This window comes from Nocardia sp. NPDC056100 (assembly GCF_042266325.1).
In the GTDB taxonomy this organism is placed as follows: Bacteria; Actinomycetota; Actinomycetes; order Mycobacteriales; family Mycobacteriaceae; genus Nocardia.
Genome location: NZ_JBHJVY010000001.1, coordinates 130,932 through 187,762, shown reverse-complemented (window position 1 = coordinate 187,762; position 56,831 = coordinate 130,932). Strand labels below are relative to the sequence as shown.

Here is a 56,831-nt window from a genome sequence, read left to right as displayed (position 1 = left end):
GCTGGTGTGCTGGAGCAACTGGTGCACGGTGATCCGATTGCCGTCATTCCCATTGCCCTGCACCACACCCGGAAGGTATCGCTCGATCGGCGCTTCGAGTTCGATGGTGCGGTTCGCGATGAGCTGCAATACGACCGTGGCGACGAAAGTCTTGGTGACACTGCCGATTCGGAAATGCGCGCCCTCGGCATACGGCGCTCCGGTGCTCAGATCACCCGCGCCCGCGGCGAAGGTTCGCTGTCCGTCGGGTCCGTCCACCACCGCCTGCGCACCGGGCATTCCGGACCGAACCAGCGCGGTCAGCGCATCGGAGACCTGCGTCGCGGGTGGTGCGGCCGGACTCTGCGCCGTGCCGCTATCGCAGCCCGCCGTGGCGAGCAGCGCCGCGGCCGCGACAATCGCGTACCCGCCCCGCCGCCGGAAGATACTGCCACCCACGCTGTTACCCCTCTCCACACGCCACCGAAGTCATGTCTTACACGACGGTTTCGACGCTAGAGAAAGAGCACACCCCTGACTATCCGGTAACTCCCGGAGTCGGTCCTACCCCCACGGTCGTACGTGCCAGCACGCCGACCGCGCCCGGTGCGTGGTCAGTCCGAGCTCACACCCGGATTGCCGTCCTCGATGCGCCCGGTGACGCGACGGCGGAAATCGGCATCGCCCTCGGCGGTGATCTCCAGGTCGTACCAGCCGTCGTGGGTCGGCCATTCCAGGCGCTGATCGGCACCCGATGCCAGTTCGATCCGGCGTGGATCGCCACCACCGCGCCGCGCGGTGACCGTCAAAACAACAACGCGCCCACCATGATTGGCGAGCGCGAGTGCGAGGGTACCGCGGGTGCCGGGTTCGGCCCCGACCCGGACTCCGGCCGCGGCCCCCGTGCTGTCACCGCGCAGTTCATGCCAGAACCGATTCGGTCCCTGCACGACGAGGTCGTATTTCCCTGTCACGGTGAACTTTTCGGTGGTGGTGCGCGCGACGTCGTAATGCCGTGGATCGCCCGATACTCCAGCGAACGGATAGATGGTGAAATGCGCTGCGGCCCGGCCGGTATCGGTGAGCGTCACCGACAGTGTCGATCCGTCCAGCGTGCTCGAGACCGCGGGCTGATAGGGGAGCGGTCGTGCCTTGCGCGTCCCGGGTTCCTGAATCGGAAGCGATTGCGCGCCCGGCGGTTCCGCCTTCCACCGGGAGGTCGCGGCGGGCACGCTCCCGGGCGTGCCCAGCCGCGGCCGCTTTCCGGCGGCGGTGAAATCGAAGACCGAGGTCATATCGCCGCAGACGGTGCGCCGCCAGGAACTGATATTGGGTTCGCGCACCCCGGTCCACAGTTCCAGGAATTGCAGCACCGAGGTGTGATCGAAGACCTCGGAGGAGACGAATCCGCCCATGGTCCAGGGCGATATGACCGTCATCGGCACCCGCACCCCGAGCCCGATGGCCTTCCCGTCGTACCAGTCGTCGCCATTGCCGGAGGCCGGTCGCGGCGGGACCGGTGACGGCACATGGTCGAAATAGCCGTCGTTCTCGTCGAAGGTCAGGAATATCGCCGTCTTGGACCAGGTGTCGATATCGGATCCGATGATGTCCAGGAGTTTGTGAATGAAGGACGCACTGCCCACCGGCGTCGATTCCGAGGGGTGTTCGGAATAGCGCGCGGGCGGCACCAGCCAGCTCACCGCCGGAAGCCGGTCCGCGGCAATATCATCGGCGAAGCGCTGCAACAGGCTGTCGGGTTCACCGCGGAACATGCCCCGATCGAACAGGCTGCGCTCGGCGGGAGTCAGCTTGTCCCGCCCGGCTTTCAACTGTCGCAGCAAACGCTGTTGATCGGAAAGTGAACGCCCGGACAGGGATTCGTAGAACTTCTCGGTCGTCAGATACTGCCCGCGCACACTGTCGAGCACCTTGCTGCCGATGCGCTTGAACGGCAGGAAGTACTCGATCGGGTTATCGGTGAAGTTGTCCCACTCCTGATAGATCTGCCACGACACTCCGGCCGCTTCGAGTCGCTCGGGATAGGTGGTCCAGTCGTAGCCGCGATGCCGGGCGTCGTAGGCGGCGTTGTCCACCGCCCGCTTGCGGCCGCCGGGCTCGAATCCCGTTGTGCCGGTGAAGAAGTAATTGCGATTGGGATTGGTCCCGCCGAACATCGAACAGTGGTAGGCGTCGCAGATGGTGAAGGTGTCCGCCAGCTCGTATTGCAGCGGCAGATCCCGGCGATCGTAATAGGCCATGGTGGCCGGGCTCTTGGCCTCGATCCAGCGATCCCACCAGCCCTGCCCCCAGGCTTTGGTGCTGCCGTTCCATTCGTGGTCGAGACTGTCCAGATATTGGATATCGCTGTCCGGCCGCCCCGCGCGTGCGGCCGCCGCTCGCGCGGAGAACGGCAGTACCTCACCGTTCGATCCGCGCGGTTGGCGGAACGCGCTGTTACCGTTGCGCAATCGTAGCGGGGTCTCATCGCCGAACCCGCGAACCCCGGCGAGCGACCCGTAATAGTGGTCGAACGACCGGTTCTCCTGCATGAGCAGTACGACATGTTCGATCGCGCCCAGTCCGCCCGCCCGGACCGGTGCCGCCATGGCTCGGTGCAGCGAAGACGGTAGTAATGAGGCCGCCGCCGCGCCCGCCGCGATGGTCGCCGCCGAGCCGAGCAGCCGCCTTCGAGAGACGTTGACCATACGTCGAAGTACAGCAGCCGGACAGGAACATTCGGTGATCGCCGGATGATCGCCGTATGAAGGTCCGTAGGCCCAAGGTTGCCGCAGGTGGGCGAGCGCGTGCCCGAGATGCCGGGAACATGAACGGCACAGGCCGAGGGCCCTCGACTGTGCGTGGTCGAAGGCCCTCGGCATGGATCGGACAGTATCAGTCGGCAACCGCTCCGAAGCGTTCTCCGGCGATGGCGCGCGAGGGCTCACCGTCGACGCCCACCGGCACCTCACCCTCGAGGGTGGTGCGGTAGAGCACCCGGGTGACATCGAGGTGGTCCAGATCGCTGGGGGCCAGATGTGCGGTGGCGCGGTTGTCCCAGAACGCGAGACTGCCCTTCTCCCAGCGGAATCGGACCGTGTACGCGCTATCGGACAGCTCCGCGTACAGCAGGTCGAGCAGGGCATCGCTCTGACGCGGGCTCAGCCCCACGATGCGGGTGGTGAAGCCCGGGTTCACGAACAGCACCCGCTCCCCGGTCACCGGATGCACCCGGACGACCGGATGTTCGGTGACCAGCGGCGCCTTGGCTACCTTCTTGGCGTAATCGCTCTCGGCATCCCAGGCGGGCTGCTTACCGCCGAACCGGTGTTCGGCGCGCAGTCCGTCCAGGAACGACTTGAGCGAATCGGGCAGACCCTCGTACACCGCCGCCAGATTGGTCCACTGGGTGTCACCGCCGCGCTCGGGCGCGATCTCGGCCCGCAGCAGCGAGGCCGCCGGGGGATTGATGAGCGGGGAGACATCGGTGTGCCAATGATTGGTGTAGCTGAACTTGCGCCGCCCGAACCGCTTCTCGTACAACCGGCTGTCCACGGCCAGGATCTCCGGGAACTCGGTGGGTGCGTCGGTGTCATACGGATGCGAGGGCGTGACCGCGCCGAACCGCCGCGAGAACGCGATGTGCTCGGCATGCCCGATGTCCTGGCCGCGGAAGAACAGCACCTTGTATTCGTGCAGTGCCGCGGTCAGGTCGGCGACCTGCTGATCGCTGAGTTCAGCGCGCAGATCGATATCGGTGATCTCGGCCCCGATATGCCCGGCGACCGGAGTGACGCGCAGCGTGCCGGTATCGGCGAAAGTGGTCATGATCGTGCCTTTCGTAATCGGGATAACGGAAAGTTCAGGCGGTGGCCTGGATTTCGGTCAGCGCGAACTGACTCTCCACCGGCTCCAGGCCGTAGTGACCGCGCAGGGTGGTGGCGGTGTATTCGGTGCGGAAGAGCCCGCGTTCCTGCAGGATCGGGACGACCTTGTCCACGAAGTCCTCGAGCCCGCCGGGCAGGTACGGCGGCATGATGTTGAATCCGTCGGCGGCGCCGCCCTCGAACCAGCTCTGCAGATCGTCGGCGATCTGTTCGGGCGTGCCCGCCAGGGTGCGGTGGCCGCGGCCGCCGCCGAGCTTGCCGATGAGCTGGCGCACGGTCAGCTGCTCCTTCTCGGCCAGTTCCTTGACCAGGGTGAAGCGGCTCTTACCGCCCTCGATCTCGCTTTCCGGCGGCAGCGGGGGCAGCGGCGCGTCCAGGGCGTGTTCGGTGAGATCGATGCCGAGCAGCGAGGAGAGCTGGCGCAGTGCGTAATCCGGGGAGATCAGATCGGTGAACTCCTGCTCCAGGGCCTTGGCCTGCTCCTCGGTATCGGCGATGAACGGCACCAGACCGGGCAGCACCTTGAGCTCATCGGCGGAGCGGCCGAACTTGGCCAGGCGCGACTTGAGATCGCGATAGAAGTCCCGGCCTTCCTCGAGCGTGCGCTGTGCGGTGAAGACCGCTTCGGCGTAGCGGGCCGCGAATTCCTTTCCGCTCTCCGAGGATCCGGCCTGCACCAGCAGCGGGCGGCCCTGCGGACTACGCGGGGAGTTCAGCGGTCCGCGCACCTGGAAGCGCTCACCGCGGTAGTCGATGGTGTGCACCTTGTCCGGATCGGCGAAGACGCCGTCTTCCGGATCGAGCACGATGGCATCGCTCTCCCAGCTGTCCCACAGCTGTACGGCCACATCCACGAATTCCTGTGCCCGCTCATAGCGGCGCGCGTGCTCGGGAATGGAGTCGTAGCCGAAATTGAACGCCTCCTCCTCATTGCCGGAGGTGACGATATTCCAGCCCGCGCGCCCGCCGCTGATGTGATCGAGCGAGGCGAATTTGCGTGCCAGATTGAAGGGTTCGTTATAGGTGGTCGAGGCGGTGGCGATGAGCCCGACGTGTTCGGTCGCGGTGGCGATGGCCGCCAGCAGGGTGACCGGTTCGAACACGGCGAGGGTATTGCGCTTGATGCGCGGTCCGACCGCGAGGCCGTCGGCGAAGAACACCGAATCGAGCTTGCCGCGTTCGGCGATCCGCCCGAGCTCCTGGAAATGACCCACCTCCAGCACCTGATGCTCCCGGGTGCGCGGATGCCGCCAGGCGGCCTCGTGATGCCCGACGCCCATCAGGAAGGCATTGATGTGAAAAGTCTTGCGTGACATGGAGAGTGTTCCTTCGAATCAGCGGTCGGACTGGACGCGCCAGCGGGACAGTCGGCGTTCGAGCGCGACCAGCAGGCCGTTGAACGCGAGTCCCAGTAGCGAGATGGTGACGATGCCCGCGTACATGGCGGGAATCTGGAAGTTCTGCTGCGCCGCGGTGATGAGATAGCCGAGACCGGCGCGCGCCCCGACCATTTCGGCCGCGATCAGCACCAGGATGGAAGCCGAGGCGGCCATGCGGATACCGGTGAAGATGGCGGGCACGGCCGCGGGCAGCACCACCTTGGCGAACAGCGGGATGGGTGAGAAACCAAGCGATACAGCGGATTTGATGAGCAGCGGATCCACACTGCGCACACCGCTGATGGTGTTCAGCAGGATCGGGAAGAAGCTGGCGTACACCACCAGTGCGATCTTGGAGGTCTCGCCGATGCCGAGAATGAGCACGAACACCGGAAGCAGCGCCAGCGCGGCGGTATTGCGGAACAGTTCGAGAATCGGGGAAATGAATTCCGCGACCGGCCGATACCAGGCGATGGCCACGCCCACCGGAATGGCGGAGGCCACCGCGATCGAGAAACCGATGCCCGAGCGGGTCAGGCTCGCCGACACGTGTTCGCCGAGCTGACCGGAACGGAACAGCTCCAGCCCCGCCGACCACACATCCGAGAACGGCGGCAGGAAGACCGGATCCACCAACCCGAATCGCGGCGCGAGCTGCCAGAGGATCAGGAACAGCACAATCGCCAAGCTGGGCTTGATGATCCGCCATGCCAGCCGCCCGGCGACCCTGGCAATGCGCGCTGTGGAAACCGTCGGGGCGGGAACAGCTCGGGTGGATGCGAGCTCGGTAGGTGTTACCGTCTCGCCGTTCGAGGACGAGACCGCGCCCGATGGTGCGGTCGTATCGCGGTCGACGCCGGACCCTCTCAGTCCGGCCGTTGCGGTGACCTGAAGTGCGCTAGACATGGCTGGCTCTCCTGTCGGTGGCGGCGAGCGCGGCGGTCTCCTGGCCCTGCGCCCGGGCGACTTCATCGCGCAGCAGCGACCAGATGTGGTGCCGCACTTCGCGGAAGCTCTCGCTGGATCGGATATCGGCGTCCCCGTCGCGGTCCAGTGCGATATCGACGACCGCCTTGACCCGGCCGGGCCGCGAGGTGAGCACCGCGACGCGCTGGCCGAGGTAGACGGCTTCGTCGATGCCGTGGGTGATGAACAGAATCGTCTTGCCGGTGGCCTTCCAGATGCGAAGCAGCTCGTCCTGCAACGATTCCCGGGTCTGCGCGTCCAGGGCCGCGAACGGCTCGTCCATGAGCAGCACCTCCGGATCGAAGGCCAGGCTGCGGGCGATGGCGACGCGCTGTTTCATACCGCCGGAGAGTTCATGCGGATAGCGGTCGCCGAATCCGGCCAGGCCGACCAATTCGAGGTAGTGCTCGGCGATCTGACGACGCTCACGGCGTCGAATTCCCTTGGCCTCCAAGCCGAATTCGATATTCGTGCGGGCGGTGCGCCATGGCAGCAGCGCGTACTGCTGGAAGACGATCCCGCGATCGAGTCCAGGTCCGTTGATGGGCGCGCCATCCAGCAGGATCTGCCCGGTGGTCGGTTTGCTCAGGCCGCCCAGCAGATCCAGCAGCGTGGACTTACCGGAACCACTGGGACCGACCAGAACCAGGAACTCCCCGTCCCGCACATCGACCGTGATGTCCTCGAGCGCGGTGAAGGCGGCGTTCTCCCCGCGCACCGGGAAGTCCTTGCGCACACCGCTCAGCGCGAGCTTGACCCCGCTCATTTCGCCGCCGCCGCTTCACCACTGGGCCCGGCGCCCGCCGGATACTTGCCGTTGCTGTACGGGTTGTCCTTATTGGTGTAGAGATCCTTGGCCTGGAACTTGCCCGCGGGCAGTTCGCCATTGCGCACCAGCCAGTCGATCCACACCTGGAACTCGCGGTCCTCGACCACCGCGCCCGGCACCGGGATGCCCGAGCTCTTGTAGTACTTCAGCAGTCCGGTGTTCTCATTGCGGCCGCGCTTGGTGATGATCGATTCGAAGCGGGCCACCACCTGATCGCGCGGGGTCACCTGGAGCCAGCGGGTGGCGCGGGCGGTGCCCTGCACGAAGTCGGCCACCGCGTCAGGCTGCGACTTCAGATAGTCATTGCGGAAAACGTAAGTGCCGTAATCGAATTTGCCGAACAAATCCTTATCGGTGTACAGCGGATGCAGTCCGCCGCGATCGACGGCGTTATCGCGGAACACCGAACCCAGCGCCGCCGCGTCGATCTGACCCTTGCGCAGCGCGTCCTCGGTATTGGCCGGCGGCAGCACCACCAGCTGCACCTGCTTGATCTCGGCGTCGCTGAGTCCCTGCTGGTGCAGCCACTCGCGGGTGACGAACTCGTGGTGCGCGCCCAGGGTATTGACCCCGACCTTCTTGCCGATCAGATCGCGCGCCGAGGTGATGCCCGAATCGTCCCGTACGAAGTAGCCGGTGTACGACTGCTCGTCCGCCCCATAGGAACTGAGCACGGCGGTGACCGGTGCGCCACCGGCGACCAGCTTGATGACCGCACCGTTGAAAGCGCTGCCGAATTCGATCTGTTTGGTCGCCGCGGCCTGGATATTGGCGGGACCGCTGGTGGTATCGCCCTCCCAGTGCAGGCTGATCTTATTGAAATAGCCCAGATCCGCGGCGAGCTCGTACGGCGTCACCTGTCCGGTCGTGCCCTGGTAGCGCACAACGGTTTTCCCGTCGGCGGTGGTGGCGGGCTCGGACTTACCGCAACCGGTGAGAACCCCGACCGCGCTGGTAATCGCCAACGCGGCGGCGAGGATTCGCAACGTTCGTGCGGTTCGAAAGGCCCGTGCGGGTCTGGAAGCGGAAGCCATAGTGATTCTTTCGATGAACGCGTACGCGGTAACGCGTATTCAGGAATGATCGGTTGATCAGATGGTGTCGACGCCGAGAGCGCGCGGCAATCGTCTTTTCACGATGTGGAAATCAGCGTGATTCTAATTCGGCGGAATCCGTTGGCCCGCCGACAGTTTGGAACAGGGGTGCGATGCGCCCGGCCGTGATCCGCATGGCGGGCACGATATTTCGTATGAGCTCGGCATTGAGCCGTGCCGAACGCGCCTGTACCGCGAGTGCGCCGCGCACTCGTTTGTCCGGTCCGACGATGGGGACCGCGACCGCGCGAATGGGGTCGTCGGTCGGCATCAACTCGGTGGCGAAGCCACTGCGCCGGACGCGATCGAGATCGGTGTGCAGTCCGGCGGTCCGCGCCGGGCGGGTATCGCGCCGGGCCGCGTGCTCCTCGGCGATGGTGTCGAAGGGGGAGAAGGCCAGCAGCGCGTGCCCGGCGGCGCTGTCACGCAGCGGCCGCCGGTCCCGGGGCAGCTGGTTGGGGCAGAAATACACCGGTGGCCTGGCCTGGAACACCGTGACCGCGTCCCGGTCCTCGGCCATGCTCACGCTCACGGTGATGCCGATTCCGGCGGCCAGCGCGTAGAGGTGGGGCGCGGCCGAGTCCAGGCCGAAGCGGCCCAGCGCGGGCCGGGCCAGCGATGCCAGGCCGTGACCGATGCGGTAACGGTCGGTCGCGGGATCCTGTTCGAGCAGTCGTCCGCGCACGAGCGCCTGGGCGAGCCGATGCACGGTGCTCACGGGTAGATCCGCCAGGTGCGCCAGCTCGCTCACCGACAGTTCGGGATCGCCTTCGAAGCAGCTCAAGACCCCGATCGCGCGGTCGACCGCGCGTGCTCCGGAGCGTGGTTCCTCGGTGGCCATGGATCCTCCTGCGGGGACGAAACAGTAGTCCCGGAACTATGACCATGGCTCTGACCGGCGGCAATGGTTGTGCGCACCCCGATCGCAGGTCTCGAGAAGCAGGTCGAACGGGGTCCCGGGAAGATCGCGCATCGGCGAAAAACTATTTCTATTACGCGACCCGGGTCACTATTTTCGAGTGGCCTCCGTCACATTATCGGCGATGAATTCGAACAATGTAATTCACCATTCGTCCGGTGCTGTCTGCATAAACTCCGCGAGTGCGGTCGACGCCAATTTGTCAACCGTCCGTGATTGCCCCGTGATTAGTTGTGATTGTTCCGTTACCGTCGTTCACGGCTCGAATCACCGAGTCCGAAATCGAACCGCCGAACACCGGCAACCCCGTCCCGCGGTTCGAACGAAACCGACATCCCTGGGGACGGGGACCCGCTGCTGAGAGCGCGGGCCGATTGGGCGCAGGCCAGGAATCCCATATGACTCGCAAGTTCAGCACCCGCATGCTCGTCGCCACCGCCGCCACCGGCATCCTCGCCGCTGTCCCGTTCGCGATGTCCACCGGCACCGCCTCGGCTGCCTCGGGCAACTGGGACGCCGTCGCGCAGTGCGAGAGCAGCGGCAACTGGGCCGCCAACACCGGTAACGGCTTCTACGGCGGCCTGCAGTTCACCCAGAGCACCTGGAACGCGTACGGCGGCGCGGGCAATGCCGCGAACGCCAGCCGCGAGGAGCAGATCCGCGTGGCCGAGAACGTGCTCGCCGGTCAGGGCGCGGGCGCGTGGCCGCACTGCGGCGCGTACCTCTAAGGTACCGCGCGCTGCCGGTTCGACCGGCGCACCAAGCATGACGATGGCCCCGGATCAATGGCGATCCGGGGCCATTTCGCGTCTGTACCGCTAGCGGTGGGCGTCGTAGATCGCCTGTGCCAGTTCGGATTTGAGCGCCTGGAACTCCGGGGTCGCGGTGACCCGCAGCTCGCGCACGGCGTCCGCGTCATCGCCCGGCAGGTCGATCCGGCGGTCCAGGATGATCCGGCCGGGCCGGGCGCTCATGACCAGCACCCGGGTGGACAGGAATACGGCCTCCTCCACCGAGTGGGTCACGAAGACCACGGTCTTGCCCGCCTGCCGCCACAGTCGCAGCAGTTCGACCTGCAAACGCTCCCTGGTGAGCTGATCCAGGGCCCCGAACGGCTCATCCATCAGGATGATGCGCGGATCGTTGATCAGCACCCGGGCGATCTGCGCGCGCTGCTGCATACCGCCGGACAACTCATACGGCCGCTTACCGCCCACATCGCCCAGGCCGACCAGGTCCAGCAGACGATCGGACTCCGCGCGCCGGGTCCGCTTGTCCACACCTCGGCACTTGGGCCCGAACTCGATGTTCCCGCGCACCGACAGCCACGGGTAGAGCGTCGGGGCCTGAAACACCACACCGCGCTCCGGACTCGGACCCGCGATGGGGTCCGCGCCCACCAGCAGCGCGCCGGTGGTCGGGGTGAGGAAGCCACCGAGCAGTTGCAGCAGCGTGGTCTTACCGCAACCGGACGGCCCGACCACGCTCACGAACTCGCCGGGTTCGATGACCAGATCGGTGGGGGACAGTGCCACCGTCGATCCGGTCGCGGTGTCGTAGGTCTTGGACACCTCGCTCAGTACGACCCGATCACGCTGTGCGACAGCGGAACTCACTTGGCGCTCGCCGCCGTCGCGGCATCGGCGTAGACCGCCCCGGCGTACTTCTCCGGTGCGGCCAGACCCTGAATCTCGCCCTGGCTCAACAGGAATTGCGCCGAACCCTGCAGATCGGAGCCGAGCTGCTTACCCAGGTAGGGCGCGCCCGCCTGCGTCGCGGCATCGAGGAAGACATAGCCCGGCAGCTGCTTGCGCACCGCGTCCACCGAGATACCGAGCTGCGCGGCGATGTGCGTGGCCGCGGCCTGCGGATCGTTGGCGAGCTGATGCACCGCCCAGTTCTGCGCGGCCGTCCACACCGTGAGGAACTTCGGATTGGCGCTCACGAAATCGCCGCGCGCACCCTCGAGATCGAACGTCGGCTTCCCGGCCTTGGCGGTTTCGGCCGCGGTGGTGACGGTATGCCCGTTCTTCAGCAATTCGGTCAGCGTCGGCTCCCAGATGAACGCCGCGTCGATACCGCTATCGCGCCACGCGCCGAGAATCGCGTCGGGCGTGAGGTTTACGAGCGTCACATCCCGCTCGATTCCGGCCGCCGCGAGCGCACCGAGCAGACTGTAATGCGAGGTACTGGCGAACGGCACCGCGATCTTCTTCCCGCGCAGCCCCGCCACCGAGGTGATCGCCGGATCCTTCACCACCAGCGATTCCGCGGACCCGATCACATCGTGAATCCACACCACCTTCATATCGATATTCAGCGGAGCCGAAATCGCCCGCGCCGCAGCCGCACTCCCGAGCAGTCCCAAATCCAGCGAATTGGACCCGAACGCCTGAATAACCGTCGCCCCCGAAGCGAACTTGCTCCAGGTGATCTTCGCCTTCGGCAGGCAGGTCTCCAACAGCCCGGCATCCTTCACCACGAGCGCACCATTGGGAATGTCCTGATATCCCAGTCGCACTGTGCCGGTGAAGGATTCGTCGACGGGTACCGGGCACGCCACCTTGTCGCCGCCCGCGCGTGACTGATCGGTCCGTCCGGACTCTACGCAGCCCGAGAGGGCCGCGGCGAGGACTCCGGCCAGTGCCAATGCGACAAGTTTGCGTTTCATGCTTTGCCTTTCCATGGAACGGCGAGGTCGCCGATCCGCTTGATCGCCGCGTCCAACCCGAGCGCGGTGAGACCGATAACGATGATGCAGGCCATGGTCAGCGGGGTGTCGAGGCGCTGACCGGACAGATAGGCGAGACCGCCGATGCCCGGAATGCCGTTGTCGAGTTCGGCGGCGACGACGGTGGTCCAGGCGAATCCGATGGCCACGCGGATGCCGCCGATGACCTCGGGGAGGGTGGCGGGCAACAGAACCCGGGTGATGACCTGACGGCGATTCGCGCCGAGGGAGCGTGCCGCGTTGACGCGGTCCGCCGAAACCCCGTGCACGCCGGTCATGGTGGCGATCACCAGCGGCGGGAACGCGGCCAGGAACAGCAGCCAGATCTTCGAGGTGTCACCGATGCCGAACCAGACGATGAGCAGGCCGATATAGCCGAGCGGGGGGAGGGCGCGCAGGAAGTTCAGATACGGCTCGACGATCGTGGCGAGCGTGCGCGAGGTCCCCAGCCCGAAACCCACCAGTGGACCGAGGATTACGGCCGCTCCGGCACCCACGCCGATGCGCTGCAAACTGGCCAGCAGATGCTCCCAGAGGAAGTAGTTCTGCTCGCCGCGCACTTCTCGCGGCACACCCGGGGCCAGCTCATGCCAGCTGTTGGCGCGTACGAATGCCCGCCACACCGCCCCGGGCGTCGGCAGGAATTGCTGATCGACGATCTTCGCCGCGCTGATCGCCCACCACAGCCCCAGCAGCACGGCCAGCGACAGCACCCGCACCCCGATCCCGCGCACCCGCCCGGACCGGCCGGTGGTCTGCGCTTTGCCGAGTTCCGCTGCGCGCGTAGCGGTTCGGGTCGCCCCGATGCTGATCATGCCGCCCGTCCTCCGATGCCGTCGCGGTCGGCCGCCTCCCGTCGAGGGGCCATAACCGTCCGGCCCGATCCTTTCCTCCGCGCGCGACTCTGCCCAGATACACGATCACCGTGATTTGAAGTGCGTGCGTTTGAGCACACGTCGACGAGCGAGGTGGGCGATCCGCCGCCCCGGTGCGTTCTCCGGGTCGGCAGGCATGCCATCGCAGCGGCCGGGCAACCTCGGCGGCAACCGGACGGTGCCGGTGGCCGCCGCCGCGCCCGGTATGTGCGGCCGAGCCGTCAGTGGCGTTGCGATCGGCGGCAATCCGCGCGGGTGTCCAGCCGCCGCGCGGCGTGTGCGGAGCCATTATCCAAGCGTTATCTCGTCACGGCCCGGTGTCGGATATGGCGGCCTACGCTCCTCTGTATGACTGTTGTGACCTGGCCGGACGAGGTGGACGAGGTCCTCGGCGGTGATCTGACCTGCGCGCTGGCCTATCTCACCCCGGCGGGTGGTGCGGTGGTCTCGGCGGTCGCGCCGATCGGGCTGCGGGATCGGGAGCGGGGCACGGTCGGCTTCACCACCTCCCTCGGCTTCGGGCGCAAGCTGGAGCGGATGAAGCGCAATCCGCAAGTGGCGCTTGCCTTCCACTCGCGCAAGCACGGTCTGGGCGATTTCTCGAACGCGCTGTATGTGCTGGTGCAGGGCACCGCGACATTCGACGTGACGCCGGATCGGGCCACCATGGAAGACATCGGTGCGCGTGTCGTGCCGTTCATGGGACCGCCGAAACAGGGCCGGTTCTGGGATCGCTGGTTGAGCGCGTACTACGCCGACCGCGTGGTGGTGACCGTCGCGGTGCATCGCATCGTGGCCTGGCCGGACCTCGAAACCACCGGGGCTCCAGAGGTTTTCGGTGAACCACTGCCGACCGGAAGCGCGCCCTCGCAGAAGCCGCCCGCGGGCGGCACCGCGCCGCGGGTCGAGGTGGACAAGGCCGCGGCCAAAGCCGATCGCCTGCCCTTCCGGCTGCTGTCCTATCGACAGGCGGACGGCTACCCCACGATCGTCCCGGTCGATATCAGCGGTTCCGGGCCCGCAGGTCTGAGCCTCGCCATCGCGGCCGGCGCTCCCGGCGGCGGTCGCCGCGCCGGGCTGCTCGCGCACGACTACCGGCCCAAACTGATCGGCCTGGAATCGCGTCAGCACACCGGCTGGCTCGAGGCGGACGGTGAAACGGGCACGTACGCCCCGCACACCGCCTCCGGCTTCGCCGCACCCCCGAACAAGACCCTGCTACTGCTCGCGAACGGTTTCCTGGCTCGTCGCGGCCTGAAGAAAGCGCAAAAGGAAGGCTTGCTCGACGCGCTCCGCTAGTGGATAGAGCCGCGGCGCCCGGTACGCGCGCCGCGGCGGCTATGGCGACGAAGAGTATGCCGTCGGGGCGAATGGGCGGGCGGGACCGCTGGGCGCGATCCGCTGGAGTGCCGCGCACTCTTGCCGATTCGGGTAAGTCCCCGCTCGGAACGTGCTCGGGCAGTAAGGTTTTACATGCTCACCGGCACGGCCGAAGCGCGGCCCGGGGTGGGCGGGGCGGGTATGGCGACACGGAGAGCGGTGCTGCGAGCGGGTGTGCTGTTGCCCGTCACCGCGGCCTGCGCGCCCGGATTCGGGTCTCGCTCGGATGCGGTGCGGATCGCGGTCTCCTGGGGTGGCTCGGAGCTCGATGCCTTCGAAAGTGTGCTCACCGCGGTCGATTTCGGGCATCCCACCGAGGTGATACCGCTCGGGGACGATATCGGCACGGTATTCGGCGCGGGGCGTTCGGCCCCCGATATCGTCATGCTCCCGCAGGCCGGACAGGTGCGGAAACTGGCCGAGGACAAGCGATTACGGCCACTCGACGATGCGCTGTGGACCGCCGGGGGAGCCGCCGAGTACGCCCCGGGCTGGCAATCGCTGCTGCGGATTCCCTCCGCCGGTGACCGGCTGTACGGGCTGCCGTTCAAACAGGCCTGCAAATCGCTCATCTGGTACGACCGGGAGCGGTTGCGGAAACTGGGACTGCCGGACCCCGGCACCTGGTCATTTCGTGAATGGCCGAGCCATATGGACGCGGTATCGGATGCGGGGATGAGCCTGCTCGCGCTCGGCGCGGCGGACGGCTGGGTGCTGACCGACTTCTTCGAGAACGTGCTGTGGGCGGAATATCCCGAAGTCTATGACCGGCTGGCGAATCCGGCGCTGTGGCTGGACGCGAGCGGACAACCACCCGCCGATCTCGGCTCCGCGCTGCGCGATCTGGCGGCGGTGTGGGGTCATCGGCACGCCTTTCCCGGCGATATCGGCAAAACCCTAACCCGGCAGTTCCCGGATGCGATTCACGATGTGTTCCAGCGTCATTCGGCGCTCATGGTGGTTGCCCCGGACTTCGCCGAGCCGATCGTGCGCGCCTGCGTCCCGGCCGCGTCGCTGGAGAGCACGGTCGGTGTCGCGCCATTCCCGGGCGGTGCCCGCGGTGCGCCGCTGATCGCCGGTGGCGACGTCATGGTGGTGACCGCATCCGCGAAAGACACCGCGGCGCAATTGGTATCCCTGCTCGCGCAACCGCGAGCCGCGCTGCCCTGGATCACCCGCTACGGCGGTTTCGTCGCCGCGAATCAGGCCACCCCGCAGCAGTATTCACCACTGATCACACCGGTCGCCGCGCGCTTCCGCGACTGGACCGCCTTCGACCTCGGCGACCGAATCGGTTCCAGCGGTGGCCGTTTCGACCTGTGGCGAGCGCTGACCGACTTTCTGACCGCACTCGATACCGAGGGCATCGATACGGCGGTGCGCGATACCGTCGCCGCCATCGATGAACTCGAACGACGGCGGCGCGACTGAGATCATGGACGCACTGCATTCGCACGGCCTCGACCTGGAATTGGCCCCGCGCCGCCTGTCCGGCCCGTTGATTCCGGGCAGGCATCCGCGCAAATGGATCGGCGCGGTCATTCTGCTGCCAGCGCTCGGCCTGATCACGGTCTTCATCGTGGCCCCGTCGCTCTATACCGTCTGGCTCGCGGCCCGGGCCCGGCCCGGATTGACGCTCGGCTGCGGGCTATTGGTGCTCGCCGCGATCCCACCGGCCATCGCGGGAGATATCAAGCGCCGCTACCCGGGGCTACCGGCCGTGCTGGCGGTCGCGATCACCTGGACCGTCGTGGTCGCCGCCGTCGGCGTGATCCTCATCGGCCGCGGCCTGACCCCGGACGGCGTGCGTGCCTATCTGTACACCGTCGGATGGGTGATCGTCGCGGCGCTGCTGGTGCTGCTGGCGCTGGCGATCGCCTGGTTCACCCGCCGATTCCGCTGGATGTGGCGGCCGCTGATCGTGCCGTTCGGCATTTCGGCGTTCACCGCGGGCATCGCGTTCCGCCTGCTCTTCGACCACCTGACCGAGAATCGCGAACTCGGCGGCGTCATCGCGTATCGCATCGCCTTCGGGGTGCTGCTGGTGCTGGCCTTCGCGTGGACCTGGCTCGGCCTGCTCACCGGCCTGTTCCGCGCGGCCCTGCTCGGTATCGAGGCCGATGAGGTGCGAGCCGGGGAGCTCTACGAGGAAACCCGGCCGCACTTGGTATTTCGACTGCTGCGACTGGTGCAACCGGTGTGGTTGATCGCCATGCTGGTCGTCGGTGTGGCGGCGGCCCGCGTGTTCGATGCCATCCTGGCCTCGGTGCCGCGCTCCATGCAGTACCAGATCGACAGCGCGACCGTGTACTGGTGGCGCACCTCGGCGGCATGCGGTCCGTGGTGCGGTGAGGCCGCCGCCTACGCGCTGCCGCTGGCCGTGGCGCTCGGGCTGGCCGCGCTGTGGGCGCAGGCTGGTATTCGCGGGCATCGAATGAGCTGGACGGCGACCACGCGGATTCCGGAAACGGGCAGGGAGCGAACGGGTTTCGCGCAGTGGCTGACGGTGCTGGTTTTGACGGGTGTCGCGTTGATCCCGATCGGCATCTTGGCGTGGGAGGCGCTCGGCGGCTCCGGCCGCTCGGTGCGCGCACAATTGCGCGCGATCGGGCATGACGGCGGCCTATGGCGTGCGCTCGGCATCACCGCGAGCGTCGCGGTACTCGTCACGCTCATCGTGCTGCTGGTCTCGGTGCAGGTCGCGCATCGGCTGGCCGCGGTGCGCACCGGTATCGGGGCTCGAATCGTGGTGCCCTGCCTGGTGTTTCTGACGGTGCTGCCCGCGCAGATGTATCTGGGACCGCTGCACGATGTGATCAATGCGTGGGGGTTCGCGGGCACCAGGGTGCCGCTGATCTTCACCCATGCCGCGGCTGGACTGCCCATCGCGATACTCATTCTGCGCGGCGCGTTGCTCGCGCCCGCGTACACCCCGGCCGCGGACGCGCTCTACGGTCTCGCGCCCGCGCGGGTGGTCACCGGCCGGGTTCTGCGCGCTGTCCGCCCGGCCCTCGGCGCGGTGGCTGTCCTCGAGTTCATTCAGGTCTGGAACGACTTCTTCATCGGCCTGCTGATCAGCGGTGCGGGTGCGAGCCCGTGGGCGCTGCTGCTGTGGGGCGACACCCGCCAATTCGACCAGAACGCGGCACAACTCGCGGCCGGTGCGCTGGTGTCGGCGGTCGTTCCGGTGACATTGCTGCTGCTGTTCTGGCGACGCTGGCTGGTGCCCGGCCTGACCGGGGGAGCGGTGCGATGACCAGCTCCCGCGACGCCGATTCCAATGTCATCGCCACCCCGAAATCCGGTGTGCTGCAACGCATGCTGGGCGCGATGATGGTGCTGGGCACCGGTCTGATCGGTGAGCTCGGCCGGATCTCGATCACCGACGCGTTCAAGGAGAACGTCGTGGTGACGCTGCTGTCCGGTGTACTGGGCTGGGTGCTCATGCCCCTGGTCGTCATCGCCGGTCTGATCCTGGTCTTCCGGGCCACCACGGCGATGGCCGCGGAGCATCGTGAACGCGACGGGGAACTCCCCGAACCGGGTGCGCCGTGGCCGGAACCGATCGACCCCGTCCAGGACGCCACCCTGGACGGCTATCGGGAAGCCGCGGTCCTGCGTGAACTTCCCGCGCGGGATTTCGAGATCGGCATTCTGCTCGAGGTGCTCGCGGCCATCGGCACCGCTCGCGCCCGGCTGCCCGCCGGATCCACTCTGCCGGAGCATCGCACCGCCACCGAGATATCGGCTGAATTGGTGCGGCGCGGGGTACTCGAACAGCTGACATCGGGCCGTTGCCGATTGGCTCGGGTTCCCGTCGAACCCGGGACGGCCGCGGTCCGGTCGCTGCCGGAATGGCGTGCGGGCTGCAATGAACTCATTCGCCGCCGGGCCGAGCATGCGGCGGGATGGGCTGCGGCACTGGATGATCCGGAGCGGTCGGCGGTGGCGCGGCGCTGGTTCCGGACCGAGGAGCCCAGATTGCGCCGCCTGCTGGAGCGGTGCGCGGACACCCCCGAGTTGCGGCGGCTGCGGATGACGGTGCCGCAGCTCGCCGTCATCGCCGATGCGCTGGACTCCTGGTACGCGCGAATCGGCAAGGGCGAGAATGATTCCGGTACCGCGACGGTGATGATCCGCATCGCACCTGACCCGCGCCGGGATCCGATACCGCCCGGCGGTGGCCCGCCACCGCCGGGGAGTCCGCCGTCGCCCGTGGGCGGTTCGGCGCGGGCCGGGTTCCCCGCGATCGCGGAACTGGCCCGAATCCGCGCGGACCCCGCGTACACCCCGCCGTCCCGCATCCGCCCGCGCCCGCTGCTCACGAACCTGCGCGCCCGCGCCGGTCACCGCTGGGCGCTGGCCGAATTGAATTCCGCCGCACCGGAACTGGACCGCGTCGCGACCGCGCTGGAGGCCGCCTGGTGGCGGTTGCCGCGCGAGGACGTGGCCGGTGAGGTCTGTGCGCTGGTGAATCTGGCCCTGGTGCATCTGCGCCAGGGCCGCCTCGACGCCGCCCGCGATCGCCTCGAACTCGCCGAATCCCTCGCGGTGGACGGCCGGGATCCGGCCGGGCTGGCGCATGTGCACGAGGTGCTCGGCATTCTCGACTGGGCGGTGGGCGCGCCGCGCCGGGCACTGCGCTCGTGGCAGGAGGCGCTGAGCGAATGGCGTGCCCTCGATGATCGTCTCGGCATCGGGCGCTGTCTGCAGCATCTGGGCTCGGTGGCGGTGCTGGATCCGGGGCTCGGGGCGCATCTGCTCGATCCGGCGGGCGACGCCCAGGCGGCCGAGGTTTTGCGCCAGGCCACCGGATGGCTGGCGCACGCCCGCGAACTGTATCCGGATGCGCGCTTCGCACAGACCTATTCGGACCGCGCGGCGCATACGCTGCGTACCGCTCCCGGCTCCGTACGCCGTGGGGTGCGCCCGCTACGACGCATCGATCGCTGGCCGCTGCGTCCGGACGAGTCCGACGGTTCGGCCGACACCCCGGGGCCTACACCGACTCCGGCATGACCTCCGGCTCGGGCACCGCGACCCGCGCATCGATGACGAGCCCGAGCACGCCCACCGCCAAACAGGCTGCGGTGAGTATCAATTGCCCCGGCGAGGTCTTACTGGTGAGCGCGTCACCGAGCAGCACCGTGCCGACGGTCCCGGGCAGAATCCCGAGCACGGTCGCGACCAAATACGGCTTCATCCGCACCGACGACAGTCCCGCGCAGTAATTCACCACCGAGAAAGGCGCGAAGGCGATGAGCCGCAGCGAGCCGATCGCCAGCCAGCCGCGCCGTGCCAGCCGCGCGTCCACCGCGCGCACCGCCGGATGGGTCAGCCGCGCGCGCACCCGATCCTGATCCAGCGCGCGCACCAGCAGCAATGCCAGCACCGCGCTGAGCGTGGTGGCCGATACCGCCAATGCCAGGCCCTCCCAAGGCCCGAACAGCATGCCCGCGCTGAGGGTGAAGATGGTGCGCGGGAACGGTGCCACGCAGACCAGTGTGTGGACCACGAAGAACACCAGCGGCAGCAGCGGTCCGACCGAATCGGCCCAGTCGCGAATCTGCTGTGGTGCGGGATGCGGTGCGAAGGCGGCCAATCCGAACAGCACGGCGATACCGATCAGCGTCGCCAACACGCGCGGCTGGCGCAGTCGGCCGAGCAATCCGGCCATACCGCTCACTACTTCGCGAATGCCGCCGTCCTCCTCGTGCGCACCATGGGTCGGATGCGGACTTTACCGACCGCGCGCTGCGCGGCTGTGGCTGGCTCCGCAAGGATGGTGATACCCATGCTGAACAGTTCGGATTCCGGTCGGACCCGGGCGGGAAGGGTTATTGGCAACTTGCCAGGTTACTCACTGGTAGTGAGACTCAGTGGACAGGAATCACAGCCATCCCGCTAGCATCAGGGGAAAGACGAGGAATGCTCGTTAACCGAAATGACCTCTGAGCAGTGCGGATGCATTACAAACCGGTCGTTTGGTCAGTGAGTGGAAGAAGGAACAGCAGCTATGCCGATTGCTTCAGACCCGGACGCCGATCCGGTGCCCGGGTACGCCGCCTGGCGCAAGGGTGTTGCCGGAGTGCTGGCCAAGGCCCGCAGGGTCGAGGTCTCGGAACTCCCGGAAGAGCCGGAGAAGCTGCTCGCGGTCACCACCTATGACGGTCTTACCGTCAACCCCCTCTACACCCGTCGCGATGAGCTGCCCGAGCAGCCGTTGCCGGGCGCCTTCCCGTTCGTGCGCGGCGGTGACGCCACTCGCGATGTGCATCGCGGCTGGTTCGTCAGCCAGCGCTTCGGGGGATCCGACGGGGCCACTGTAAACCGGCAGATACTCGACGCGCTGGAAAACGGCGTGAGTGCGGTCTGGCTCGGTGTCGCGGACCGCGGCGTTCCGGTGACGGAGCTTCCCGCGGCGCTCAACGGACTGCTGTTCGAGCTCGCCCCACTTGCCCTGGACGCGGGTCCCGCCGCCGCCGAGGCTGCGGCGCAACTGTTCTCGGTGCTCGACGGCTATGAAGTGGCCGATCGCACCGGAATTCAGGTCTCGCTCGGCGCTACTCCGCTGACCAGCCTGTTCGCCGGTTCCTCCGCCATCGATCTGGACGGGGCCATCACCCTGGCGCAGCAGGCGGTGGCGCGGCCGGAGAATATTCGCGCGATCACCGTATGCGGCATCGCATTCCACAATGCGGGCGCTTCCGCCGCGCAGGAGCTCGGTGCGGCCGTGGCGGCCGGACTCGAATACCTGCGCGCGCTCACCGATGCGGGCGCGGATATCGCCGATGCGCTGGATCAGCTCGGATTCCGCTTCGCGGCCACCGACGACCAGTTCGAGTCCATCGCCAAATTCCGTGCGGCCCGCCGTCTTTGGGCGCGCGTGGCGCAGGTCGTCGGCGCGCCCGACTACGGCAATGCCCCGCAGCAGGCCGTCACCTCCGCCGCCATGATGACCCAGCGTGATCCGTGGGTGAACATGCTGCGCACCACCCTCGCCGCGTTCGGCGCGGGCGTCGGCGGCGCGGATATCGTCACCGTGCTGCCCTTCGACGACGCGCTGCCCGCCGGGGAACTCCGTGTCTCGCAGGCATTCACCGAGCGCATGGCGCGCAATACCCAGCTGCTGCTGCTCGAGGAATCGCATCTCGGACATGTGCAGGACCCGGGCGCGGGCTCCTGGTACGTCGAATCGCTCACCGATGAACTCGCCGCCAAGGCATGGGAGTTCATGCAGGAGATCGAGGCCGCGGGCGGATACCTCGCCGCATTGCAGGCGGGCCTGCTCGCCGAACGCATCGAGGCGACCCGCGCCGAGCGCGATTCCGATGTGGCACACCGCAAGACGGCCGTCACCGGCGTCAATGAATTCCCGAACCTGAACGAGGAGCCGCTGTCCGAGGCGGCCCGCGCGGCCAGCCCGATCGCCCGCTACGGCGCGGCCTTCGAGGCGCTGCGCAACCGCTCCGATGCCTACCTGGCGGCCAACGGTGCACGGCCCAAGGCCCTGCTCGTACCGCTGGGCCCGGTGTCGGAGAACAACGTGCGCGTCACCTTCAGCGCGAACGTACTGGCCTCGGGCGGTATCGAACCGATCAACCCGGGCGTGCTGAGCGCGGACGGAATCGGCGCGGCGGCAACCGAATCCGGTGTCTCGGTCGCGGTGCTGTGTGGTTCGGACCCGCGCTACGGCACCGATGCCGCCGCCGCGGTCGACGCTCTGCGCGCGGCCGGTGTCACCACCGTGCTGCTGGCCGGAGCCGAGAAAGCGGTGGCCGACCTGACCGGCGCACAGCGTCCGGACGGATTCCTGACGGCGCGGATGGATGCGGTGACGGCGCTGTCCGGCCTGCTGGAGAAGCTGGGAGCATAGAGATGAGCGATATCAAGCATCTGATCGGCAATTTCGCCGAGGTTCCGCTCGGGGAGCCCGATAGCGCCCCCGTGGAGGCCGCGCAGGTCGAGGAGTTCGTGGCCGCGGCCGCGGCCGCCAATCACTATGCGCCCGAACAGCTCACCTGGGCGACGCCCGAAGGCATCGACGTGCCACCGGTATTCACCAAGGCGGACCGCGATGCCATTGTGGCCGAGGGGTATCCGCTGGACTCGGTACCGGGTATCGCGCCGTTCCTGCGCGGTCCGTACCCGACCATGTACGTGAATCAGCCGTGGACGATTCGCCAGTACGCGGGCTTCTCCACCGCCGCGGATTCGAACGCCTTCTACCGCCGCAACCTGGCCTCGGGTCAGAAGGGTCTGTCGGTCGCCTTCGACCTGGCCACGCACCGCGGGTACGACTCCGATCATCCGCGCGTGACCGGTGACGTCGGCATGGCCGGTGTGGCCATCGACTCCATCCTGGATATGCGGGAACTGTTCGATCAGATTCCGCTGGACCAGGTGTCGGTATCGATGACCATGAACGGTGCGGTGCTGCCGATTCTGGCGCTGTACGTCGTGGCCGCCGAGGAGCAGGGCGTCAAGCCCGAACAGCTGGCCGGAACCATTCAGAACGACATTCTGAAAGAGTTCATGGTCCGCAACACCTACATCTATCCGCCGAAGCCGTCGATGCGGATCATCTCCGATATCTTCGCCTACACCTCGGCCAAGATGCCCAAGTTCAACTCGATCTCCATCTCCGGCTACCACATTCAGGAAGCCGGAGCCACGGCCGATCTGGAGCTGGCGTACACCCTCGCCGACGGCGTGGAGTACATCCGGGCCGGTATCGAAGCCGGTATGGAGGTCGACAAGTTCGCGCCGCGACTGTCGTTCTTCTGGGCCATCGGCATGAACTTCTTCATGGAGGTCGCCAAACTCCGTGCGGGACGCCTGCTTTGGAGTGAGCTGGTCGCCAAGTTCGAGCCCAAGAGCGCGAAATCGCTGTCACTGCGCACCCATTCGCAGACCTCGGGCTGGTCGCTGACCGCGCAGGACGTGTTCAACAATGTGGCGCGCACCTGTGTCGAGGCCATGGCCGCGACCCAGGGGCATACCCAGTCGTTGCACACCAACGCACTCGATGAGGCGCTGGCACTGCCGACGGACTTCTCCGCTCGTATCGCGCGTAATACCCAGCTGTTGATCCAGCAGGAGTCCAACACCACGCGGCCGATCGACCCGTGGGGTGGCTCGTACTACGTGGAGTGGCTGACCCATCAGCTCGCCGAGCGCGCGCGGGCGCATATCGCCGAGGTGGAGGCGCACGGCGGTATGGCGCAGGCGATTTCGGAAGGCATTCCGAAGCTGCGCATCGAAGAGGCCGCGGCCCGTACCCAGGCGCGCATCGACACCGGCCAGCAGGCCGTCATCGGCGTGAACAAGTACCAGGCCGAAGAGGACCAGGAGATCGAGGTCCTCAAGGTCGAGAACTCGCGCGTGCGCGCCGAGCAGAACGAGAAGCTGGTGCGCCTGCGCGCCGAGCGCGATACCGCCGAATGTGAACGTGCGCTGGCCGAATTGACCCGTGCCGCAGCCTCTTCCGAGGGCGGTATGGAGAACAACTTGATGGCGCTGGCGATCGCGGCCGCGCGCGCCAAGGCCACCGTCGGTGAGATCTCCGACGCGCTGGAGAAGGTGTACGGCCGCCATCAGGCCGAAATCCGCACGCTCTCCGGTGTTTACCGTGAGGAGGCCGGCAAGGTGTCGAACATCAGTAAGGCGATCGAACTCGTCGACGAGTTCGCCGAGGCCGAAGGCCGCCGCCCCCGCATCCTGGTTTGCAAGATGGGTCAGGACGGGCACGACCGCGGTCAGAAGGTGATCGCCACCGCGTTCGCCGACCTCGGCATGGACGTCGATGTGGGCCCGCTGTTCCAGACCCCCGAAGAGGTGGCCCAGCAGGCCGCCGACAATGACGTGCACATTGTCGGCGTCTCCTCGCTGGCGGCAGGCCATCTCACGCTGGTGCCCGCCCTGCGGCAGGCGCTGGCCGATGTCGGCCGGTCCGACATCATGGTCGTGGTCGGCGGCGTCATCCCGCCCGGCGACTTCGCCGAGCTGTATGAGGCCGGTGCGGCGGCGATCTTCGCGCCCGGCACCGTAATCGCCGACGCCGCAATCGATCTGATCAAGAAATTGGCCGATTCACTGGGCCATGAGATCGGCACCGGCGCGGCCGAATGAGCGACGCCGTGCGTGCGGCCGCGGGTGACCCTCACCCGCGGCTGGGCACCACCGCCGGGGTCCGCGCAGCGGGCGGGCCCCAGGCCGCGGCGCGCGGTGTGAAGCGGGCCGTCGATGTCGATCAGCTCGCGGAGCAGGTGCGGGCGGGGGAGCGGGCCGGGTTGGCGCGCGCCATCACCCTCGTCGAATCCACCCGGAGTGATCATCGTGAACTGGCGCAGCAGCTGCTGCTGCGCCTGACGCCCGCGACGGATGCGGTGGTATCCAATCGTGTTGGTATCACCGGTGTTCCGGGCGTGGGTAAGTCGACGTTCATCGACTCGCTGGGCATGTCGCTGATCGAGCAGGGGCATCGGGTGGCGGTGCTGGCGGTGGATCCGTCCTCGACTCGCACCGGTGGTTCGATCCTGGGCGATAAGACCCGGATGGCGCGACTTTCGGTGGAGCGCAACGCATTCATCCGCCCGTCACCCACCGCGGGCACGCTCGGCGGTGTCGCCAAGGCGACCCGCGAGACGATCGTGCTGCTGGAGGCGGCGGGCTACGACGTGATCCTGGTCGAGACGGTGGGCGTAGGCCAGTCCGAGGTGACGGTCGCCAATATGGTCGACGTCTTCTGCTTCCTCACCCTGGCTCGCACCGGAGATCAGTTGCAGGGCATCAAGAAAGGCGTCCTGGAGCTGGCCGACCTGGTGGCGGTCAACAAGGCCGACGGCAAGCATGAACTCGAAGCCAAGGCCGCAGCCCGCGAACTGGCCGGGGCCATGCGCCTCATCCACCCCCGCGATTCCCTGTGGCACCCACCGGTAATCACCATGAGCGGCCTGAACGGCGTTGGCCTGGACAAGTTCTGGGACACCGTCCTCACCCACCGCAAGGTCCTCACCGAGGCGGGCGAATTCGCCGAGAAGCGCCGCCGCCAGCAAATCGACTGGACCTGGACCATGGTCAACGACAGCCTGCTGCGCCGCCTGTCCGACAACCCGAACGTGAAATCCGTTCGCGCCCAGGTCGAATCCCAGGTCCGCGCGGGCTCACTGACCCCCGCCCTGGCCGCCGAAGAACTCCTCCGAGCCTTCGACGAGCACTGATGACCAGCACCGGGAGTGCCGATGACCATCACGAATGAGCGCCGATGACCATCACCCCCGGCACTCTCGCCGACGCCGAGGCGGTCGCCACCCTCCACACCGAGAGCTGGCGCACCGCCTACGCGGACATCATGCCCGCCGACTACCTCAACGGGCCGCTCTACGAAGAGCGCCTGGCGCTGTGGCAGCACCGCCTGACCACCCTTACCCCCGGCGCGGCCCTATTCGTCGCCACGGACGCGGCCACCTTGGCGGACACGGCTACCTCGACGGACGCGGCCACCTTGATCGGATTCGTCTATCTCACTCCACAACCTGACGGCCGCATCCTCCTGGACAACCTCCACGTCCACCCCACCCTCAAACGCACCGGCACCGGCACCCGCCTCCTGACCCACGCTCAAACCTGGGTCACCACCGAACACCCCGGCCGCACCCTCTATCTCGAAGTCCTCGAAGCCAACACCCCGGCCATAGCGTTCTACGAACGCCACGGCGGCAAACGCACCGACCGCCGCCCCGCCCACTTCCCCCAGGGCTTCACCCTCACCGAACTCGAATACACCTGGCTTCCCACCTAGGCTGACCGCCATGCTCGACCCCGCAACCGTCTCGCCCAACCTCACCGACCGCGGCCGCATCCCCTCGGTCCTCCGTTTCACCACCGAACTCATCGCCTGGATCGCAACCCCCTGGGCTCTAGCCGAGCATTCGGTGGTGCTGGCGGTTCTTTCGGTGATTGTGCTCATCGGCCTGCCGACCGCGTTCTCCACGCCCGGGGACAAGAAGCAGACCCTCCTCCCGGTTCCGGGCATCGTGACGATCGCCCTGGTTGTCCTCCAACTCGTCGCGGCGGTGGTCAGCGCGTGGATTGCCTGGTATCCGTGGGTCGCTGTCCTCGTGACCGTGCTGGCATGTGCCACGGTGGTTGCCGAACTTCCGCGTTGGCGCTGGCTGCTCCGCGCGCCGGGCAGCGCGAAGGGATAAGACCGCCGGACTTCGTCGGCGTCAGGGAAGCGATTCCATCGGAGAAATCTCGGTGGAAGCCGCGCAGTGCCTCGGCAAGGATGTGGCGGTGCGGATGCTGGCGGAGTTGGATCGGATTACCGAGGAGCAGGATCGGTCGGCGACGTTCGAATTGATTCGAATGCTGAACGATCGTGGTGTCGGAGAAGCGGAGCGGGAGCAGATCGGTTACGCGCTCCAACGGCTCGCCGATCCCCGTGCGGTGGGGCCGCTGACCGAAATTGTGCGTGACCGCGACCGGCCGGACGAAGTGCGCCGCGCCGCGCTGTGGGCGCTGGAGGGCTCGGACATCTTTCCGGCGGGGCCGGGAATGCGGAACTGGTGGGATCTCGGCGATGACCTGGTTCGCGGCTGTGTGCTGCGGCAGGCCACGCGCCGCGAGGCGGATCTGCTCGAACCGGTTCTGAGCGATCCACGCCATCCGCTGCACCGGGACGCGCTGGTCGGAATCGGGTCCACGTTCGAGGAACCACACTGGCAGCGATTCAAGATCGCCGCTTTGGCGAACCCCGACCCGGCGGTGCGGCGGACAGCCGCCTATCAGCTGGGATGGGATGAGCCGGTAGCAGCCGAATCTGGGTTGCACCGGGTTGCGGCGAGCGACAGCTCGGTCGAAGTCTGCTGTGCCGCAATCGATTCGCTGCGGTACTACAGCAGCAGGGCCACGTTGCGGCTGCTACACGAGCTGGCCCGAGGCAATGACGCGCGAGCGATGGAAGCACGCACTGCCGCTGCCGGATTGCTCAGCGACTTCGAGGATGAGCGGTCACACATCGGTGAATGGCTCGCGCCGGTCGCGGACCTGCTCGGCGCGCCCGACGTCGATGCCACGACCGAAATCGACACCGCGCCTGGGCAATCCGGTACACCGCGTTCGCGGTTCCCAATTCCATCGGCGTCGGAGCTGATCACCCTGTACTCCGATCCGGACGGTCCGTGGGAGCCGAAACTGGCTGTCATGCGAAGGCGCGTCATCGGCAATGGCTGGGATGCCATGCCCGAGCCTGACCGCCATGGCCTCGCCGCGTTTCTCTCCGGCCATCCGGACCCGCAGGTGCGCGCGCTGTGCTGCTGGGCGTTGTCGAGCTGGGACGAGGTGGATTCGTTGCTCGCATTGGCTCATGATCCAGATGAGGGGGTACGGCAATCAGCGGTCTACAACTTCCGATTCGTACCGCGTTCGCACGAGATCGCTACGCTCACATGGGATCTGATCGCCTCCGGTGAGGTGGCCGGTACCCGTGGACAGGAGACGCTGGTCGTCTGCGCCGCACACACCCCACCCGGCGACCTCGAAGACCGTCTGATCGAGTTGGCGCGCAACGATCTTCGGGAAGACATCCGCGCCGAGGCGGTCACCCTCCTCGGCGACCGCGTCGAACCGCTACTGCCTTTGCTCTCCGAACCGCCACTGCTGACCTGGGCGGTGCACATCCGACTACTCGATGCGTGCCGCAGCTCAGGTGTGCGACCGGCTGCCGTGAACGATCTTCAGGGTGTCGACAATCTTCATGTAGCACGTGCTCTTGCGAACCTGAGCCGCTGATGATCCTCCAGCCCTGAAATCGGCTCGCTACCTAGCTGATTCGGGTCGACCATCGGCGGCTGCGGTGAGTCGATCTGCCAGCGCGCGCACAGCGTCGTTAAGTTCGGCGGGGTGCTCGATGACGAACGGGCGGTTCAGGCCGGCCAGGAGCGGGGGAATCCATTCGAGTTGTTCGGCTTGAATGCGCACCCGCACCCATTGTTCGGGATCTGCCGGAGATGAGTCGATGTCATGCAGGGTCGCGATCGCTTCCGGAAGGAGCGAGCGGATCTGGTCGGCCGTGCCCTGAACGCGGACCGATACCTCATGCCGGTAGGGCGCTGTCGCAAGGGCGGCCAGTAGATGGGCGCTCGGCTCGAATTCTTCCGGGGGAGTGAAGGTTTCGGATAGCGCGGTGGCGGTGGTGATGCGGTCGAGCCGGAACCGGCGCACCTCAGCGCTGCGACTGTCCCTGCCGGTCAGGTACCAGCGGTCGGAGTGGGCGACCAGCCCGTAAGGATGCACGGTTCGCTCGCTGTGCCGCCCGTTGCGGTCGGTGTATGTGATTGCGAGCGTTCGGTGTTCGCGCGTTGCCTCGGCGACGCGGAGGAGAACGGCAGTCTCCACGGTGACTTCGGGGTGGTCGGCGGCGGTGAATTCGACGGTTTGGATCAGCGCTTCCAAACGGGTGGTCAGGCGTGCGGGCAGGACGCGGCGGAGTTTTGCGGTGGCGCTGTCGACCGCGTGCGCGACTGTTGATCCGCCGCGGCTGGTGAGCAGCCCGAGCAGAACGGCCACCGCTTCGTCATCGGTCAGCATCAGCGGTGGCATTCGATACCCGGGCGCGAGCTGGTAGCCGCCGTAGCGGCCGCGTATGGATCGAATGGGGATATCCAGGTCGGTCAGATGGGAGATGTACCGCCTGACGGTGCGTTCATCCACGGCGAGCCGCCCGGCGAGCTCGCCAACGGTGTGGGTGCCGCCGGTCTGCAACAGCTCCAGCAGCGCGAGCACTCGGGCGGTAGGACGCGTCATCGGAAAATTCTCTCACCAATACCGGGCGGAAACTGTCCGGTATAGCCCCTACCGTGGCATTCGACGGCGCAACCGCCGCCCATATCCCAGCTGAGGAGTACACGATGAACCTCGTTTCCATCCGACTGATCACCGATGACATCCAGCGCATGGTCGCCTTCTACCAGCATCTGACCGGCACCGAAGCCGCATGGAGCACCCCGGACTTCGCCGAATTCGTCACCCCGGCAGGCACCCTGGCACTCGGCACCACCCGCACCGTCGCATTGTTCGCCCCCAACAGCGCCCACCCAGCCGACAACCGAACCGCGATCATCGAATTCCTGGTCCCCGACGTAGACGCCGCCTACACGCGCCTACACGAGACCCTCACCGATTTCGTCAACGAACCCACCACAATGCCCTGGGGCAACCGCTCCCTCCTCCTCCGCGACCCCGACGGCAACCTGATCAACCTCTTCACCCCGATCACCGCACAAGCCGTCGCGAAATTCGCTCGAGTCGCTGCCTCCTCAACGCAACGGTCTATTCAATGACGTTCCGTCCCAGGGGGCTCGAATCCTGACCGCAGTGGCGGTGTCGTTTGCCTGGCGTAGGTTGCTTCCGGGCTAACGGTGATCACGTCGAGTTGCCGCACCAGCGATTCCGGTATTTCCCCGCCCTCGAAATGCCTGGGGCTCAGAACAATCACCGCCTCCGCGTCCAGGCGACGAGCTTGTGTCTTCAGTCGAGCCAAGGGTGGTCGACCGAATTTCGGATCGTAGACCACCATGTCAGCGAAGTCGTAGCCGAGACGCGCCGCGAGCTCGCGTATTCGGCTCTGATCCCGCAGTAGCGCCCCTCCGGACACATCAGTTCGGAGATAGCCCAAACACGTTGGCTTATGGAGCATTACAACCTCTCTGTTCTCGTGCCCATCGACTGCGATGCGTTCGTGAAGCTCGAGATAGAACCCCGAGACGTCGTGTATGCCGTCTCTGTGACTCCGTAGCTCCAGCACGCCACCTGGGAACCGGAACAGCCGTGTCCGCGGTGTCGATTCCGTCTGTTGTGGTTCGTCGGTCACGACTGCTCCCTCCGGTTGCCGGGTACGGTCGTGCGGAGCGGGCGATTGCGCCGATCCGAACGCCTTCTCTTGACGCTACGAATCGGAACCCCGTAAACGCGAGGATCTTGCATTTTCTTGCATGGATGATTGACGAGTACCACTGTGACTAGGGACGATTGGATGTCTCAGTGCAAGTCCACGGCACACTAGGGGGAAGCTCCCATGAAGCTGGAACGACTCGGCGGAGACTCCGTAAACGGACAATCACCCACCCTCTACCGGAGCGATCGCGGTACCTACGTCATTCAGGGCTGGCGGACTGACCACCCCGACACCATCGAGATCCCTCATCGATTGATCCGGTTCGTGCAGCCGGGCACCTGCTTCGGAGCACTGCTTCACGACAGCGGACGCGGTACCTTCACCGTCACCGGAGAACCGGTGACCGACCCGGAAGCGCTCAGCTCGATATTGCCACCGGACCACGACTTGGCAATCGAGGTGGCGATCGGTCGAGAACGGAGACGTGATGTACCACATGGGCTTTGATGACCTGGTGACAGCGTTCCACGATCATGGGCGCGCATTTCACCTGGAAGTTCGTGACGACTACACCGGTGTCCCGGGGGAAGCTGATGCGCTGGAAGGCTTTCTGGCCGGGAAGCCGCTGGCTCCCGCGTTCACCGCTCAGTGGTATTCACTGATGAGGGATGTGACAGGTAGTGGAACTTCGGTGCAGCGCGTTCGTGTGGTGACCGAGCCGCATACCGACTACATACGGTTCGCACTCGCAACTACGCCGGGGAGTCTCGCTGTGGGCGATGACATTCGGTGGCTTCCTCGGAATCGGGCTCCGGTCGGCCTGCCCGATGATGACTGGTGGCTATTCGATGAGCGCCTCATCGCGTGGACCGTCTTCGAGCAAGACGGGACCGCATTGCCAGGCTGGGTTGCCAGCACCGATCCGGTCATTGCCGGTCATTACGCCGAACTCCGAGATCAGCTGTGGAGCAAGGCTGTTCGGCACGGCGACTACGCGCGTTGACCAATGTCGGGCAGGCCCGCCGCGACCTCGGAGCACGACTTCGTGACCTCCGGCTCGCGGCGCACCTGCGTGCCTACCAACTCGCGGAACAGGCGGGCTGGTCGGCATCGAAGGTCTCCCGCATCGAGAGCGGTGCCCACTCGCTCACAGAAGCCGACCTGGAGAGCTGGTGCAGGTTGACCGGGGCGGAGCTGGCCTATCCGGATCTTCGGGCCACGCTCCGAAACGTCAACGCGGCCTGGATGGAATGGCGGCGGATTGTCGGCACGGGACATGCGCGCCATCAGGGTGAGATCGGTGGTCTGGAATCTCGCACCGAACTGCTCCGCAGCTACGATCCGCAGGTGTTCCATGGGCTCTTGCAGACCGAGGACTACGCCCGCGCGATCCTGTCGGCCGCCGCGAGGTTCCTGCACATCAGCCAGGACCTCAATACCGCTGTTGCGGCACGGATGAGACGACAGACTGTGCTGCGTCACGGTCGCCACAGGTTCTACTTCCTGATTGGTGAATCGGCGCTGTACGCCACCGTGGGCAGCGCGGAGATCGCGCGCGATCAATTGGCGCATTTACTCGAGATAATGAGCATGCCGAGCGTGGTTGTGGGGATCGTGCCACTGACGTCGGAGTTCTTCTATCGCACAACGGAATTCGCGATCTATGACCAAACCGCGGTCTTGATCGAGACCATTACCGCGGAGTCGACGATCACTCAGCCTCGGGAGATCGCGCTGTACGAGAAGACATTTGCCAGACTTGCCGAACAAGCGAGCCATGGCGAAGCGGCCAAGGAGCTGGTCCGTCGGGCGCATGATGCGCTGGGACAATCCAACGTCTGACAGTCGCGAGCGGCCGATCCGACGTTCCCCTATCGGACTCGCTTACGCTGCGAGTATGTCGCAGGATCTGACTCGGCCGCTGTTGTTTCTGGATGTCGATGGACCGTTGATACCGTTCGGCGGGCCGGTTGGGGAGAGTGACGATTTCGGGAATCCGCTTGTGGCGCGGTTGGATCCGGGCGTTGGGCCGCTGCTCGAAGCGCTTCCTTGTGATCTGGTGTGGGCCACGACCTGGATGCATGAGGCCAATGAGGTCATCAGCCCTCGGCTGGGGTTGGGGGTGCTGGGGGTTGTCGAGTGGCCGGAGGACGCTGGGGACGGGATTGATGAATGGTTCGGGTTGCATTGGAAGACGCGGACATTGGTGGAGTGGGCTCGGGGGAGACCGTTCATTTGGGTTGATGATGAGATCGGTGAGCGGGATGTGGAGTGGGTGGCGGGGAACTATGGTGGGCGGGCGTTGTTGTATCGGGTGGATGCGCGGGTGGGGTTGCGGCGGTGTGATTTCGGTGTGATCGGAGAGTGGTGTGCGGGGGTGATGGCGGAGGGGTCAGGTGGGGGAGGGTTCCAGCCACTTCGGGAGTAGGGGTTCCGAGATCGCGGGGAGCTGTACTACGGGCGGATTTGTGGTGGGGGACGGGACCGGGGTTGCCTTCATTGCCAGGAGGCCGGCGATGAACAGGGTGAGGGCGGCGATTACGCCGGCGGTGTGGCGGATGATTTTGAACCAGTTCAATCGCCGACGGCCTTGCGGTGCTGAACTTTTCGCTACCATCACTCTCCCCAATGCGGTCATGGGCAGATCGCGGAAGAGGCCGCCCGCATTACAGATGGTTAGAGTTCGAGGGTGAATGCGCCGGAGAATTCGCCTTCGATAATGGCCCTGGCCGATCTCGCCACCCCGATGGCCGTTCGGGTCGCCGCGACACTCGATCTGGCGGAGTTGGCGGGTGATGAAGGGGCGACCGTGGCTGAACTGGCCGCTCGCTCAGGAACTTTCGTACCCGCCCTCGAACCGCTGCTCGACCATCTGGTCACCGTCGACGTCTTCGAATTCGATCGGCAGTCGGGCCGCTATCGGACCACGCGTCTCGGCGATCAGATGCGGGCAGATGCTCCCGAGGGGTTCAAGATTCTGCTGGATATCAAAACCGCCGGTGGCCGAGCCGAATTGGCGTTCGTCGAACTGCTGGGAACGATCATCACCGGTGCGCCCGCATATCCGCAGCGGTACGGCCGATCCTTTTGGGCGGATCTGGATGCCGAGCCCGCATTACGGGAATCGTTCGACGCTCAGATGACATGGCGATTCCGGACTTTGGCAGGCCAGATCGCCGAACGTTTCGATTGGAGTCGCTTCACCCACATCCTGGACGTGGGCGGCGGTGACGGAACCTTGCTCTCGGCAATTCTCCGAGCTCATCCCGGCGTGCGGGGGCAGCTCTTGGATTTGGCACCGACAGCGGCGAGAGCCGTCGAAACCTTAACGGCCGCAGGGCTAACCGACCGTGCCACGGTCATATCGGGCAACTTCTTCGAACCGTTGCCCGAAGGGGCGGACGCCTACATTCTGTCCGACATCCTGCACGACTGGGACGACACACACGCTCGCGCCATCCTCACCGAATGCGCTCGCGCAGCCAAACCGAATGGTGCTGTCGTGGTACTGGAACCAATCCGCGGCGCAGGCGCGAATACCGCGATCAACCTGTTCATGCTGATGTGCTTCGCCGGTCGCGAGCGCAGCATCGACGAGCTGACCCGCATGGCCGCCGATTGCGGTCTCACTTGCCGCGCGGTGGTGCAGGCGGCCGATGGCCGTACCGCGCTGGAATTCCAGCCGACCGGGTATCTCGAACGGACACCCCGGCCGGTGGATGCGACTCCCGAATCAGCTGCAGGCGGGGGAGGTTTGGTTGCCGAGTGAGAGCATGTTGCAGATCCATTCCTTCTGGACCTTCCACTTGCCGTCTTCGGCGATGAACGGGACGACCGCGTTCTGCGGGGTGCCGCCGTTGAGGGCCAGCTGCACGTCGGCGGTGAGGGTGCCGTTGCCGAGGTCGGTCACGTTGGTGACCTTCACCGAGACGTTGTTCTGGGTGTAGACGTCGCTCAGGCGCTGCGGGAGGGACGGGTCCGAGGAGACGCCCTGCATCAGTTCGAGCTTGGCCTCATTGGGGGTGCTCGGGTCGACGACCTTCTGGAATGCGGCGTTGAGGTCATCGGCGGTCGGCACCGGCGGGTAGTTGGTCTGAGCGGCGGCGGTGGTCGCCTTCGACGCGGCGGTGGTGGTGGCCGCGTGCTTGCCTTCATGCTTGTCGCCGCTGCCGCACGCGGACAGTCCGAGCACCGAAACCAGGGCGAGTGCGCCGATCGCGATGCGTCCACTCTTCGAAAACGTCAACTGCTCATCCTTCATCGTCGAAAACATCTGTCGCGCACAGTGTCAGCCGGGCGACCGGCGACATCGCGCGATTCTCGACCTTACCGATCAGTCAACCGGATGGACTCATCGGTGGGCGGCCTCGGCCAAATTCAGTCCAAACCCTCAGACTCGGACATATCGCCCGGGTCCGCGCTCGTCGCGCAAGACCGCCGACCGCCAATTACGATAGCTACGAAATAGCTCACTGATACGGGTCGGCGGGAGGGAGTGTCATGGCGACACCCGTGGGACAGCAGGCATGGCGAGAACTGATCGACCAGCTGATCGAACAGCGCCGCCGATTAGCCGCGGCCGACGACCTCTACCGGCCATTGACGCTGCCGAAACCCGGTGCGACAGCAGCCGAACTGCGCGCCGCGGAGGAACGACTCGGCCACCCGCTCGATCCGCACTACCGCGAATTCCTGACCGTAGCCAATGGCTGGGACGAATACTTCCTGGGCTCCGGACTACTCGGCACCGACGACCTCGGCACCGGCGACCGCTGGTTCGCAGCCGAGGAGACCCTGCAGATCTTCATGGAGAACAGCTCGGGCGTCCTGGCCGCGGACCTCGGCATCCCGGACGATCCGGCCGTCTGCCAATCCATCGGCGATAACGACAACGGCTACGCCTCACATCTGTACCTGCTGCTCCAGGACACGCAGGGCGGCCCGGCCGGTGGCGTCTTTCCGCTCGACATCGGCTCGGACACCATCTGGCCGGACCTGTACTCGTACCTGTCCTATGAACTACCCCAGCTGCGCGCCTTCGCCGATTCCGCCGAACTCGGCCCGCATTCCGACACCTGGGGCCGCGATATCCGCAAGGCCCCGCCCTCGATGGCCGATATCGTCGCCAAGATCGCCGAACTGTCCGCACTGGCCTTCCCGGAACATCCGGTCGTGCTCGAGATGGGCGCTTCCGAAGCGGAATTGGATGAACTCGACAGCGCCGTCGCGGGCGCACTGCACCCCGAGCACCGCGAACTGCTCTCGATCACCGACGGCATGATCTCCTCACCGTGGGGCCTCGGCGAAGTGCTGTCCACCGGCCAGCTGCTCGACGGCGGCCGCTGGCGCGAAATACTCGTCGCCGCACAGGAATCCGAGGATGAGGCGTTCCGCATGCTATTGCACGGCATGCGCGCGGGCGGCCATCCTGACCCCGAACCCAAGGCTCCGGTCCTGCAGCGAATCGGCCGAATTCCCGCCGTGCCCTTCGCAATCCTGGGTGTCCGCCCGTTCGGCGTCGACACCCGTGACGGCTTCGTGCGCTCCCTGCTCGACGACTCCACCGTCGCCGGTCCGCGCGATGGCCACACCACCGCCGCGGGCACGGTCCGCGAACATCTGCTCAAAGCCTGCGACAGCCTGTGGTGGCAGACCCGAATCCGCGCCGACTGAGACCGATCATCAGTCCGCGAGCGGTGCGGTATGCCCCGGCGCGACGGAATCGATTGCCAGCCGCTCGATTCGGGTCAGGCGGTAGCCGAGATAGAACATCAGGGCGGACACCGCGGTCAGATGCGGAATCCCGGCGGGCAGCGCACCGCTCGCGACCACGAAGACCACGTAGACCAGCACCGCCGGACCCAGAATGAAAATCGCGCGCCGATGCCCGGTACGGCGAGCGGCCACGAATTCCGCCCAGTCCGCGGGCGCGATGGCCGCCGGACGCTCCCCGGTCCGCAGCGCGGTCTCGAAAGGCCGCCACAGCCGCCGGTATTCGCCGCTGCGCACCCGCCGCACCCATACCGCGAGCACCACGAGTATCGGCAGCAGTACCAGTGCCGGAAGCACAATTGCCAGCATGATCGGGTTCGCTTTCCCTCGACGTGATTGTTGCATCGAGTCTGCGACCGGCACGCCGCGGCAACTACGCACCCCAGGGGTGGATTCGGCTACCCGCACAGGCTGTGCGAAGGACCCCGCGGGGTAGACGACGAACCCTCGCGGGCCGTACGGCGAATGCCGCAGGCTGTGCGACGACCCCCTCTACAGGACGAACCCCGCGCAGGCACTGCCGCCGCCGACCCGCGCTGGGTAGGGTCGGCTCCCATGATCGTCTCCGCGGCCGGGCCCGCGACCATCGGACAGGAACGGGTATGGGGCGCACCCATATTCGTGCTCGGCGGGCTACAACTGCTGGTGGTGCTGGACGGAACGGTCGTCGCGCTGGCATTGCCCAATATTCGGCAGGCGCTCGGCTTGTCCGAGGCGGGCGGCAGTTGGATCGTCACCGCGTACGTGTTGGCACTGGGCGGGCTGATGCTGTTGTGCGGGCGACTGGGGGACACCTTCGGGCGCAAACGGGTGTTCACCTTCGGCGTCGCCATGTTCACGCTGAGCTCGCTGCTGTGCGGAATCGCCTGGGATCCAGCGGTTCTGGTGGGCGCGCGAGCATTGCAGGGAATGGCGGCAGCGATCGCCGCTCCGACGTCAATGGCGCTTGTCGCCACCACCTACGCACCGGGTAAGGCGCGCAGTCAGGCATTCGCGGTTTTCGCCGCGCTCACCGGCGTCGGTTCGGTGGCCGGTCTCATCGCGGGCGGTGTGCTCACCGAGATCTCCTGGCGGCTGGTCTTTCTCATCAATGTCCCGATCGGTGTGCTGGTCACCGTGGGCGCACTGGTATGCCTGCGCGAATCGGTCGGCGAGCGCACCGCCCTCGATGTCCCCGGCGCGATCCTGGCCACCGGCGGCGTCACCCTCGCGGTCTTCGCCCTGAACGAGGCGGGCAATGGCGTCACCCGGCCGCTGGTGTACATCCCGGCGATCGTCGCGGTCGTCCTGCTCACCGCCTTCGTGATGGTCGAACGCCGCGCACCCAATCCACTACTGCCATTCAGCCTGTTCCACAATCCGAATCGCGTCGCCGCACTCATCGCCATCGGCCTGTCCGGCGCGATCATGATGTGCCTGTCCGTCTTCATCTCCATGTTCCTGCAAGGCGTACTGCGCTATTCACCATTGCAAAGCGGAATGGCCGTGCTGCCCTTCGCCGTATCCCTCGCCGTCGGCGCGACGCTCTCCTCGCGCCTGGTGCTGCGCGTGCAACCGCGCTGGCTGGTGATCATCGCGGGCGCGGTCATCCTCACCGGCTGCGTCTACGCCTCAACGATCGTGGACACCGACCCCGCGTACTTCCCGGTCATCGTCCTGGCAGCAGTCATCATCGGCTTCGGATTCGGTTTCGCGGTGATCCCCCTGACCCTCTCCTCGATCGCCGGTGTCCGCCCCGCCGATATCGGCCCGCTCACCGCTCTGGCACAGGTGGCCCAGAGTCTCGGCGGCGCACTGGGTTTGGTGGCGGTCGGCGCGGCAGTCGCCACCCGGGTGCGCGCCGAGGGCGGCACCACCGATCCGGCCGCAGTGGCATCGGATGCCCAATTGCACGCCCTGGCCATGGGTTACGGCGTCGCCTTCCTCTGCTCGGCCGGTATCGCGGCCGCCACCGGCCTGGTCGTATTGGGTATGCGCTTCACCCCGGCCGATATCGCCGAAGGTCAGGCGGCGCAGGAATCCGCGCACGAGGGCTGAATCAGCCCTCACTTCGAGTGCGGCGCACCCGATCGCAATCGGGAGGCCAGTACCGCGGCCTGGGTGCGGCGCTCCATACCGAGTTTGGCGAGCAGTCGCGATACATAGTTCTTCACGGTCTTCTCCGCCAGGAACATGCGCTCGGCGATCTGCCGATTGGTGAGCCCGTCGCCCAGCAGGTCCAGCAGTCGCCGCTCCTGATCGGTGAGCCCTGCCAGCGGGCCGTCCGGTTGGGTGCTGCGGCGCAATCGCTCCATCAGCGCGGCGGCCGCGCGATTGTCCAGCAGTGAGCGCCCCGCGCCGACTTCCTTTATCGCGCGGGCCAATTCCATTCCCTTGATGTCCTTGACCACGTAGCCGCTGGCCCCGGCCAGAATCGCGTCCATCATGGCCTGCTCATCGGTGAACGAGGTCAGGATGAGGCAGCGCAGATCATCGAGTTTGTCCAGTAGTTCCCGGCACAGTTCGATGCCATTGCCGTCGGGTAGTCGCACATCGAGCACCGCGACATCGGGCCGCAGGGCGGGAATCCGGGCCAGCGCCTGCGCCACATCACCCGCTTCGCCGACGACGGTCAGTTCGGGATCCCCCTCGAGCAGATCGATCAGTCCGCGTCGCACGATCTCATGATCGTCGACCAGAAACACATTGATCATGGCCCGTCCCATCTCTCGGGGTCCTGCGATCAACATAGCCTCGCGCACGGTGTCCCGGGATGGCCCAAAGTCCCTTAATCGAGCCGGAATGCCCGAATTGTTCGGCCGGACCGTCAGTCCCGCACGGCGGCAGGCATCCGCAGGTGATGGCTGAGGTCGCCCGTCAGCGTGATTCGGACCTGGCGTTCGGCGAATCGCCACCGCCCGTCCTGCCGCTCGAAGCGATCGCGGTAGTTCCCCGCCACCACCGGCTGCAATGGGAAGTCCGAAACAGCCTGGAAGACGGTGAAATACGAACGCGCGGTCGCGGTATCGGTCGCCTCGTCGAATTCGATGGCGATATTGCTGGTGGCATGGTGCGTGCGCGGGGTGCCGTCCTCGTAGCGAATCACCATGGCGCCGAACATCCGCTCGACGGCCGCACTGCCGCGCACCGACGCCCCGCTGCCGATGAACACGCCGTCCGCGAACAACGCACCCGCGCCGGCGAAATCTCCGGCATCGATCATCTCGGCGTACCGGGCGATCAGATTGGTCACGGCATTGATGTCAGCGGCGGTGCTCATACTTTGCGAGCGTAGGCGACCGGTCGGTCGGGATCGCTGGAATCCGGTGTCGAATGTTCGCTAGTCGAGCCCGAATACGCGTGCGGCATTGTCATGGCACACGAGCCGCAGCCAATCCTCGCCGAGTTCGAGCCGCTCGAGTGAGTCCAGCGCATGCCCGTACGTGTACGGGATATTCGGAAAATCACTGCCGAACAGAATGCGATCGCCCAGGTCCAGCAGTCGTGGCCGCTCATGCACCGGGAACGGATCGGCCGCTTCGAAGAAGTCGGTGAAGTTCATGGTGGTGTCGAACAGCACTTCGTCGTAAGCCTGTGCCAGATCCAGGAATTCGCTGTACTCGGGTGCGCCCATATGCGCGATCACCAGCCGCAGCCGCGGAAACCGGCGCAGCAGTTCGGCAATCGGCTCCGGACCGGTGAATTCTCCGGCGGCGGGCCCGGATCCGCAGTGGATGACGATCGGCGTCCCGGAATCCTCCAGCATGCCCCACACCTGATTGAGCAGCGGATCACCGGGATGGAAATGACCGACCTGCACGTGCACCTTGAAAATCCGCGCCCCCGCGTCCAGCGCCGCCTCCACATAGCTGTCCGCCCCGTGTTCGGGGTAGAACGTCGCGGTGTGCAGACAATCCGGGGTCCGCGCGGCGAAATCCGCGGACCATTCATTGAGCCAGGCCGCCATATCCGGCCGATGCGGATACACCAGCGAGGTGAACGCGCTGACCCCGAACCCGCGCAACGTCTTGAGCCGGACCTGCTCCTCATCGCGATAGGTGATCGGCCATTCGCGATGTCCGAGCAGTGGCCCGGCGGTGTCGAAATACCCCCACACCTTGCGCAGCACCTGTTCGGGCATGAAATGCGTATGCACGTCGATGATCGAGGACAGGCCCAGTCGCTCCCGGAAGCCGGTCACGAACGCATCGTTCACGCGGACACCTCCGGGTACACCGTGCGCGCGTAATCCCCGACCCGGCTGATCAGCCGTTCGAAGAACTGCTCCGGATCGGTCCCGATCACGATGTCCGCGTTGGGTTCCCGCTCCCACATCCCCGCCCAGTCCGCGACGGTGGTGGCGCGGGTGATGGTCCCCGCCAGCTCCACATCGACGGTCGCGGGCTTGGTGACCGCGAGCGCGGTGTCCAATGCGACGGCGGCCGCGAACGGATCATGCATATGCGCCAGATAACCCTGGTCGTAGAGCTTGTGAAAATCGAAGTAGAACCGGATCGCATCGGTCAGGAACCGCACCAGCGGATTGCTCGCCGCCGACCGCTGTTCCGGCGGATCGCTCTCACGCACCAGCTCCACCGGGGTGCTCCCGGCCCGTTCGGCAAGCAGCGCAAGATGTTTGGGCCGCATCTCGATGGTCTCGGTGATATCCAGCGCGCACACGATCGGCCGCCGATCCGCGGGCGCGGCCGAGAAGGCGTCGAAGACCTCCTTGGCAGCCTCCGGATCCACGTGCACATTCCACTCATTGGTGGGCGTGGTGTTGCCGGGATGGTTGAACGCCCCGCCCATGATCACCAGCCGTTGCAACAGCCGGGGGAGTTCGGGCTCGATGCGCAGCGCCAGCGCGAGATTGGTCAGCGGACCGGTGCACAGTCCGACCACCTCGCCCGGATGCTCCCGCACCAGATCGACCCACATGTGCGCCGCGGTCCGATCCGAGAGCTTGCGTTCGGACACCGGTAGCTCCGCGTACCCCACACCCTGCGGCCCGTGCGTGTCCTCGGTGGTGCGCAGCGGAATCGCCAGCGGTTCCGCCGCGCCGAGCGCGACTTCCAGCTCGGGCGCCCGGCACAGGTCGAGGAGCGCGAGATTATTGGCCGCCACCCGGGGCGCGGGCACATTGCCCGCGCTGGAGGCGATTCCGATGATCTCGGCCTCGGGGGAGGCGAGTAGGTAGAGCAGTCCCAGGGAATCATCGATACCGGTGTCGTTATCCATGATGATCTTCTGCCGCACCGTTCGAGCCTAGACCCGCATGCTCAGTAGGTCGGCAGCACATAGTCCTCGGTCTGATCGAGCATCTTCATCATGACCGGACGGAACGCCTTGGTCGCCATGAGCTTGCCGACCTGCTGCATCGCCTTGAGGCCGAACTTGGACGTCGGCAGCATCATCTTGATACCGCCGCCGGGCAGCTCCTTCGCCTTGTCCAGGAAGGGCGTCACCTGCGCTTCGTACCGAGCCAGCGCACCGGCGAGATCGTCCGGCGTGGCGGCGATTTCACCCGCGAGCAGGTACGCGCCGACAATGGCCATGGCCGTGCCCATACCGGTCATCGGCGAACCGCAGAACGCCGAATCGCCCAGCAGCGTGACCCGGCCCGCCGACAGCGTCGGCATATCCACCCGAACCAGTTCGTCGAAGTAGAAATCGGTCGCCTGCTCCAGCTCGGCCAGCACCTGCGGCGCCAGCCAGCCCGCCTCGGTGAGCATGTCGCGAATCAGCTTGCGCTGAGCCGTGATATCGCCGCGCAGTGCCGGGTTCTGGTCGGTGCGCAGGGTGATGATGGCCTTGGCGGTCGCCGGATCGAAATCGGGCCGGATGCCGATCGAGGCGCGCGGCACCACGTGCATGGACATCCAGTCCTGCTCGGCCTCGGCCGGGGTGGGGACGGTGTAGAAGGACATGTACCCGCCGAGGAACGTGGTGAACTGCTCCTCGGGGCCGAAGACCAGTTTGCGGGTGCGCGAGTGCACGCCGTCCGCGCCGATCACCAGGTCGTACCGTTCGCTCGCGCCGGAATGGAATCCGACGGTGACACCGTCCGCGTCCTGGTCGATGGTCTCGATCCACTCGCCGTAGCGATAGTCGAGATCGCCCGCGACACCGGCGAGTTCGGTGAGCAGGACACCGTTGAGATCGCCGCGGCTGATCTCGATATCGGCGACCGGGCCCTTACCGTCGAACATCTCCATGGACCAGCGGTACACGTCGCCGCCCTCGGCGTTGACGACCCGCATGCCCTTCTCGTGCAGCAGGTACTTGCGAATGCCCTCCATCAGGCCCATGCGCTCGGCCACCTCGCGGGAGGGTCCGCGCAGGTCGACGGCTTGGCCGCCCGGTCGCGGGGCAGCGGCGCGCTCGACGATGGTGACCGCGATTCCGGCCCGAAGCAATTGCAGGGCAACGGCATTGCCCGCGATGCCGCCGCCGGCGATGAGGATGCGGAGGTTGGTGGTGGCGCTCATTGTGACTCCCGGTGTGGTGAAGTACGTCCGTCTAAGACATATGTCTAACAGACTCTGAGACGCTTGTCTAGAACAAATGTCTTAAACGCTGGTACGGTGGGGTTATGGGAAACCGAGAAGATCTACTGATGGGGGCTCGTAAGGCCATCCTCGAGCGGGGTATGGCCAAGGTGACCGCCCGCGATATCGCCGCCGCCGCCGGGGTCAGCCTGGCCGCCATCGGCTACCACTTCGGCTCCAAGGACCGCCTGGTCATGCAGGCGCTCACCGAGGGCGTCGGCACCGAACTCGGCGATGAGATCGATTCCGCCATCAAGGACGCGGGGCAGGGGCTGTCACTGTGGGACGCGCTCGGACCCACCTGGAACGGCCTGGTCGATGTCATCCAGCGCAACCGCGACAATCTGCAACTGAGCCTGGAGAACGGCATCCAGATCGCCCGCGATCCGGAAATGCAGGTCTATATGGCCGATGCGACCGGCAAGGCCCACGCCGATATCGCCCAGGGAGTGCGCGAGGCGCATCCCGACCTCACCGACGCGCAGGCGCACGCCGTGGCGAAGACGCTCTTCGTACTGTTCCAGGGCATGGCCATGCAGTGGATGATCGCGCCCGGCGCGGACCTGCTCGACGGTGACGATCTATCGACCGCCGTCGAGGCCATGCGCGGACGCTGACCGGTGCCGCGCGGATGCGGTCCTCAGCTCGTGTGAATGTGCCGCAACCGGATCATGGCCATCACCGCCAGCAGTAATGCCACTCCGGCCGCGATGGCGGAGGTCAGGTGCATGCCGATGAGGAATGCGTGCTTGGCCGCCTCCGCCACGGCCGCACCGAGTTTGCCGGGTAGCGCGTTCGCCACCTCCATGGCCGCGCCGAGCGTATCGCGCGCACTGTGTACATCGGCATCACGCAATCCGTAGGGGAGCGTATCGGCCAGCTCACCCCGGTAGATGGCGATACTAAGACTGCCCAGCATCGAGATGCCCAGCGCCCCGCCGAATTCCGCGCCGGTCTCGGCCAATCCGGAGGCCGCGCCGGCCTGTTCCGGCGGTGCGGTGCCGACGATCAATTCGGTGGTGATGCCGAATACCGGTGCGAGCCCGAACGATACGAGCAGCGAGGCGGTGATGGTCAGCCCCACCCCGCCCTGTTCGGTGATGCGCGTCAACAGCAGCAGCCCGGCCGCCGCCATGGTCATGCCCACCCCGATCATGTAGGCGGGCCGCACCACCCGGCTCAGCCGCGGCCCGAGCTGCGAGCCGATCATGAACCCCAAACCCGCTGGGATGGTGGCGATTCCGGCGCGCAACGGTGACATGCCCAGCACCAGCTGGAAATACTGCCCGACGAACAGGAAATACCCGAACGCGGCGAAGATGGCGACCATATTGATCGTCAGCGCGGTGCGGAAACTGGCCAGCCGGAACAGCCGCAGATCCAGCATGGGCTCGGCGGCAGTGAGCTGACGGCGGACGAAGATCCCGCCGACGGTGAGCCCGGCGGCCAAGGCGCCCACCGCGATCGGCACCGGACCGTCCTGCGCGATCTTCTTCATGCCGAAGACCACCAGCAGCACCGCACTGGTGCACATCAGCGCGCTGAGCAGATCGATCTTGCCCGCGTTGGGATCCCGGAACTCGGGCAGCACCCGGGGCGCGAGAATCAGCAGCAACACCATGACCGGCACCGCGAGCAGGAATACCGAACCCCACCAGAAATGCTCCAGCATCAACCCGCCCGCCAGCGGCCCGATGGACCCGCCGACCGAATACGACCCGACCCAGACCCCGACGGCCACCGAACGCTGACCGGGATCGGGAAACATGGTGAAAATCAAGGAGAGTGTGGACGGTGCCAGCGTCGCCCCGGCTATGCCGAGCACGGCGCGACAGCCGATGAGCACCGGGGCCGAGGGGGCGAACGCCGCGATGATGGACACCGCGGCGAAGGCCGCCGCCCCGGCCATGAGTAGTCGGCGCCGGCCGATCCGATCCCCGATGGTGCCCATGGTGAGCAGCAGCCCGGCCACGAAGAAGCCGTAAACGTCGATGATCCAGAGCAATTGGGAGCTGGTAGGTCTCAGCTCCATGCTGATCTGGGGCACCGCTAAATGCAGTACGGTCAGGTCCATCGAGTACACCAGACAGGCCAGTGCCAGTACCGCAAGTCCCGCCCATTCCCGGCGTCCCACTCTGCCGTAACGAGCTGCTGCCGTAGTGCTCAGCAAGGGACCTGGTGTGTCCACGATGACGTCCTCCATCCGCACGCCGGCACAACTGCCGACAATATCGATGTCGGTCCCAGCATCTCACTTATTAACGACACAAAAACGATATGTACGAAGGGAATTCGCACTATTCGCCGATGTGTTTGCGGGTGTGCGTGCAGGCGGTCGCGATGCCTCGGGACAGCTAAATACCGGCCGGTCGGAGTGTCCAGTTTGGTGCATGTGTGCCGTACTGCGAAGCGGGCCAGGGATGATCGGGATATTCGCTGAGCACCGGGGCGGCCGTGACGACCCCCGCGTGCTCCACCGCGAACTCCGATCCCGGGATGTTCGCCGGTGCGTGATCCGGGGTACGGCCCGGCGCTGCGAGCAACCAGGATGCGGTGCGCGCCAGCGCAACTCGCACATCCCGGCCGATCCCGTCGCGTTCGCGGGCGGTGAGCGCGTCCAGCACACCGGCCGCCAGCAGATACCCGCTGCCGTGATCGAGCGCCTGTGCGGGCAGTGCGCCCACTGGGGACGCACCCTGCGAATTGCCGTGCGCGCCTTCGATGAGCGAAATTCCGGATGCAGCCTGCACAATACTGTCGAAACCGCGCCGATCCCCCCACAGACCGCGCTCACCCCACGCCGAAACCCGTCCGTGCACAATTCCAGGCCGAATTTCTCCCGGATGTACACCGATTCTTTCCAAAGCGCCCGGTCGGTAACCTGTTACGAGCACATCCGCGGTGCGCAGCAGCTCCCGGAAAATGGGAAGTTCGGTACGCAAATCAAGCAGTGTGGAGTACTTGCCCTGACAGGTATCGAGAAACTGCCAGCCGATCTCGGGCAACTGCGGCGGATCGATCCGCAGCACCTCCGCGCCCAGCAGCGCCAGCGCGCGCGTGGCCGTCGGACCGGCGATGACACGGGTCATATCCAGCACCCGGACACCCCGCAGCGGCAGCATCTGTGTTGCGGCGGCGGATGATTCGGCGACGCCGCGATCCGCGCGCGGCTCGATCGCGACCAGCGGGCCATCGGCCGCGGCCTTACCCTGCGGGGTCGTCGCCCACTCCTGTTCGGTGCGCACGCGCACCGCGATCGCACCGGATTCACCCGCGCGGTCCTCGATTTCGGCCGCGCTGAGCTCCGCGATCCGCGCCACCGCGGCCGCTCGATCCGCATCGGCGGGCAGTCCGAGCACGGCCAGCAACCGGACGCGATGATGCGAATAGTTGGCGTGCGTTCGCACCCAGCCATCCGCGGTCTTGAAGAAGCCCGACAGCTCTGCGAAGGCGTCGGCCGGTGCGCCGTCGATCCGGAACAGCCGCTCACTGGAGAACGCCGCCGCGATGCGCGCCGGATCCAGCACACTGTCCAACGGTGTCAGACCGTGGTCCCGCCGTCGCCGATCGGCCGCCGCGGCGAAGCTCGCCACCGACCCACCTGCCAGTTCCCACACCGGCAGCGTCGCAGCCAGATTCGCCCCCGGATCGACGGCGGGCATACTCGACCCGGTGATACCGGCCCCGGACTCGTACTCATGGACCAGCGCTGCGTAGCCACTCACCCGTCCGACACTAGCCGTCGAAGGAGCTCGCCCGTGGTGGTAAATCTCACCGGCACCGACTGGTTGCGCGTACTGCGCGCCGACACCGATCCGCGCGCCGTACTGGTGTGCTTCCCGCCCGGCGGGGGATCGGTCACCGCGTACCGGAGCCTGGCGCAGCGATTCGGCGCGGGCATCGCGGTGTACGCGGTGCAATATCCGGGCCGCCAGGATCGGCTGGGCGAGAAGCCGATTCCCGACCTCGGCGTACTCGCCGAACAGGCCGTACGGGATATGTCGAGCTGGCCCGCCGATACGCCCGTCGCCATCTTCGGGCACAGTATGGGCGCGACCGTGGCCTTCGAGGCGGCCCGGCGCTGGGAGGCGGCGGGCCGCACCCTCGCCCGGCTGTTCGTATCCGGGCGTCCCGCACCGGATCTGGCCGAGACCGGCCGCCTGCACCTGGGGTCGGATGACGATCTCATCGGTCAGCTGGAGCTGCTGTCCAATGACCCGGCCTCGGTGCGCATCCTGCGTGAGGAACCGAGTCTGGCCGAATTGGTGCTGCCCGCCCTCCGCAGTGACTACCAAGCCGTGGAGACCTACCGGTATGAGCCGAGTGCTCCGCTGCGCGGCCCGATCACCGCGCTCATCAGCGATGCGGACCCCACCACCACGGTGGCGCAGGCGGGGGAGTGGGCCGCGCACACCTCGGGCTCCTTTGAGGTAAACACCTTCCAGGGCGGGCATTTTTACCTGGATCTACCGGAAAACACGTCCGCCCTGGCGGATTTGGTGACCGCGCGGCTGAAATAGATCCCCCGGCTCAGCCGAGGTATTCGGACTCGAGCACGAGATCCTTCAACATGGACTGGTACTCCACGTGGGTGTCGTGCTCGACGGTCCGCCAGGTCTTACCCTGCTCCGCGCGCATGTAGGCGAGATAGTCCGGAACGCCGGGCACTTTCACATTGTCCGCGACCGCGATGGTGCCGGGATGGATCCAGCCTGCCGCCATGATCGATCGCAGATCCGCCAGATATGCCTCCTTGGCGTGATCGAGGAAGATCAAATCGACCGTGCCGGAATCGAATCCGTGATCACCGGTGAGCCGATGCATGGTCTCCCCGCCGTCACCGATGGTCCCGACCACCACGCTCACCCGATCCGCCAATCCCGCATGCGCGATGATCGCCCGCGCCACTTCGGCATTGGCCGCACTGAACTCCACCGACACCAGCCGCCCACCCGCTGACAACAGCCGCCCGATCCGCACCGCGCTGTACCCGCAGTAGGTCCCCAACTCCAGCGCCAGCTTCGGCGTGGCCTTGGTCACGGCCGCATCCAGCAGCAGCCCCTTCTCATCCCCGACATTCACCAGCATGTCGCGCTTGCGCGCGAACTCGTCGACGGTCGCGAGCACACTCTCCGGATCCCCGGAAATGGCGTTGGCCAGCACGAAGTCCCGCGCCGCCACCTCCCGCCCATCCCCGAACTGCCCGGTCCGCCCGAACCTGCGCAGCCCCAGCGCCATCCGCGCCATCGACAACGCCCGTCCGCCCCGCTCCCGAATCTCCGCGCCGATCCCCTTGCCGCCCATACCTTCTCCTGTGTCGAGGTGAACAGTCGGCGCGATTATGCCCGCACCGGCGGGCGATTGCGCACCGCCAGGCCCGTCCAGCGCACCAGATCCAGGGCGCTGTGCGCTCGGGTCGACCATGAACCGGCCGGAGTTCGGGGCTTCAGTCGGTTGGCGGGAGTGTGCGGGCGTTGTCGAGGCAGATCACGGTTCGCGCTGTGGCTCCGGTGCGCATCCGGTTGAATCCGTCGTTGACGTGCTCCAGAGTGAGTCGTTGCGAGAGCAGAGCGTCCAGTTCCAGGCGGCCTCGTAGGTACAGTTCGGCCAGGAGCGGGATGTCCTCGGTGAAGCGGTTGTTCCCCATGAGCAAGCCGCGAATTCCCTTGGCAGAGGTCACCAAGTGCGTGCCCGGCACCTCGAGGTGTGCGCCGACGGGCGGGATTCCGATGATCCACGCGGTCTGGCCGGGGCGCAGCATCTGCACGGCCTGGGTGGCGGTCGAGGAGCGGCCGACGACGTCGAAGGCGTGGTCCACGCCGCCGGTAAGCTCGAGGACCGCTGCGACAGGGTCGGTGGCGGCGTCCACGAGGTCGGTGGCGCCGAAGCGCGCGGCGAGTTCGAGTTTGGCGGGGTGGGTGTCAACGGCGATGATCGTGCGCGCACCGGCCAGCTTCGCACCCTGGATGACGTTGAGACCGACACCCCCGACGCCGATCACGGCCACCGTCTCGCCGAAGCGCACCCCGGCGCCGCGTATCGCCGAACCGACACCGGTCAGGACCGCGCACCCCAGCAGGGCGGCGAGGTCCAGGGGCATGGTGGCGGGAACCTCGACAACCGCGTTGCGGTGCACGATGATCGCCTCGGCCAGACCACCCAGACCGGCGACCTGACCGACCGGCTCGCCGTTCACACGGGTCGATCGGGGCCGGGGTCGCCCGGCGCGGCCGAGGTCGGATCGCCTGTCGCACAGCCACGATCGCCCCGCCCGGCAGTAGGCGCACTCGCCGCAGAACATCGACAGGCATGCGACCACGGGGGAGCCCTCGTCCAGATCGTGGACGTTCGCGCCGACCGCCTCGACGATGCCGGAGATCTCGTGGCCGGGAACGGTGGGCAAGGCCGTGGGTAGATCACCGTCGAGCATGTGCAGGTCGCTGTGGCACAGTCCGCACGCGCTGACGCGTAGTCGGATCTCGTCGGGTTCGAGAATGTCGTCCAGAAGCAGGGTTTCGAGGGCGAGTGCGCCGGGAGCGCTGCTCAGCACGGCCGCGCGGACCGGCGTCGGATCAGGCTGTGGCATCGGTGGTTTCGCTTTCTCCGGGCTGCTCGAGATCGGCGATGAAGCCGCGATATCCGTCGGCGACGACACCGTCGCAGATTTCGCGAAACACACCCATCCCGCCGACGAACGGCATGAAGGTCCGGGGCTTGCCGGGGATGTTCGCGCCCATGTACCAGGAGGCGGCCTGCGGATACAGCGTCAGGTTCGCGGCGGCGTTTACGTGCTCGACCCAGGCGTCCTGTGCACCGGTGGTGGGTTCGATCGTGCGAAAACCTTTGTCTCGCTGGTACTTCACGATATCGGCGATGAACTCGACGTGATGCTCGATCGCGGTGACCATATTGACCAGCACCGAGGGACTGCCCGGCCCGGTGATCATGAAGAAGTTCGGAAACCCCGCCACGCCCACGCCGAGGTAGGCCCGGGGTCCGCCCGCCCACTCGTCTCGCAGCGCGGACCCAGCGCGCCCGCGGATATCGATCCGGTTCAGCGGGCCGGTGATCGCGTCGAAGCCGGTCGCGAAAACCAATGCGTCGACGGGATAGTCGACGCCGTCGACAACCACCGCCGAAGCGGTGACACGTTCGATGGGGGTGTCGCGCACGCTCACCAGCTCGACATTGTCGCGGTTGTAGGTCTCGTAATAGCCGGTGTCCACGCAGATCCGCTTGGTGCCGATGGGATAACCCGAGGGCGTGAGCAGCGCCGCGACGGCCGGATCGGTGACGGTCTCGGCGATTCGCTGCCGAAAGTACGACGCCACAACATGATTGGCCCGGCGATCGAGCAGCACATCGGCGAACACGGCGATGATCCCGGGACCCCCGGCGTCCCACTTCTGACCCAGCAGCCGCGCGTGTTCGCCCGGTGACAGTGCCGCCGCGGTCGTGTCGGACTTGGCCAGCTCGGTACCGGCCGGATTGACGCGACACTTGGCACGGATCGCCCGGTATTCGCGTTTGACCCTGGCGATTTCGTCCGCGGCGAGCGGTCGATTCCCCGCCGGAGCCGAGAAGTGCGGGGTCCGCTGGAAGACCGTGACCCGTTCCGCGCGTGCGGCCAGCTGCGGGATGATCTGGATGCCGGTCGATCCCGTACCGATCACACCGACCCGGCGTCCACTCAACGCGATGTCCTCGGCGGGCCAGGCGGCGGTGTGCACGACATCGCCCTCGAAATCGTCGAGTCCCGGCAGGTCCGGTATCCGCGCCGCGGAAAGGCAGCCCGCCGCCGAGATCAGCCGGGTGCACCGGATGACTTCGCCGCTGTCGCAGTGGACGATCCACTCTCCGGATGGCTCATCCCAGGTCGCCGCGGTGACGGTCGTGCCGAAGGTGATGTGTTCGCGCAGCGCGAATCGATCGGCGACGTGGCGCAGGTAGGCGTGGATCTCCGGCTGGGAGGCGTACCGTTCGGTCCAGGTCCACTCCTGTTCGAGCTCGGCGTCGAAACCGTATGAGTAGTAGACGCTTTCGACGTCGCAACGGGCCCCGGGATATCGATTCCGATACCAGGTGCCACCCACATCGTCGTTTGCCTCGACAACCCGTACGCGCAGACCGAGATCCAGCAGCCGCTCGAGCATGTAGAGCCCGGAGAATCCGGCGCCGATGACGACGGCATCGACCGCGCTCCGCGCGGAGATGACACCGGCGATCTGTTCGGTTACGAACGCCAATCCGCTCTGTGCCCCGGGCAGCAGCCCCACCATATGGAAGAAGCCGTGCATCTGACCTTCGGCGGTCTCGATCCGCACCGCGACCCCCGCGGCGGCCAACGCGGCGGCGTAGGCGCGCCCCTCGTCGTGCAGCGGATCGTGAGATGCGAGCAGTACGGTCGCGGACGGGAGGCCGGAAAAGTCTTGCGCCCGAAGCGGACTCACGGCCGGGTCGAAGCGGACCTCGCGGTCGCCGGTGTAATGATCGAAGAACCATGCCATGGCGGCACGATCGACCATGAGCTGATTGGCGGCGGCGGTATAGCTGGCCCGATCGAAATCGGCGTCCGTGATCGGATAGATCAGCACCTGATGGTCGATGTGCGGACCGCCGCGGTCGCGGGCCCGCTGGGTCATCACCGCGGCGAGATTCCCGCCGGCGCTGTCGCCCATGACGATCAGCGGCGCCCGGTCGACGGCCAGGACGTCGCGGTGTCGTTCCACCCACAGCAGGGCGGCCCAGGAGTCCTCGACCGGAATCGGATACGGATACTCGGGGGCGAGTCGATAGTCGACCAGTACGACCGTGCACCCGGTGCGTGCCGCGACCTGCCGGGCCAGGGTGTCGAAGCCGTTGAGATCGCCGATGACCCAACCGCCGCCGTGGTAGTAGACGATCACTCCGGCCGGATCGGTGACCGGTCGCAGGATGCGGACCGCGATCGAACCGCCCTGCACATCGATATGGGTGTCGCGCACCGTCGCCATGCGCGGCCCCCCGCCGAGCAGCGCGGTGAGTGCGGCATTGCGAGCGCGGGCCTGTTCGGGCGTGGACTCGTGTAATGGTGTGCGCCCGGACTCTTCGAGTCGTCGCAGGAATTCGGTCGTGTGCGCATCCAGTTCCATGCGGCTGTCTCGCCTCCTGTCGCAATTGCATGCTGACAGGGCAACTTCAGCAGAGTCACGACGGATGCGGACCGTTGTCGCCAGGCCATTCGGACAGCTGGATCGGGCAGGTGGCTAGGCGGCGGTCAGTGGGTGAGACGGTGAGATTCTCGCAGCCGCCGCAACACGATCGCCAGGTAGAGGCGGCCGCGTCCGTAGCAGTCGGTCAGGAAGAACCCGAACACCGACTCGGCGGCGGCGACCCGGTGCGCGATGGTGTTGTGGTGGGTGTCCAGCGCGCGTGCGGCCTGACGGATCGAGGTCGAGGCGACCACCACGTCGAGAGTGCGCAACATGTCCGGCCCGGACTCGGCCAGCACCCGATCCAGCGCCCGCACGTCGTGCATCCGGTCGATGAGCTCGGGGGTCATACCCTCGGCGAGCGCCTCGTATCCGCGTAATCGCCAGTACTCGAAGGCCACGCCCTCTTCGATCAGATACGGTCCCCGATCGCGTGGACTGGGTTGGCTGAACCGCAGTGCCGCAAGGGCTTCGACCACTGCGGTCGGTGCGTCGATCACCGGCAGCTCCCTGCTGATGCCGAGTTGCACGCCGGTCGGCACACCCTGCTGCAACAGCGTGGCGACCCGGGGCCCGATCGTGATCATCACGGTGAGCTGATGTCGCGGCGCGCTCATCACCCGCACCCCGCCGCGTCGCAGCGCCTCGGCGAGTCTGGTGATGCGGGACGCCGGTCCGTGCGCGAGCAGCACGCGCGCGGGCTGCTCGGCGCTCAGTCCGAGGTGGGCCGCCGCGCTGCGGCGGGCGGCTCGGGATTCGGTGTCCGTGGTCAGCACATCGACCGTGCGTTGCTCGGACATCAGCGATCCGTGCCGGGCGGCCTCGTCCAGCGCCAGCGTCACGCACAGGGCGAGCCGTTGCAGCACCGCCCAGTCCTCATCATCGGCCGCTCCGCCCAATCCGACGACCACACCGTCGGCGGTCGACGACGTCGCCGAAATGTGTTCGGGCCAGCTGTGTCCGGCGCTGCCGGCGCCGTCGGCGGCATGCGCCGTCCCGGCGTATCGCACCGCGACGGCGCGGCCCAGCCAGCGGCTGGTGGCCGCCACGACATGGGCGGCGGACGCGCGTTCACAGGTGAGTGCGTCGAAGAATCGAAGGATGTGCACGGGCACCGAATCGCCCGCTACGAGGCCGGTCATGCGCCACGCCCTCCTCACCGAGGTTGCCTCACGTCGTTGCGCGACACTAACCGTCCATCCGGCTCGGCGGTAGGGGCATTTGGCTAGCCGAATTCGATGTGACGGCGTGTGTGCCGTGACAGGTTGCAGTCACACCGAATTCCCGGAGAGCCGATGCTGAAATCTCTCGAGCACATATGGATCGGGGGCGTGTGGACCGAGCCACACGGTACCGAGCACATCACTTTGATCGATCCCCGCGACGGAAAACCCAGTGCCGTAGTGCGTTGCGCCGATGCGGTGGATGTCGATGCCGCCGTCTCGACGGCCCGGCGACTCTTCGACGACGGGCCGCAGTGGCCGCTGCCCGATCGCCTTCGTGCGCTCTCGCGCCTCGCGGAGATCATCGAGCGTCGCGTCGAGGATTTCGCGGACATCATCTCCGTGGAGATCGGGGCTCCGGCCGCGTTCGCACGGCAGGGGCAGGTCGGGACCGCGGTAAGTACCCTGCGCGGAATCATCGAGGCGGCCTCCACCTATCGCTTCGCCGAGACCGTCGCCGACTCGGTCGTGATCGCCGAGCCCGCAGGGCCGGTCGCGGCGATCACGCCGTGGAACTTCCCACTGCATCAGGCGCTGGGCAAGGTTGGTGCCGCGTTGGCGTGCGGTTGTCCGGTCGTGCTCAAACCCTCCGAGCTGACCCCACTTTCGTCGTACCTGCTGGCGGAGGCGGCGCTCGAGGCGGGCGTGCCTGCCGGGTGGCTGTCGGTGCTCGCCGGCCGCGGCGAGGTGACCGGCCGAGCCCTGGTGGAACATCCGGACATCGAGGTGGTGTCGTTCACCGGCTCGACCGAGGTAGGGCGGTCCATCGCTGCCACGGCGGGGGCCCGGCTGGCGCGGGTCGCCCTCGAGCTCGGCGGCAAGTCGCCGAGCGTACTGCTCGACGACCTCGACGACGACGCCTTCGCGGCCGCTGTCACTACCAGTCTGCGCTTCTGCTTGATGAACGCCGGGCAAACCTGTGCGGCCTGGACCCGAATGATCGTTCCCGCAACGCGATACGCGGACGCGGCCGCGCTGCTGCGTGAGCTCGCCGTGACCTATGTGCCGGGGGAGAATCTCGGTCCGCTCGTCTCGGCGACGCACTGGGAGCGGGTGACCGGGTTCCTGCGCGAGGGCGTGGACGCGGGGGCGGAGGTCATCCACGGGGAGCCCGCTCCGCCTCGTCCGGCACACGGCTACTACCTGAATCCTGTTGTGTTCGGCCGGGTTACGCCGTCCATGCGGATCGTGCGCGAGGAAATCTTCGGCCCGGTGCTGGTCGTGCAGACCCATTCCGGAGACGACGACGCCGTACGGCTGGCCAACGACACGTGCTACGGGTTGGGCGGCGCGGTATTCGGCGCGGACCAGGCCCGTGCGGTAGCGGTGGCCCGGCGGATTCGTTCGGGCAGCGTGCACATCAACGGGCTCAACGGCAATCGGTCCGCGCCGTTCGGCGGATTCAAACAATCGGGTATCGGACGGGAGTTCGGGCGGTGGGGTCTCGAGGAGTTCCTCGAGGTGAAATCCATTCAGCCGCCGCCCGGATTCGCCTACCCGATATCGCATTCTCTCCTGCTCGAGGAAAATCATGAGTGAACCGGCACTGTCGTCATCGGATCTGCGCGCCGCGGGGGAGCGTCTCATGGGCGCGGACGCCGGCGCCCCGCGCGTCGGCCGCGACCCCGTCAACCAGCCGATGATCAACACCTGGATCGAGGCCCTCGGGGACGCGAATCCGATCTATGTCGACGAGATCGCCGCCAAGGAAGCCGGATTCGATTCCGTGACCGTCCCGCCCGCGATGGCGCAGGCCTGGACCATGCCCGCGCTCGGCGCCGAACGCAGCGACGATCATCCGACGGTACGGCTCTTCGAACTGCTCGACGCGGCGGGATACACCTCGCTGCTGGCCACCGACTGCGACACCGTCTACCACCGCTATCTGGCGCTGGGCGACCAGGTTTCACTGCATGCCACGCTGGCGGGGTTCGACGGGCCCAAACAGACCGCCCTCGGCGAAGGGTGGTTCTGCACCGTGCGCAGCACCTGGACGGTGGGGGAGGAGATCGTCGCCGAGATGGACTTCCGGATGCTCAAATTCCGTCCGGCGCAGCGAACCGACGATTCCCGGACGCGTGCCACGGATGCCGAGATCGCTTCTGCGCGTGGGTCTTCGACCGCCGGGAACACTCGATACGGAGGCGCTCCGCGACGGCCGGTGCCCGCGGGGCCGCCCGTGGCGCGGGTCGGCGATCGACTGCCGGATCTGGTACTCGAGGCGACCCCGACATTCATCGTGTCGGCGGCCCTCGCGACCCGCGATTTCCAGCCCGTCCACCACGACCGCGACTACGCGCGTGCTCGCGGCTCCCGTGACACCTTCGCCAACATCATCACCGATACCGGCCTGGTGCAGCGCTTCGTCACCGACTGGGCCGGGCGGCGGGCGCAGATACTCGCCATCAAGCTGCGTCTGGGTGCTCCCTGGTACGCCTACGACACGCTCGTCATCACCGGCGAGGTGAAAACTGTGTCCGGACAACAGGTGTCAGTGGCGGTGACCGGTACCTGCGCGTTGGGCAAGCACATCATCGCGACAGTTGATCTGCTGATGGACCGGACCGTCGCATCGGCAGAGCAGGTCCGGAGGGTGCGGTGAGTGACTCCGGACGCAGACCCGACATCGCGGCCATGCTGCTGGACCCCGCCCCGGCGGTCGGTGCGACCGTCTGCCTGACGCCGAAATTCTCCGCCTCTCGATTTGTATCCGATATCAAGTACTTCGGTGCGACGTACTTCACCTATGTCGGCAAGGCCATCGCCTACATTCTGGCTGTCCCGGACCAACCCGGGGACGGCGACAACCGTCTCACTCGCGGCTTCGGGACCGAGGCGTCGCCCGAGGACCGTTCGCGGTTCCTGCGCCGCTTCGGGGCGCCACTGTACGAGGGGTACGGCTCCAGTGAGGGCGGCGCCGTCGCGGGTCCGGATCCCGATGCGCCCGCCGCCGCGCTGGGGAGGCCCGCGCATGCGGGTGTGGCGATTGTCGACCCGGCGAATCTGCGGCAGTGTCCACACGCGGTGCGCGACGAGCGCGGACATGTGATCAATGCCGACCTCGCGATCGGCGAGATCGTCGACAAGACAGGCTCTCCCAACTTCGAGGGCTATTACGACAACGATGCCGCGGACGCGCAACGCCTGCGGAACGGCTGGTACTGGTCGGGCGATCTCGGCTATATCGACACCGACGGATTTCTGTATTTCGCAGGCCGACAAGGTGATTGGGTGCGAGTCGACGGCGAGAACACCTCCACACTGGTCACCGAGCGGGTGCTGCGCCGCTACCCCGGGATTCTCGCCGCCGCCGCGTACGCGGTGCCCGATCCACGGTCCGGGGACCTGCTCATGGCCGCCATCGAGGTGCGCGACCCGGCGTGCCTCGATATCGAAGCCCTGGCACGCTATTTGAGCAAGCAGGACGATATCGGCGGCAAGGGAATTCCGCGCTTGCTGCGGATATCGACCCGATTGCCGACAACCGGATCGAACAAGATCATGAAACACGTACTGCGGCAGCACCGCTGGGACTCCGACGACCCGGTCCATCGATGGTCGGGCCGTCCACCGGTCCGTTATACGCCGCTGACCGCGGCCGACAAGCGCGGCCTGGCAGACGAATTCGCGGTCCACGGGCGCGAGCATCTGCTCGTGCGGCCAGAGGTGCGGCGCAATGGGTGACGTCGACAGCTACGACTATGTCGTCGTTGGCGCGGGCAGCGCCGGCGCGATCGTCGCGAGCAGACTCGCACAGCGGGGCGCCAGCGTTGTCCTGCTCGAGGCCGGACGCAAGGACGACACCCGGCTGGTCCGAGTTCCCGGAATGACCTTCATGGTGCACACGGTGCCGCAGATCAAAGCCCGGTTGTGCTGGAAGCAGTATTCGGTGCCGCAACGGCACGCCGCAGGGCGTCGTATCCCGATGACCCGCGGCAAGGTGCTGGGCGGTTCGAGCTCGGTGAACGGCATGGTGTTCGTGCGCGGCAACAGTGCGAACTATGACGGTTGGGCCGCCGAGGGCTGCGAGGGATGGAGCTTCGAGGAGGTGTTGCCCGCCTTCAAACTCATGGAGGACTGGGAGTGCGGATCGAGTCGGCTGCGCGGTGCGCGCGGTCCTATCGCGGTCACCCGTGCCACCGAAATCAGCGCCGCCACCCGCGATTTCCTCACCGCCGCGT

51 protein-coding genes and 1 pseudogene (2 of these 52 cut by a window edge) are annotated in these 56,831 nt (G+C 66.6%); 25 read left to right on the top strand and 27 right to left on the bottom strand.

Going from position 1 to position 56,831, the window contains the following annotated elements:
- The 8 genes from ACFC0O_RS00905 to ACFC0O_RS00870 all read right to left on the bottom strand — a co-directional run.
- On the bottom strand, positions 1-438 hold the 5' end (the start) of the coding sequence (locus ACFC0O_RS00905; RefSeq protein ID WP_375952513.1) for a serine hydrolase domain-containing protein. 735 nt of this gene lie to the left of the window's left edge; only the first 438 of its 1,173 coding nucleotides appear in the window; its start codon is at positions 436-438; its stop codon lies beyond the left edge, outside the window.
- 155 nt (positions 439-593) lie between these two features.
- A complete protein-coding gene (locus ACFC0O_RS00900) occupies positions 594-2,687 on the bottom strand; it encodes a phosphocholine-specific phospholipase C (protein WP_375952510.1) in 2,094 nt (697 codons plus the stop codon).
- Positions 2,688-2,874: 187 nt separating this feature from the next.
- On the bottom strand, positions 2,875-3,807 hold the full coding sequence (locus ACFC0O_RS00895) for a TauD/TfdA dioxygenase family protein (RefSeq protein ID WP_375952507.1): 933 nt from the start codon (positions 3,805-3,807) through the stop codon (positions 2,875-2,877).
- A gap of 34 nt (positions 3,808-3,841) precedes the next feature.
- Positions 3,842-5,182, bottom strand: a complete 1,341-nt coding sequence (locus tag ACFC0O_RS00890) for an LLM class flavin-dependent oxidoreductase (RefSeq protein WP_375952504.1) — start codon at positions 5,180-5,182, stop codon at positions 3,842-3,844.
- Between the two features lie 18 nt (positions 5,183-5,200).
- Positions 5,201-6,151, bottom strand: a complete 951-nt coding sequence (locus tag ACFC0O_RS00885) for an ABC transporter permease (protein WP_375952501.1) — start codon at positions 6,149-6,151, stop codon at positions 5,201-5,203.
- Entirely contained in the window at positions 6,144-6,977 is an 834-nt protein-coding gene (locus tag ACFC0O_RS00880; RefSeq protein WP_375952498.1) for an ABC transporter ATP-binding protein, read from the bottom strand. Before ACFC0O_RS00880 ends, ACFC0O_RS00885 begins: the two co-directional genes overlap by 8 nt.
- Complete coding sequence (locus ACFC0O_RS00875) at positions 6,974-8,074, bottom strand: ABC transporter substrate-binding protein (RefSeq protein WP_375952496.1); 1,101 nt, start codon at positions 8,072-8,074, stop codon at positions 6,974-6,976. Before ACFC0O_RS00875 ends, ACFC0O_RS00880 begins: the two co-directional genes overlap by 4 nt.
- A 112-nt stretch (positions 8,075-8,186) precedes the next feature.
- Positions 8,187-8,975, bottom strand: a complete 789-nt coding sequence (locus ACFC0O_RS00870) for an IclR family transcriptional regulator (protein WP_375952493.1) — start codon at positions 8,973-8,975, stop codon at positions 8,187-8,189.
- Between the two features lie 476 nt (positions 8,976-9,451).
- Between ACFC0O_RS00870 and ACFC0O_RS00865 the strand changes: the two genes are divergently transcribed.
- Positions 9,452-9,781, top strand: a complete 330-nt coding sequence (locus ACFC0O_RS00865; protein WP_364635025.1) for a transglycosylase family protein — start codon at positions 9,452-9,454, stop codon at positions 9,779-9,781.
- Between the two features lie 90 nt (positions 9,782-9,871).
- Here the strand turns inward: ACFC0O_RS00865 and ACFC0O_RS00860 are convergent, their stop codons facing one another.
- Genes ACFC0O_RS00860 through ACFC0O_RS00850 form a run of 3 tightly spaced genes read right to left on the bottom strand, consistent with a single transcriptional unit; the run spans position 9,872 to position 12,599 of the window.
- Positions 9,872-10,669 (bottom strand): ABC transporter ATP-binding protein, encoded by a 798-nt coding sequence (locus ACFC0O_RS00860; protein ID WP_375952490.1) that lies wholly within the window; start codon positions 10,667-10,669, stop codon positions 9,872-9,874.
- Entirely contained in the window at positions 10,666-11,724 is a 1,059-nt protein-coding gene (locus tag ACFC0O_RS00855; RefSeq protein WP_375952487.1) for an ABC transporter substrate-binding protein, read from the bottom strand. The genes ACFC0O_RS00860 and ACFC0O_RS00855 overlap by 4 nt, the downstream gene beginning before the upstream one ends.
- The gene (locus ACFC0O_RS00850; protein ID WP_375952484.1) at positions 11,721-12,599 is read right to left on the bottom strand and encodes an ABC transporter permease; all 879 of its coding nucleotides are present in this window, start codon (positions 12,597-12,599) and stop codon (positions 11,721-11,723) included. Before ACFC0O_RS00850 ends, ACFC0O_RS00855 begins: the two co-directional genes overlap by 4 nt.
- Positions 12,600-13,007: 408 nt before the next feature.
- On the opposite strand from ACFC0O_RS00850, the gene ACFC0O_RS00845 reads away from it, so the two are divergent.
- From ACFC0O_RS00845 to ACFC0O_RS00830, 4 genes are all read left to right on the top strand, one after another.
- Positions 13,008-13,958: a pyridoxamine 5'-phosphate oxidase family protein gene (locus ACFC0O_RS00845; protein WP_375952481.1), complete on the top strand. Its 951-nt coding sequence runs from the start codon at positions 13,008-13,010 to the stop codon at positions 13,956-13,958.
- A 174-nt stretch (positions 13,959-14,132) separates the two neighbouring features.
- Positions 14,133-15,470, top strand: a complete 1,338-nt coding sequence (locus tag ACFC0O_RS00840; RefSeq protein WP_375952478.1) for an ABC transporter substrate-binding protein — start codon at positions 14,133-14,135, stop codon at positions 15,468-15,470.
- Positions 15,442-17,295: a hypothetical protein gene (locus ACFC0O_RS00835; protein ID WP_375952475.1), complete on the top strand. Its 1,854-nt coding sequence runs from the start codon at positions 15,442-15,444 to the stop codon at positions 17,293-17,295. Before ACFC0O_RS00840 ends, ACFC0O_RS00835 begins: the two co-directional genes overlap by 29 nt.
- Positions 17,292-19,058, top strand: a complete 1,767-nt coding sequence (locus ACFC0O_RS00830) for a tetratricopeptide repeat protein (protein ID WP_375952473.1) — start codon at positions 17,292-17,294, stop codon at positions 19,056-19,058. Before ACFC0O_RS00835 ends, ACFC0O_RS00830 begins: the two co-directional genes overlap by 4 nt.
- On the opposite strand, the gene ACFC0O_RS00825 is transcribed toward ACFC0O_RS00830, so the two are convergent.
- Entirely contained in the window at positions 19,039-19,716 is a 678-nt protein-coding gene (locus ACFC0O_RS00825; protein WP_375952471.1) for a TVP38/TMEM64 family protein, read from the bottom strand. The two genes, ACFC0O_RS00830 and ACFC0O_RS00825, sit on opposite strands and share 20 nt — an antisense overlap.
- A 339-nt stretch (positions 19,717-20,055) precedes the next feature.
- On the opposite strand from ACFC0O_RS00825, the gene ACFC0O_RS00820 reads away from it, so the two are divergent.
- The 6 genes from ACFC0O_RS00820 to ACFC0O_RS00795 are packed head-to-tail and all read left to right on the top strand — an operon-like array spanning position 20,056 to position 27,833.
- Positions 20,056-21,915 carry a methylmalonyl-CoA mutase family protein gene (locus ACFC0O_RS00820; RefSeq protein ID WP_375952469.1) on the top strand — a complete coding sequence of 620 codons (1,860 nt, stop codon included), beginning with the start codon at positions 20,056-20,058 and terminating at the stop codon, positions 21,913-21,915.
- A gap of 2 nt (positions 21,916-21,917) precedes the next feature.
- Positions 21,918-24,170: a methylmalonyl-CoA mutase gene (gene scpA / locus ACFC0O_RS00815; RefSeq protein ID WP_375952467.1), complete on the top strand. Its 2,253-nt coding sequence runs from the start codon at positions 21,918-21,920 to the stop codon at positions 24,168-24,170.
- Positions 24,167-25,261: a methylmalonyl Co-A mutase-associated GTPase MeaB gene (gene meaB / locus ACFC0O_RS00810; RefSeq protein ID WP_375952464.1), complete on the top strand. Its 1,095-nt coding sequence runs from the start codon at positions 24,167-24,169 to the stop codon at positions 25,259-25,261. Before scpA ends, meaB begins: the two co-directional genes overlap by 4 nt.
- 44 nt (positions 25,262-25,305) lie before the next feature.
- Complete coding sequence (locus tag ACFC0O_RS00805; protein WP_375952461.1) at positions 25,306-25,842, top strand: GNAT family N-acetyltransferase; 537 nt, start codon at positions 25,306-25,308, stop codon at positions 25,840-25,842.
- A 10-nt stretch (positions 25,843-25,852) separates the two neighbouring features.
- Entirely contained in the window at positions 25,853-26,248 is a 396-nt protein-coding gene (locus tag ACFC0O_RS00800; protein ID WP_375952458.1) for a hypothetical protein, read from the top strand.
- A gap of 52 nt (positions 26,249-26,300) precedes the next feature.
- Complete coding sequence (locus tag ACFC0O_RS00795) at positions 26,301-27,833, top strand: HEAT repeat domain-containing protein (RefSeq protein ID WP_375952455.1); 1,533 nt, start codon at positions 26,301-26,303, stop codon at positions 27,831-27,833.
- Between the two features lie 27 nt (positions 27,834-27,860).
- Here the strand turns inward: ACFC0O_RS00795 and ACFC0O_RS00790 are convergent, their stop codons facing one another.
- Positions 27,861-28,847, bottom strand: coding sequence for a helix-turn-helix transcriptional regulator (locus ACFC0O_RS00790; RefSeq protein WP_375952452.1), 987 nt, complete (start codon positions 28,845-28,847; stop codon positions 27,861-27,863).
- A 104-nt stretch (positions 28,848-28,951) separates the two neighbouring features.
- On the opposite strand from ACFC0O_RS00790, the gene ACFC0O_RS00785 reads away from it, so the two are divergent.
- A complete protein-coding gene (locus ACFC0O_RS00785) occupies positions 28,952-29,383 on the top strand; it encodes a VOC family protein (RefSeq protein WP_375952449.1) in 432 nt (143 codons plus the stop codon).
- On the opposite strand, the gene ACFC0O_RS00780 is transcribed toward ACFC0O_RS00785, so the two are convergent.
- Positions 29,377-29,913 carry a hypothetical protein gene (locus tag ACFC0O_RS00780; RefSeq protein ID WP_375952446.1) on the bottom strand — a complete coding sequence of 179 codons (537 nt, stop codon included), beginning with the start codon at positions 29,911-29,913 and terminating at the stop codon, positions 29,377-29,379. The two genes, ACFC0O_RS00785 and ACFC0O_RS00780, sit on opposite strands and share 7 nt — an antisense overlap.
- 204 nt (positions 29,914-30,117) lie before the next feature.
- On the opposite strand from ACFC0O_RS00780, the gene ACFC0O_RS00775 reads away from it, so the two are divergent.
- The 5 genes from ACFC0O_RS00775 (at position 30,118) to ACFC0O_RS00755 (ending at position 33,706) form a co-directional block, all read left to right on the top strand.
- A complete protein-coding gene (locus ACFC0O_RS00775) occupies positions 30,118-30,444 on the top strand; it encodes a hypothetical protein (RefSeq protein ID WP_375952443.1) in 327 nt (108 codons plus the stop codon).
- A complete protein-coding gene (locus ACFC0O_RS00770; protein ID WP_375952440.1) occupies positions 30,425-30,940 on the top strand; it encodes a DUF6879 family protein in 516 nt (171 codons plus the stop codon). Before ACFC0O_RS00775 ends, ACFC0O_RS00770 begins: the two co-directional genes overlap by 20 nt.
- Entirely contained in the window at positions 30,937-31,779 is an 843-nt protein-coding gene (locus ACFC0O_RS00765) for a helix-turn-helix domain-containing protein (protein WP_375952437.1), read from the top strand. The genes ACFC0O_RS00770 and ACFC0O_RS00765 overlap by 4 nt, the downstream gene beginning before the upstream one ends.
- 55 nt (positions 31,780-31,834) lie before the next feature.
- Positions 31,835-32,365 carry an HAD domain-containing protein gene (locus ACFC0O_RS00760; protein ID WP_375952434.1) on the top strand — a complete coding sequence of 177 codons (531 nt, stop codon included), beginning with the start codon at positions 31,835-31,837 and terminating at the stop codon, positions 32,363-32,365.
- 261 nt (positions 32,366-32,626) lie between these two features.
- Positions 32,627-33,706, top strand: a complete 1,080-nt coding sequence (locus tag ACFC0O_RS00755; RefSeq protein WP_375952432.1) for a methyltransferase — start codon at positions 32,627-32,629, stop codon at positions 33,704-33,706.
- Here ACFC0O_RS00755 and ACFC0O_RS00750 read toward each other — a convergent pair.
- Positions 33,671-34,183, bottom strand: a complete 513-nt coding sequence (locus ACFC0O_RS00750) for a hypothetical protein (protein WP_364634950.1) — start codon at positions 34,181-34,183, stop codon at positions 33,671-33,673. The genes ACFC0O_RS00755 and ACFC0O_RS00750 overlap by 36 nt on opposite strands.
- 254 nt (positions 34,184-34,437) lie before the next feature.
- On the opposite strand from ACFC0O_RS00750, the gene ACFC0O_RS00745 reads away from it, so the two are divergent.
- Positions 34,438-35,610: an SMI1/KNR4 family protein gene (locus ACFC0O_RS00745; protein WP_375952428.1), complete on the top strand. Its 1,173-nt coding sequence runs from the start codon at positions 34,438-34,440 to the stop codon at positions 35,608-35,610.
- Between the two features lie 9 nt (positions 35,611-35,619).
- Here the strand turns inward: ACFC0O_RS00745 and ACFC0O_RS00740 are convergent, their stop codons facing one another.
- Positions 35,620-36,018, bottom strand: a complete 399-nt coding sequence (locus ACFC0O_RS00740; protein ID WP_375952425.1) for a hypothetical protein — start codon at positions 36,016-36,018, stop codon at positions 35,620-35,622.
- A 246-nt stretch (positions 36,019-36,264) separates the two neighbouring features.
- On the opposite strand from ACFC0O_RS00740, the gene ACFC0O_RS00735 reads away from it, so the two are divergent.
- Positions 36,265-37,746, top strand: a complete 1,482-nt coding sequence (locus ACFC0O_RS00735) for an MFS transporter (RefSeq protein WP_375952422.1) — start codon at positions 36,265-36,267, stop codon at positions 37,744-37,746.
- Positions 37,747-37,754: 8 nt separating this feature from the next.
- Here ACFC0O_RS00735 and ACFC0O_RS00730 read toward each other — a convergent pair whose 3' ends face one another.
- The 5 genes from ACFC0O_RS00730 to ACFC0O_RS00710 form a co-directional block, all read right to left on the bottom strand.
- Positions 37,755-38,402: a response regulator gene (locus tag ACFC0O_RS00730; RefSeq protein ID WP_375955859.1), complete on the bottom strand. Its 648-nt coding sequence runs from the start codon at positions 38,400-38,402 to the stop codon at positions 37,755-37,757.
- A 113-nt stretch (positions 38,403-38,515) separates the two neighbouring features.
- Positions 38,516-38,968, bottom strand: a complete 453-nt coding sequence (locus ACFC0O_RS00725) for a nuclear transport factor 2 family protein (RefSeq protein WP_375952419.1) — start codon at positions 38,966-38,968, stop codon at positions 38,516-38,518.
- Positions 38,969-39,028: 60 nt separating this feature from the next.
- Positions 39,029-39,904: an amidohydrolase family protein gene (locus ACFC0O_RS00720; RefSeq protein WP_375952417.1), complete on the bottom strand. Its 876-nt coding sequence runs from the start codon at positions 39,902-39,904 to the stop codon at positions 39,029-39,031.
- Positions 39,901-40,926 (bottom strand): nucleoside hydrolase, encoded by a 1,026-nt coding sequence (locus ACFC0O_RS00715; protein WP_375955856.1) that lies wholly within the window; start codon positions 40,924-40,926, stop codon positions 39,901-39,903. Before ACFC0O_RS00715 ends, ACFC0O_RS00720 begins: the two co-directional genes overlap by 4 nt.
- Positions 40,927-40,967: 41 nt before the next feature.
- The gene (locus tag ACFC0O_RS00710; RefSeq protein ID WP_375952414.1) at positions 40,968-42,176 is read right to left on the bottom strand and encodes an FAD-dependent monooxygenase; all 1,209 of its coding nucleotides are present in this window, start codon (positions 42,174-42,176) and stop codon (positions 40,968-40,970) included.
- A gap of 104 nt (positions 42,177-42,280) precedes the next feature.
- Between ACFC0O_RS00710 and ACFC0O_RS00705 the strand changes: the two genes are divergently transcribed.
- Positions 42,281-42,853 (top strand): TetR/AcrR family transcriptional regulator, encoded by a 573-nt coding sequence (locus ACFC0O_RS00705; protein WP_375952412.1) that lies wholly within the window; start codon positions 42,281-42,283, stop codon positions 42,851-42,853.
- A 23-nt stretch (positions 42,854-42,876) separates the two neighbouring features.
- Here the strand turns inward: ACFC0O_RS00705 and ACFC0O_RS00700 are convergent, their stop codons facing one another.
- Positions 42,877-44,439 carry an MFS transporter gene (locus tag ACFC0O_RS00700; RefSeq protein WP_375955853.1) on the bottom strand — a complete coding sequence of 521 codons (1,563 nt, stop codon included), beginning with the start codon at positions 44,437-44,439 and terminating at the stop codon, positions 42,877-42,879.
- A gap of 151 nt (positions 44,440-44,590) precedes the next feature.
- Positions 44,591-45,961 carry a CoA transferase gene (locus tag ACFC0O_RS00695; protein ID WP_375952409.1) on the bottom strand — a complete coding sequence of 457 codons (1,371 nt, stop codon included), beginning with the start codon at positions 45,959-45,961 and terminating at the stop codon, positions 44,591-44,593.
- Positions 45,962-45,994: 33 nt separating this feature from the next.
- Between ACFC0O_RS00695 and ACFC0O_RS00690 the strand changes: the two genes are divergently transcribed.
- Positions 45,995-46,756: a thioesterase II family protein gene (locus tag ACFC0O_RS00690; protein ID WP_375952406.1), complete on the top strand. Its 762-nt coding sequence runs from the start codon at positions 45,995-45,997 to the stop codon at positions 46,754-46,756.
- Between the two features lie 10 nt (positions 46,757-46,766).
- Here ACFC0O_RS00690 and ACFC0O_RS00685 read toward each other — a convergent pair whose 3' ends face one another.
- The 4 genes from ACFC0O_RS00685 to ACFC0O_RS00670 all read right to left on the bottom strand — a co-directional run bounded on the left by ACFC0O_RS00685 (position 46,767) and on the right by ACFC0O_RS00670 (position 52,569).
- Positions 46,767-47,540: an O-methyltransferase gene (locus tag ACFC0O_RS00685; protein WP_375952403.1), complete on the bottom strand. Its 774-nt coding sequence runs from the start codon at positions 47,538-47,540 to the stop codon at positions 46,767-46,769.
- A 142-nt stretch (positions 47,541-47,682) separates the two neighbouring features.
- Positions 47,683-48,822, bottom strand: a complete 1,140-nt coding sequence (locus ACFC0O_RS00680; RefSeq protein ID WP_375952400.1) for a zinc-binding dehydrogenase — start codon at positions 48,820-48,822, stop codon at positions 47,683-47,685.
- Complete coding sequence (locus tag ACFC0O_RS00675) at positions 48,809-51,367, bottom strand: alpha/beta hydrolase fold domain-containing protein (protein ID WP_375952397.1); 2,559 nt, start codon at positions 51,365-51,367, stop codon at positions 48,809-48,811. Before ACFC0O_RS00675 ends, ACFC0O_RS00680 begins: the two co-directional genes overlap by 14 nt.
- Before the next feature lie 125 nt (positions 51,368-51,492).
- Complete coding sequence (locus tag ACFC0O_RS00670) at positions 51,493-52,569, bottom strand: helix-turn-helix domain-containing protein (RefSeq protein ID WP_375952394.1); 1,077 nt, start codon at positions 52,567-52,569, stop codon at positions 51,493-51,495.
- A 189-nt stretch (positions 52,570-52,758) separates the two neighbouring features.
- Here ACFC0O_RS00670 and ACFC0O_RS00665 point away from each other — a divergent pair, with 189 nt between their 5' ends.
- The 4 genes and pseudogenes from ACFC0O_RS00665 to ACFC0O_RS00650 all read left to right on the top strand — a co-directional run.
- Positions 52,759-54,189, top strand: a complete 1,431-nt coding sequence (locus tag ACFC0O_RS00665; protein ID WP_375952391.1) for an aldehyde dehydrogenase family protein — start codon at positions 52,759-52,761, stop codon at positions 54,187-54,189.
- Entirely contained in the window at positions 54,182-55,252 is a 1,071-nt protein-coding gene (locus ACFC0O_RS00660; protein ID WP_375952388.1) for a MaoC family dehydratase N-terminal domain-containing protein, read from the top strand. Before ACFC0O_RS00665 ends, ACFC0O_RS00660 begins: the two co-directional genes overlap by 8 nt.
- 44 nt (positions 55,253-55,296) lie before the next feature.
- Positions 55,297-56,334: pseudogene (locus ACFC0O_RS00655) on the top strand (AMP-binding protein); the annotation flags it as partial.
- Positions 56,327-56,831, top strand: partial view of a GMC family oxidoreductase gene (locus tag ACFC0O_RS00650; RefSeq protein ID WP_375952385.1) — the beginning only. Its footprint extends 1,103 nt past the window's final position; only the first 505 of its 1,608 coding nucleotides appear in the window; the start codon lies at positions 56,327-56,329; its stop codon lies off the right edge, out of view. The pseudogene ACFC0O_RS00655 and the gene ACFC0O_RS00650, both read left to right, overlap by 8 nt.

Bases quoted from the DNA above. Each gene is read 5' to 3' on its own strand.
- ACFC0O_RS00785 (WP_375952449.1), top strand. From the start codon at position 28,952: ATGAACCTCGTTTCCATCCGACTGATCACCGATGACATCCAGCGCATG.
- ACFC0O_RS00685 (WP_375952403.1), bottom strand. From the start codon at position 47,540: ATGGGCGGCAAGGGGATCGGCGCGGAGATTCGGGAGCGGGGCGGACGG.
- ACFC0O_RS00850 (WP_375952484.1), bottom strand. From the start codon at position 12,599: ATGATCAGCATCGGGGCGACCCGAACCGCTACGCGCGCAGCGGAACTC.
- ACFC0O_RS00735 (WP_375952422.1), top strand. From the start codon at position 36,265: ATGATCGTCTCCGCGGCCGGGCCCGCGACCATCGGACAGGAACGGGTA.
- ACFC0O_RS00880 (WP_375952498.1), bottom strand. From the start codon at position 6,977: ATGAGCGGGGTCAAGCTCGCGCTGAGCGGTGTGCGCAAGGACTTCCCG.
- ACFC0O_RS00855 (WP_375952487.1), bottom strand. From the start codon at position 11,724: ATGAAACGCAAACTTGTCGCATTGGCACTGGCCGGAGTCCTCGCCGCG.
- ACFC0O_RS00705 (WP_375952412.1), top strand. From the start codon at position 42,281: ATGGGAAACCGAGAAGATCTACTGATGGGGGCTCGTAAGGCCATCCTC.
- ACFC0O_RS00840 (WP_375952478.1), top strand. From the start codon at position 14,133: ATGCTCACCGGCACGGCCGAAGCGCGGCCCGGGGTGGGCGGGGCGGGT.
- ACFC0O_RS00890 (WP_375952504.1), bottom strand. From the start codon at position 5,182: ATGTCACGCAAGACTTTTCACATCAATGCCTTCCTGATGGGCGTCGGG.
- ACFC0O_RS00740 (WP_375952425.1), bottom strand. From the start codon at position 36,018: ATGCTGGCAATTGTGCTTCCGGCACTGGTACTGCTGCCGATACTCGTG.
- ACFC0O_RS00865 (WP_364635025.1), top strand. From the start codon at position 9,452: ATGACTCGCAAGTTCAGCACCCGCATGCTCGTCGCCACCGCCGCCACC.
- ACFC0O_RS00805 (WP_375952461.1), top strand. From the start codon at position 25,306: ATGACCATCACCCCCGGCACTCTCGCCGACGCCGAGGCGGTCGCCACC.
- ACFC0O_RS00675 (WP_375952397.1), bottom strand. From the start codon at position 51,367: ATGGAACTGGATGCGCACACGACCGAATTCCTGCGACGACTCGAAGAG.
- ACFC0O_RS00725 (WP_375952419.1), bottom strand. From the start codon at position 38,968: ATGAGCACCGCCGCTGACATCAATGCCGTGACCAATCTGATCGCCCGG.
- ACFC0O_RS00885 (WP_375952501.1), bottom strand. From the start codon at position 6,151: ATGTCTAGCGCACTTCAGGTCACCGCAACGGCCGGACTGAGAGGGTCC.
- ACFC0O_RS00730 (WP_375955859.1), bottom strand. From the start codon at position 38,402: ATGATCAATGTGTTTCTGGTCGACGATCATGAGATCGTGCGACGCGGA.
- meaB (WP_375952464.1), top strand. From the start codon at position 24,167: ATGAGCGACGCCGTGCGTGCGGCCGCGGGTGACCCTCACCCGCGGCTG.
- ACFC0O_RS00710 (WP_375952414.1), bottom strand. From the start codon at position 42,176: ATGAGCGCCACCACCAACCTCCGCATCCTCATCGCCGGCGGCGGCATC.
- ACFC0O_RS00845 (WP_375952481.1), top strand. From the start codon at position 13,008: ATGACTGTTGTGACCTGGCCGGACGAGGTGGACGAGGTCCTCGGCGGT.
- ACFC0O_RS00830 (WP_375952473.1), top strand. From the start codon at position 17,292: ATGACCAGCTCCCGCGACGCCGATTCCAATGTCATCGCCACCCCGAAA.
- ACFC0O_RS00680 (WP_375952400.1), bottom strand. From the start codon at position 48,822: ATGCCACAGCCTGATCCGACGCCGGTCCGCGCGGCCGTGCTGAGCAGC.
- ACFC0O_RS00835 (WP_375952475.1), top strand. From the start codon at position 15,442: ATGAACTCGAACGACGGCGGCGCGACTGAGATCATGGACGCACTGCAT.
- ACFC0O_RS00670 (WP_375952394.1), bottom strand. From the start codon at position 52,569: ATGACCGGCCTCGTAGCGGGCGATTCGGTGCCCGTGCACATCCTTCGA.
- scpA (WP_375952467.1), top strand. From the start codon at position 21,918: ATGAGCGATATCAAGCATCTGATCGGCAATTTCGCCGAGGTTCCGCTC.
- ACFC0O_RS00770 (WP_375952440.1), top strand. From the start codon at position 30,425: ATGTACCACATGGGCTTTGATGACCTGGTGACAGCGTTCCACGATCAT.
- ACFC0O_RS00800 (WP_375952458.1), top strand. From the start codon at position 25,853: ATGCTCGACCCCGCAACCGTCTCGCCCAACCTCACCGACCGCGGCCGC.
- ACFC0O_RS00820 (WP_375952469.1), top strand. From the start codon at position 20,056: ATGCCGATTGCTTCAGACCCGGACGCCGATCCGGTGCCCGGGTACGCC.
- ACFC0O_RS00790 (WP_375952452.1), bottom strand. From the start codon at position 28,847: ATGACGCGTCCTACCGCCCGAGTGCTCGCGCTGCTGGAGCTGTTGCAG.
- ACFC0O_RS00700 (WP_375955853.1), bottom strand. From the start codon at position 44,439: ATGGAGGACGTCATCGTGGACACACCAGGTCCCTTGCTGAGCACTACG.
- ACFC0O_RS00870 (WP_375952493.1), bottom strand. From the start codon at position 8,975: ATGGCCACCGAGGAACCACGCTCCGGAGCACGCGCGGTCGACCGCGCG.
- ACFC0O_RS00895 (WP_375952507.1), bottom strand. From the start codon at position 3,807: ATGACCACTTTCGCCGATACCGGCACGCTGCGCGTCACTCCGGTCGCC.
- ACFC0O_RS00775 (WP_375952443.1), top strand. From the start codon at position 30,118: ATGAAGCTGGAACGACTCGGCGGAGACTCCGTAAACGGACAATCACCC.
- ACFC0O_RS00745 (WP_375952428.1), top strand. From the start codon at position 34,438: ATGGCGACACCCGTGGGACAGCAGGCATGGCGAGAACTGATCGACCAG.
- ACFC0O_RS00660 (WP_375952388.1), top strand. From the start codon at position 54,182: ATGAGTGAACCGGCACTGTCGTCATCGGATCTGCGCGCCGCGGGGGAG.
- ACFC0O_RS00900 (WP_375952510.1), bottom strand. From the start codon at position 2,687: ATGGTCAACGTCTCTCGAAGGCGGCTGCTCGGCTCGGCGGCGACCATC.
- ACFC0O_RS00875 (WP_375952496.1), bottom strand. From the start codon at position 8,074: ATGGCTTCCGCTTCCAGACCCGCACGGGCCTTTCGAACCGCACGAACG.
- ACFC0O_RS00825 (WP_375952471.1), bottom strand. From the start codon at position 19,716: ATGGCCGGATTGCTCGGCCGACTGCGCCAGCCGCGCGTGTTGGCGACG.
- ACFC0O_RS00760 (WP_375952434.1), top strand. From the start codon at position 31,835: ATGTCGCAGGATCTGACTCGGCCGCTGTTGTTTCTGGATGTCGATGGA.
- ACFC0O_RS00715 (WP_375955856.1), bottom strand. From the start codon at position 40,926: ATGGATAACGACACCGGTATCGATGATTCCCTGGGACTGCTCTACCTA.